General features: G+C 66.2%; 52 protein-coding genes, 3 tRNA genes and 1 pseudogene (1 of these 56 cut by a window edge). 34 read left to right on the top strand and 22 right to left on the bottom strand.

From position 1 onward, the window contains the following. Positions 1-1,617 carry the 3' portion of a patatin-like protein gene (locus tag MTR62_RS04150; protein WP_244017243.1) on the top strand. 735 nt of this gene lie to the left of the window's left edge, so the window shows 1,617 of its 2,352 coding nt (coding positions 736-2,352); the start codon falls outside the window, past its left edge; the stop codon is at positions 1,615-1,617. Positions 1,618-1,629: 12 nt separating this feature from the next. On the opposite strand, the gene dnaJ is transcribed toward MTR62_RS04150, so the two are convergent. Then, positions 1,630-2,781, bottom strand: a complete 1,152-nt coding sequence (gene dnaJ / locus MTR62_RS04145; RefSeq protein WP_244017240.1) for a molecular chaperone DnaJ — start codon at positions 2,779-2,781, stop codon at positions 1,630-1,632. Positions 2,782-2,862: 81 nt separating this feature from the next. Further along, positions 2,863-4,776, bottom strand: coding sequence for a molecular chaperone DnaK (gene dnaK, locus MTR62_RS04140; RefSeq protein ID WP_244017238.1), 1,914 nt, complete (start codon positions 4,774-4,776; stop codon positions 2,863-2,865). A 193-nt stretch (positions 4,777-4,969) separates the two neighbouring features. Between dnaK and MTR62_RS04135 the strand changes: the two genes are divergently transcribed. Then, entirely contained in the window at positions 4,970-5,581 is a 612-nt protein-coding gene (locus MTR62_RS04135; RefSeq protein ID WP_244017236.1) for a copper chaperone PCu(A)C, read from the top strand. Positions 5,582-5,652: 71 nt separating this feature from the next. Then, positions 5,653-6,099 carry a vgr related protein gene (locus MTR62_RS04130; RefSeq protein WP_244017234.1) on the top strand — a complete coding sequence of 149 codons (447 nt, stop codon included), beginning with the start codon at positions 5,653-5,655 and terminating at the stop codon, positions 6,097-6,099. Between the two features lie 97 nt (positions 6,100-6,196). On the opposite strand, the gene MTR62_RS04125 is transcribed toward MTR62_RS04130, so the two are convergent. From MTR62_RS04125 to hrcA, 3 genes are all read right to left on the bottom strand, one after another. Beyond that, positions 6,197-6,466: a glycine zipper domain-containing protein gene (locus tag MTR62_RS04125; RefSeq protein WP_244017232.1), complete on the bottom strand. Its 270-nt coding sequence runs from the start codon at positions 6,464-6,466 to the stop codon at positions 6,197-6,199. Positions 6,467-6,661: 195 nt separating this feature from the next. Further along, positions 6,662-7,240, bottom strand: a complete 579-nt coding sequence (gene grpE, locus MTR62_RS04120; protein WP_244017229.1) for a nucleotide exchange factor GrpE — start codon at positions 7,238-7,240, stop codon at positions 6,662-6,664. A 17-nt stretch (positions 7,241-7,257) separates the two neighbouring features. Then, positions 7,258-8,301 (bottom strand): heat-inducible transcriptional repressor HrcA, encoded by a 1,044-nt coding sequence (hrcA, locus tag MTR62_RS04115; protein ID WP_244017269.1) that lies wholly within the window; start codon positions 8,299-8,301, stop codon positions 7,258-7,260. 85 nt (positions 8,302-8,386) lie between these two features. On the opposite strand from hrcA, the gene rph reads away from it, so the two are divergent. Genes rph through MTR62_RS04095 form a run of 4 tightly spaced genes read left to right on the top strand, consistent with a single transcriptional unit; the run spans position 8,387 to position 11,861 of the window. Then, a complete protein-coding gene (gene rph, locus MTR62_RS04110; RefSeq protein ID WP_244017227.1) occupies positions 8,387-9,103 on the top strand; it encodes a ribonuclease PH in 717 nt (238 codons plus the stop codon). Between the two features lie 29 nt (positions 9,104-9,132). Further along, the gene (gene rdgB, locus MTR62_RS04105; protein ID WP_244017225.1) at positions 9,133-9,762 is read left to right on the top strand and encodes an RdgB/HAM1 family non-canonical purine NTP pyrophosphatase; all 630 of its coding nucleotides are present in this window, start codon (positions 9,133-9,135) and stop codon (positions 9,760-9,762) included. A gap of 9 nt (positions 9,763-9,771) precedes the next feature. Further along, the gene (gene hemW, locus MTR62_RS04100; RefSeq protein WP_244017223.1) at positions 9,772-10,950 is read left to right on the top strand and encodes a radical SAM family heme chaperone HemW; all 1,179 of its coding nucleotides are present in this window, start codon (positions 9,772-9,774) and stop codon (positions 10,948-10,950) included. Further along, on the top strand, positions 10,947-11,861 hold the full coding sequence (locus MTR62_RS04095) for a tyrosine recombinase XerC (RefSeq protein ID WP_244017221.1): 915 nt from the start codon (positions 10,947-10,949) through the stop codon (positions 11,859-11,861). The genes hemW and MTR62_RS04095 overlap by 4 nt, the downstream gene beginning before the upstream one ends. Before the next feature lie 160 nt (positions 11,862-12,021). Here the strand turns inward: MTR62_RS04095 and MTR62_RS21560 are convergent. The 3 genes and pseudogenes from MTR62_RS21560 to gshB form a co-directional block, all read right to left on the bottom strand. Next, a pseudogene (locus tag MTR62_RS21560) lies at positions 12,022-12,132 on the bottom strand (aquaporin); the annotation flags it as partial. A gap of 444 nt (positions 12,133-12,576) precedes the next feature. Continuing rightward, positions 12,577-13,179, bottom strand: a complete 603-nt coding sequence (locus MTR62_RS04085; RefSeq protein WP_244017219.1) for a DedA family protein — start codon at positions 13,177-13,179, stop codon at positions 12,577-12,579. Positions 13,180-13,234: 55 nt separating this feature from the next. Next, positions 13,235-14,221, bottom strand: coding sequence for a glutathione synthase (gshB, locus tag MTR62_RS04080; RefSeq protein WP_244017217.1), 987 nt, complete (start codon positions 14,219-14,221; stop codon positions 13,235-13,237). 126 nt (positions 14,222-14,347) lie between these two features. On the opposite strand from gshB, the gene MTR62_RS04075 reads away from it, so the two are divergent. Further along, positions 14,348-14,569 (top strand): hypothetical protein, encoded by a 222-nt coding sequence (locus MTR62_RS04075; protein ID WP_244017215.1) that lies wholly within the window; start codon positions 14,348-14,350, stop codon positions 14,567-14,569. A 39-nt stretch (positions 14,570-14,608) separates the two neighbouring features. On the opposite strand, the gene MTR62_RS04070 is transcribed toward MTR62_RS04075, so the two are convergent. Continuing rightward, positions 14,609-14,965, bottom strand: a complete 357-nt coding sequence (locus MTR62_RS04070; RefSeq protein WP_244017213.1) for a YraN family protein — start codon at positions 14,963-14,965, stop codon at positions 14,609-14,611. Continuing rightward, entirely contained in the window at positions 14,962-15,789 is an 828-nt protein-coding gene (gene rsmI, locus MTR62_RS04065) for a 16S rRNA (cytidine(1402)-2'-O)-methyltransferase (protein WP_244017210.1), read from the bottom strand. Before rsmI ends, MTR62_RS04070 begins: the two co-directional genes overlap by 4 nt. 40 nt (positions 15,790-15,829) lie before the next feature. Here rsmI and MTR62_RS04060 point away from each other — a divergent pair, with 40 nt between their 5' ends. Beyond that, complete coding sequence (locus MTR62_RS04060) at positions 15,830-16,999, top strand: penicillin-binding protein activator (RefSeq protein WP_244017208.1); 1,170 nt, start codon at positions 15,830-15,832, stop codon at positions 16,997-16,999. A 92-nt stretch (positions 17,000-17,091) separates the two neighbouring features. Further along, the gene (gene parE, locus MTR62_RS04055) at positions 17,092-19,101 is read left to right on the top strand and encodes a DNA topoisomerase IV subunit B (protein WP_244017206.1); all 2,010 of its coding nucleotides are present in this window, start codon (positions 17,092-17,094) and stop codon (positions 19,099-19,101) included. A 42-nt stretch (positions 19,102-19,143) separates the two neighbouring features. On the opposite strand, the gene MTR62_RS04050 is transcribed toward parE, so the two are convergent. Continuing rightward, positions 19,144-19,872, bottom strand: coding sequence for an NYN domain-containing protein (locus MTR62_RS04050; protein WP_244017205.1), 729 nt, complete (start codon positions 19,870-19,872; stop codon positions 19,144-19,146). Between the two features lie 5 nt (positions 19,873-19,877). Then, positions 19,878-21,053 carry a glycosyltransferase family 87 protein gene (locus MTR62_RS04045; protein WP_244017203.1) on the bottom strand — a complete coding sequence of 392 codons (1,176 nt, stop codon included), beginning with the start codon at positions 21,051-21,053 and terminating at the stop codon, positions 19,878-19,880. Positions 21,054-21,236: 183 nt separating this feature from the next. On the opposite strand from MTR62_RS04045, the gene MTR62_RS04040 reads away from it, so the two are divergent. The 4 genes from MTR62_RS04040 (at position 21,237) to ygiD (ending at position 24,668) form a co-directional block, all read left to right on the top strand. Further along, positions 21,237-22,412, top strand: a complete 1,176-nt coding sequence (locus MTR62_RS04040) for a hypothetical protein (protein WP_244017201.1) — start codon at positions 21,237-21,239, stop codon at positions 22,410-22,412. Further along, positions 22,409-22,837 carry a GFA family protein gene (locus tag MTR62_RS04035; RefSeq protein WP_244017199.1) on the top strand — a complete coding sequence of 143 codons (429 nt, stop codon included), beginning with the start codon at positions 22,409-22,411 and terminating at the stop codon, positions 22,835-22,837. The genes MTR62_RS04040 and MTR62_RS04035 overlap by 4 nt, the downstream gene beginning before the upstream one ends. A gap of 4 nt (positions 22,838-22,841) precedes the next feature. After that, positions 22,842-23,738: a DUF817 domain-containing protein gene (locus MTR62_RS04030; protein ID WP_244017198.1), complete on the top strand. Its 897-nt coding sequence runs from the start codon at positions 22,842-22,844 to the stop codon at positions 23,736-23,738. Between the two features lie 114 nt (positions 23,739-23,852). Beyond that, positions 23,853-24,668 carry a 4,5-DOPA-extradiol-dioxygenase gene (gene ygiD / locus MTR62_RS04025; protein WP_327194376.1) on the top strand — a complete coding sequence of 272 codons (816 nt, stop codon included), beginning with the start codon at positions 23,853-23,855 and terminating at the stop codon, positions 24,666-24,668. A gap of 12 nt (positions 24,669-24,680) precedes the next feature. On the opposite strand, the gene MTR62_RS04020 is transcribed toward ygiD, so the two are convergent. After that, positions 24,681-25,886, bottom strand: coding sequence for an exo-beta-N-acetylmuramidase NamZ family protein (locus MTR62_RS04020; RefSeq protein WP_244017195.1), 1,206 nt, complete (start codon positions 25,884-25,886; stop codon positions 24,681-24,683). Further along, positions 25,883-26,434: a DOMON-like domain-containing protein gene (locus tag MTR62_RS04015; protein WP_244017193.1), complete on the bottom strand. Its 552-nt coding sequence runs from the start codon at positions 26,432-26,434 to the stop codon at positions 25,883-25,885. The genes MTR62_RS04020 and MTR62_RS04015 overlap by 4 nt, the downstream gene beginning before the upstream one ends. Positions 26,435-26,542: 108 nt before the next feature. On the opposite strand from MTR62_RS04015, the gene tyrS reads away from it, so the two are divergent. The 5 genes from tyrS to MTR62_RS03990 all read left to right on the top strand — a co-directional run bounded on the left by tyrS (position 26,543) and on the right by MTR62_RS03990 (position 31,382). Beyond that, positions 26,543-27,775 (top strand): tyrosine--tRNA ligase, encoded by a 1,233-nt coding sequence (gene tyrS, locus MTR62_RS04010; RefSeq protein ID WP_244017191.1) that lies wholly within the window; start codon positions 26,543-26,545, stop codon positions 27,773-27,775. A gap of 119 nt (positions 27,776-27,894) precedes the next feature. Continuing rightward, complete coding sequence (locus MTR62_RS04005; protein WP_244017189.1) at positions 27,895-28,233, top strand: PilZ domain-containing protein; 339 nt, start codon at positions 27,895-27,897, stop codon at positions 28,231-28,233. A gap of 150 nt (positions 28,234-28,383) precedes the next feature. Beyond that, positions 28,384-29,688 carry an MFS transporter gene (locus MTR62_RS04000; protein WP_244017187.1) on the top strand — a complete coding sequence of 435 codons (1,305 nt, stop codon included), beginning with the start codon at positions 28,384-28,386 and terminating at the stop codon, positions 29,686-29,688. Beyond that, a complete protein-coding gene (gene cysK, locus MTR62_RS03995) occupies positions 29,685-30,602 on the top strand; it encodes a cysteine synthase A (RefSeq protein ID WP_244017185.1) in 918 nt (305 codons plus the stop codon). The genes MTR62_RS04000 and cysK overlap by 4 nt, the downstream gene beginning before the upstream one ends. A gap of 78 nt (positions 30,603-30,680) precedes the next feature. After that, positions 30,681-31,382 (top strand): dienelactone hydrolase family protein, encoded by a 702-nt coding sequence (locus MTR62_RS03990; RefSeq protein ID WP_244017183.1) that lies wholly within the window; start codon positions 30,681-30,683, stop codon positions 31,380-31,382. A 100-nt stretch (positions 31,383-31,482) separates the two neighbouring features. Here the strand turns inward: MTR62_RS03990 and hisI are convergent, their stop codons facing one another. Both hisI and MTR62_RS03980 read right to left on the bottom strand, forming a co-directional pair. After that, positions 31,483-31,860: a phosphoribosyl-AMP cyclohydrolase gene (gene hisI, locus MTR62_RS03985; protein ID WP_407672600.1), complete on the bottom strand. Its 378-nt coding sequence runs from the start codon at positions 31,858-31,860 to the stop codon at positions 31,483-31,485. Between the two features lie 446 nt (positions 31,861-32,306). Further along, on the bottom strand, positions 32,307-33,041 hold the full coding sequence (locus MTR62_RS03980; protein ID WP_244017268.1) for a ComF family protein: 735 nt from the start codon (positions 33,039-33,041) through the stop codon (positions 32,307-32,309). A gap of 75 nt (positions 33,042-33,116) precedes the next feature. Between MTR62_RS03980 and MTR62_RS03975 the strand changes: the two genes are divergently transcribed. Beyond that, positions 33,117-33,884, top strand: coding sequence for a class I SAM-dependent methyltransferase (locus tag MTR62_RS03975; RefSeq protein WP_244017178.1), 768 nt, complete (start codon positions 33,117-33,119; stop codon positions 33,882-33,884). A 28-nt stretch (positions 33,885-33,912) separates the two neighbouring features. Here the strand turns inward: MTR62_RS03975 and ppdK are convergent, their stop codons facing one another. Genes ppdK through MTR62_RS03960 form a run of 3 tightly spaced genes read right to left on the bottom strand, consistent with a single transcriptional unit; the run spans position 33,913 to position 39,623 of the window. After that, positions 33,913-36,576: a pyruvate, phosphate dikinase gene (gene ppdK / locus MTR62_RS03970; protein ID WP_244017176.1), complete on the bottom strand. Its 2,664-nt coding sequence runs from the start codon at positions 36,574-36,576 to the stop codon at positions 33,913-33,915. 55 nt (positions 36,577-36,631) lie between these two features. After that, positions 36,632-38,716, bottom strand: a complete 2,085-nt coding sequence (glyS, locus tag MTR62_RS03965; RefSeq protein ID WP_244017174.1) for a glycine--tRNA ligase subunit beta — start codon at positions 38,714-38,716, stop codon at positions 36,632-36,634. Position 38,717: 1 nt separating this feature from the next. Next, complete coding sequence (locus tag MTR62_RS03960; RefSeq protein WP_244017172.1) at positions 38,718-39,623, bottom strand: glycine--tRNA ligase subunit alpha; 906 nt, start codon at positions 39,621-39,623, stop codon at positions 38,718-38,720. A 213-nt stretch (positions 39,624-39,836) separates the two neighbouring features. On the opposite strand from MTR62_RS03960, the gene MTR62_RS03955 reads away from it, so the two are divergent. The 5 genes from MTR62_RS03955 (at position 39,837) to MTR62_RS03935 (ending at position 43,819) form a co-directional block, all read left to right on the top strand. After that, a complete protein-coding gene (locus tag MTR62_RS03955) occupies positions 39,837-40,763 on the top strand; it encodes a TraB/GumN family protein (RefSeq protein ID WP_244017170.1) in 927 nt (308 codons plus the stop codon). 24 nt (positions 40,764-40,787) lie between these two features. Further along, positions 40,788-41,678 carry a TraB/GumN family protein gene (locus MTR62_RS03950; protein ID WP_244017168.1) on the top strand — a complete coding sequence of 297 codons (891 nt, stop codon included), beginning with the start codon at positions 40,788-40,790 and terminating at the stop codon, positions 41,676-41,678. A 190-nt stretch (positions 41,679-41,868) separates the two neighbouring features. Beyond that, positions 41,869-42,486, top strand: coding sequence for a 50S ribosomal protein L25/general stress protein Ctc (locus tag MTR62_RS03945; protein ID WP_244017166.1), 618 nt, complete (start codon positions 41,869-41,871; stop codon positions 42,484-42,486). A gap of 132 nt (positions 42,487-42,618) precedes the next feature. Further along, positions 42,619-43,194 (top strand): aminoacyl-tRNA hydrolase, encoded by a 576-nt coding sequence (pth, locus tag MTR62_RS03940; RefSeq protein ID WP_244017163.1) that lies wholly within the window; start codon positions 42,619-42,621, stop codon positions 43,192-43,194. Positions 43,195-43,381: 187 nt separating this feature from the next. Next, positions 43,382-43,819 (top strand): PEP-CTERM sorting domain-containing protein, encoded by a 438-nt coding sequence (locus tag MTR62_RS03935; RefSeq protein WP_244017161.1) that lies wholly within the window; start codon positions 43,382-43,384, stop codon positions 43,817-43,819. A gap of 141 nt (positions 43,820-43,960) precedes the next feature. On the opposite strand, the gene MTR62_RS03930 is transcribed toward MTR62_RS03935, so the two are convergent. Continuing rightward, a complete protein-coding gene (locus tag MTR62_RS03930; protein ID WP_244017159.1) occupies positions 43,961-45,499 on the bottom strand; it encodes a tetratricopeptide repeat protein in 1,539 nt (512 codons plus the stop codon). Positions 45,500-45,651: 152 nt separating this feature from the next. Here MTR62_RS03930 and ychF point away from each other — a divergent pair, with 152 nt between their 5' ends. Then, on the top strand, positions 45,652-46,752 hold the full coding sequence (gene ychF, locus MTR62_RS03925; RefSeq protein ID WP_244017157.1) for a redox-regulated ATPase YchF: 1,101 nt from the start codon (positions 45,652-45,654) through the stop codon (positions 46,750-46,752). A gap of 37 nt (positions 46,753-46,789) precedes the next feature. Here ychF and MTR62_RS03920 read toward each other — a convergent pair whose 3' ends face one another. Then, on the bottom strand, positions 46,790-47,185 hold the full coding sequence (locus MTR62_RS03920; RefSeq protein WP_244017155.1) for a hypothetical protein: 396 nt from the start codon (positions 47,183-47,185) through the stop codon (positions 46,790-46,792). Positions 47,186-47,453: 268 nt separating this feature from the next. Continuing rightward, positions 47,454-49,295: a DNA mismatch repair endonuclease MutL gene (mutL, locus tag MTR62_RS03915; protein WP_244017153.1), complete on the bottom strand. Its 1,842-nt coding sequence runs from the start codon at positions 49,293-49,295 to the stop codon at positions 47,454-47,456. A gap of 266 nt (positions 49,296-49,561) precedes the next feature. Here mutL and MTR62_RS03910 point away from each other — a divergent pair, with 266 nt between their 5' ends. The 8 genes from MTR62_RS03910 to MTR62_RS03875 all read left to right on the top strand — a co-directional run bounded on the left by MTR62_RS03910 (position 49,562) and on the right by MTR62_RS03875 (position 55,811). Then, complete coding sequence (locus tag MTR62_RS03910; protein ID WP_244017151.1) at positions 49,562-50,608, top strand: rod shape-determining protein; 1,047 nt, start codon at positions 49,562-49,564, stop codon at positions 50,606-50,608. A gap of 106 nt (positions 50,609-50,714) precedes the next feature. Further along, on the top strand, positions 50,715-51,599 hold the full coding sequence (gene mreC / locus MTR62_RS03905; RefSeq protein WP_244017149.1) for a rod shape-determining protein MreC: 885 nt from the start codon (positions 50,715-50,717) through the stop codon (positions 51,597-51,599). Further along, complete coding sequence (locus MTR62_RS03900; RefSeq protein WP_244017147.1) at positions 51,596-52,150, top strand: rod shape-determining protein MreD; 555 nt, start codon at positions 51,596-51,598, stop codon at positions 52,148-52,150. The genes mreC and MTR62_RS03900 overlap by 4 nt, the downstream gene beginning before the upstream one ends. Continuing rightward, positions 52,147-54,273 carry a penicillin-binding protein 2 gene (gene mrdA, locus MTR62_RS03895; RefSeq protein WP_244017145.1) on the top strand — a complete coding sequence of 709 codons (2,127 nt, stop codon included), beginning with the start codon at positions 52,147-52,149 and terminating at the stop codon, positions 54,271-54,273. Before MTR62_RS03900 ends, mrdA begins: the two co-directional genes overlap by 4 nt. Then, positions 54,270-55,394 (top strand): rod shape-determining protein RodA, encoded by a 1,125-nt coding sequence (rodA, locus tag MTR62_RS03890; protein WP_244017142.1) that lies wholly within the window; start codon positions 54,270-54,272, stop codon positions 55,392-55,394. Before mrdA ends, rodA begins: the two co-directional genes overlap by 4 nt. A gap of 113 nt (positions 55,395-55,507) precedes the next feature. Then, positions 55,508-55,583 (top strand) — tRNA-Lys (locus MTR62_RS03885). Between the two features lie 38 nt (positions 55,584-55,621). Continuing rightward, a tRNA-Lys gene (locus MTR62_RS03880) sits at positions 55,622-55,697 on the top strand. A 38-nt stretch (positions 55,698-55,735) separates the two neighbouring features. Beyond that, a tRNA-Lys gene (locus MTR62_RS03875) sits at positions 55,736-55,811 on the top strand. The last annotated feature ends 1 nt before the right edge of the window (position 55,812 follow it).

Below are 55,812 nucleotides of genomic sequence, written 5' to 3'. Positions count from 1 at the left end.
CACCGCCTGACGATCGACTTTCACGCCCGCACTCCGGCCATTTCCGGGCAGCCGCTTTCGGCGATCCCCGAACTCGTTCTCGCGGCGCGCGCCACGTCGAGCTTTCCGGGCGCCTTTCCCCCGCTCCAGCTGGCCGAGATCGACGCGCTGGCCCGGCGCCGCAAGCTCGAATGGTCCGGACGCGAGGCGTTTCTGGCGCGGATCATGCCCGAGCACACCCGGCGTGGCGATCGCGATTCGGTGGCGCTGATCGATGGCTCGGTGCTGGTCAACGCGCCTTTCCGCGATGCGATGAGCGTGCTGCGCAACCGACCCGCCGCGCGCGAAGTCGACCGGCGCATCGTCTATATCGAACCCACCCCCGATGCGATCGGCGAGGATGTGCGGCGCGATGCGCATGTGCCGGGCTTCTTCTCGGTGATCTTCGGCTCGCTCTCCTCGATCCCGCGCGAGCAGCCGATCCGCGACAACCTCGAGGCGATCGAGCGCGATTCGCGCGAAACCGCGATGCTGCGCGAAATCATCATCGCGCTGCGCCCCGAGATCGAGGAAACGGTCGAGCGCCTGTTCGGCCACACCTTCTTCCTCGACCATCCCACCCCCGCGCGGCTGACCGCCTGGCGCGCCAAGGCCCAGAAGGCGGCGGCCGAGCAGGCCGGTTTCGCCTACCACAGCTACGCGCAAGTCAAGCTTGCGGGCATTCTCGACATGATCGCCCAGCGCGTGCTCGAAGCCGCGCCGCAGATCGAGCAATCCTCGAGCCGCGCGGTGGTGCGCCACCTGCTCTACCATCTCGCCCAGACCGGGCTTGATCACACCAAGGCGCTGCGCAGCATCGGCTCGCCCGAACTGGTCGATTTCCTGCGCCGCTTCGACATCGCGTTCCGCACCCGCAGGCTGCGTTTCCTCGCCCGGCGGGTGACGCAGGAGCGCGAGGAAGACGTCGATGTCAGCGAGCTTGATCGCGACAGGGCACGCGATGCAATTTACGAAGCGCTTGCCCTCTACAACCGGCCGGGCGGGATGATCGCGCCCGATGCCGGTTTTGCCGAGGTGGCGCAAAACGTCTTCGAGGACCCGGCGCGCGTGCTGGAATACCTGGGGAACGCCGCCGCGCTCGCGCAGACCGACGCCATCGTCGATGCCCATCTCGCCGAGGCACTCGAAAAGATGCCGCGCACGCTGCGCCGGCGCATGTTGCTGGCCTATCTCGGCTTTCCCTTCTACGACACCGCGACCCTGCCCATGCTGCGCGGCGAAGGGCTCAACGAGTTCGATCCAATCCGCGTCGATCGCATCTCGCCCGAAGACTGCACCGCGATCCACCGCGACCATCCCGGTTCGCCCTTGCGCGGCACCGAATTCTACACCTTCGGTGCCTTCTTCAGCCGGGCCTATCGCGAGAACGACTATCTGTGGGGGCGCCTGCACGGCGCGGAGCGGATGATCGACCTCATCGCCTCGACCCTGCCCGACGGTGCCGCGCTTGCGCCCGAGGACCTCACCCGCTTTCGCCGCGAGGCGTTCCTCGCCGTGCTCGACGAAGAAAGGGACCGGCTGCGGGCCGATCCCTTGCTTCTATCGCGTATCCGCGAGCAGATTTTGCGCGGGGCCTGAACCCTGCCCCGATTATTCGGTCAGATCGTTCCAGGCGTCCTTGATGCGGTCGAAGAAGCCTTTCGACTGCGGGCACTCCTCGCCGGTCTCGGTTTCCTGCAGTTCGCGCAGGATTTCCTTCTGGCGGGCGGTGAGCTTGGTCGGGGTCTCGACCAGGATCTCGATCACCAGATCGCCCCGGCCGCGCCCCTGCAGCACGGGCATCCCTGCTCCGCGCTTGCGCAACTGCTTGCCCGACTGGATGCCCGCCGGAATGTCGACCGGGATCATCGCCCCGTCGATACCGGGGATTTCGATCGAGCCGCCCAGCGCTGCGGTGGTGAACGTGATCGGCACGCGGGTGAGCAGCGTCGTGCCCTCGCGCTCGAACACCTTGTGGCGCTTGACGTGAAGGAAGATGTAAAGGTCGCCCGGGGGCGCGCCGAACGGCCCGGCCTCGCCCTTTCCGGCAAGGCGGATACGCGTGCCGTTGTCGACGCCCGGCGGAATGTCCACCGCGATCGTCTGCGGCTTGTCGACGCGACCTTCGCCGCCGCAGGCGCGGCACGGCTTTTCGATCACCTCGCCGCGACCATGGCAGGTCGGGCAGGTGCGCTCGACGATGAAGAAGCCTTGCTGCGCGCGCACCTTGCCGTGGCCGTTGCACATCGAACAGCCGCGCTTGCCGGTGCCCGGCTCGGCGCCCGAACCCTCGCACGGCTCGCAGACCTGGCTCACCTCGATGGTGATTTCGGTGGTCTTGCCGTTGAAGGCGTCCTCGAGCGAGATCTCCATGTCGAACGGAAGATCCGCGCCGCGACGGGCCTGCTGGCGCCCGCCGCCCGCGCCGCCGCCAAAGGCGCTGCCGAAGATCGATTCGAAGATATCGCCGATGTCGCCGAACTCGGCGCCCATTCCGGCGCCCCCGCCCGGACCGCCACCGCCCATGCCCTGCTGGAACGCCGCGTGGCCGAAGCGATCGTAGGCCGCGCGCTTCTGCGGGTCCTTGAGGCAGTCGTACGCCTCGCTGCACTGCTTGAAGCGCGCTTCGGCCTCAGCATCGCCCGGGTTCTTGTCCGGGTGGAAGCGCATGGCCATGCGGCGATAGGCCGACTTGATGGTCTTGTCGTCGGCATCGCGCGCGACTTCGAGCAGTTCGTAGTAGTCTATCTCGGTTGCTGACACTGTGGTCTCACCCCATCGATAACGGCAAGGCGCCATCGATGCGAAGCACCGACGACGCCTTCCCGGTTTTCATCAGGACTGTCAGCCCTTGTTGTTTTCGTCGACTTCCGAGAACTCGGCGTCGACAACATCGTCCTCGGCCGGAGCCGCGCTGGCGCCTTCGGCACCGCCCGCAGCCTGTTCCTTCTCGTAGATGGCCTGGCCCATCTTCATCGCCACCTCGGTCAGAGCCTGGGTCTTGGCGGTGATTTCAGCGGCATCGCCACCTTCAAGCGCGGTCTTGGCTGCGGCGATCGCGGCTTCGACTTCACCCTTGAGCCCGGCGTCGATCTTGTCGCCATTCTCCGAGAGCTGCTGCTCGGTCGCGTGGACGAGGCTTTCGGCGTTGTTCTTGGCCTCGGCGGCCTCGCGACGCTTCTTATCCTCTTCGGCGAACTTTTCGGCATCCTTGACCATCTGGTCGATGTCCGAATCCGACAGACCACCCGAAGCCTGGATGCGGATCTGCTGTTCCTTGCCCGTGCCCTTGTCCTTGGCGGACACGTTCACGATGCCGTTGGCGTCGATGTCGAAGGTCACCTCGATCTGCGGGACGCCGCGACGTGCGGGCGGAATGCCCACGAGGTCGAACTGGCCGAGCAGCTTGTTGTCCTGCGCCATCTCGCGCTCGCCCTGGAACACGCGGATCGTCACCGCCTGCTGGTTGTCCTCGGCGGTCGAGTAGACCTGGCTTTTCTTGGTCGGGATCGTCGTGTTGCGGTCGATCATCTTGGTCATGATGCCGCCCAGCGTCTCGATGCCCAGCGAAAGCGGGGTCACGTCGAGCAGCAGCACGTCCTTGACGTCACCCTGCAGCACGCCGGCCTGGATCGCCGCGCCCATGGCGACGACTTCATCCGGGTTGACGCCAGTGTGCGGTTCCTTGCCGAAGAATTCCTTCACGGTGTCGCGCACCTTGGGCATGCGGGTCATGCCGCCCACGAGCACCACGTCGTCGATCTCCGAGGCCGAGACGCCCGCATCGGCGAGCGCCTTCTTGCAGGGCTCGAGCGTGCGCTTGATGAGGTCCGCGACCATCTTTTCAAGGTCGGCGCGGGTCACCGTCTCGACGAGGTGCAGCGGGGTGGTCGCCCCACCTTCCATGCGTGCGGTGATGAACGGCAGGTTGACTTCGGTCGACGCGGTCGAGGAGAGTTCGATCTTCGCCTTTTCAGCCGCTTCCTTCAGACGCTGAAGGGCCAGCTTGTCGGTGCGCAGATCCATGTTCTCCTTGGCCTTGAACTTGTCGGCCAGCCACTCGACGAGCTTGGTGTCGAAGTCTTCACCGCCCAGGAACGTGTCGCCGTTGGTCGACTTGACCTCGAACACGCCGTCGCCGATCTCGAGGATCGAGACGTCGAAGGTGCCGCCACCAAGGTCGTAGACCGCGATCGTCTTGCCGTCGTTCTTGTCGAGGCCATAGGCCAGCGCCGCGGCGGTCGGCTCGTTGATGATGCGCAGCACTTCGAGACCCGCGATCTGCCCGGCGTCCTTGGTCGCCTGGCGCTGCGCGTCGTTGAAGTAGGCGGGCACGGTGATGACGGCCTGCGTGACGGTCTCGCCCAGATAGCTCTCGGCGGTTTCCTTCATCTTCTGAAGGGTGAAAGCCGAGATCTGCGAGGGGGAGTAGTCTTCACCACCCGCGTTGACCCAGGCATCGCCGTTCTTGCCCTTGACGATGGTGTACGGCACGAGCTCGGTGTCCTTCTTGGTCACCGGGTCGTCGAAGCGGCGGCCGATGAGGCGCTTCACCGCGAAAATCGTGTTGTCGCCGTTCGTGACCGCCTGGCGCTTCGCCGGCTGTCCGATCAGGCGTTCGCCGTCCTTGGTGAAGGCGACGATGGACGGCGTGGTACGCGCGCCCTCGGAGTTTTCGATGACCTTGGGCTTACCGCCGTCCATGACAGCAACGCAGCTGTTGGTGGTGCCAAGGTCGATACCAATTACTTTACCCATTATCCCCAATCCTCACGTCAAAGGTTGACACCGCACGGATCGCCTCCCTGATTGGAGGCAAGGCGGCTTGTGCGGCTCGTGACGTTCACGTCGTCGAAGCGGGATATAGGTGCGGTTTTTCTTGGAACAAGACCATTGCGATGGCATTAGCCAAACCGCGCCCGAACCGGATGCAAAGAAGGACCGATCGACCATGCATATCCGCCAAATTGCAGCCTTTTCCGCCCTGCCGCTGGTGCTTGCGGCGCTTGGCGGATGCCAGCAGAAGGACACGCCCACCCCCGAAGCGAGCGCCGGCGCGGCGGCCATGGCGCCGATGGGCGCGATGACCGGCGAGGCGATGGGACCCGACGCCAAGCCGGGCACCAGCGCCCAGGCCGGACGGCTCGTCCTGCCGGTCATTCCTGGCCGTCCCGCCGGGGTCTATTTCCGCTTCACCAACACCGGCACGGCCCCGGTCGAGCTGGTTGGCGTCCACATCGAAGGGGCAAGCGAAGCCCAGATGCACGAGACCAGGGGGGGCACGATGGCCTCGGTCAAGAGCCTGCCCGTCGCGCCCGGCGCCACGATCACTTTCGCACCCGGCGGCTACCACGTAATGGCGTTCGGGCTCGACAAGAGCCTCAAGAGCGGCGGCACGACCGAAATGACGCTGACGTTCGCCGGGGGCGACAAGCTCTCCCTCCCGCTCACGATCGAGACGATGGGCAAAGGAATGCCGTCGGGCAGCGAGCCCATCATGGATCACGGCTCGATGGACCACGGCTCGATGGATCATGGGTCCATGGAAGGTATGCACACCTGACGCAGCCCCCCGGACCGGCGGCGCCAGCGCGATCTGATGCGCCCTCCTGCCCGCCCGGCGGCGAGCGCGGGTTGAGCGCGGGCGAGGTTGCGCTCGCCACCTCGGTGTTCGGTGCGGCCATCGCCTATGACATCGTTCGAATACGCCGCAGCCGGTGGTTCTTCGCCCAGCCCGCCAACACCGTCATGGCTCCGTGCGGGCACCTCCACTTTCACCCGCACTCACCGCTCTACCGCGATGATTTCGCGACGGCGTCGATCGACCTGCAAGGGCTGTTCATCCACGAGATGACGCATGTCTGGCAGGCGCAAAGCAAGGGGCGCTTCTATCTGCCAACGCGGCGCCATCCGTTTTGCCGCTATGCCTATGCGTTGCATCCGGGCTGGCCATTGGCGCGCTACGGGCTCGAACAGCAGGCCGAGATCGTGCGCCACACGTTCCTCCTGGGCCGGGGCATCGCGGTGGCCGGGGCGCCGCCGCTTGCCGCTTATGAGGCGATCCTCCCCTTTCGGAAATGACGGGTGAGGCGCGCAAGCGCAAAAGGGCGCGGTATCCGCGAGATACCACGCCCTGCTGGTTCGCCGGCCGCCACCGGCTAAACGGCAACGCCGAAGATCAGCAATCGCGATCCCAGTAACGTTCGCCGTACCGGTCTACCTTGTAGCAGCCCTTCTCTTTCTTGTTGACCTGCGAGCCAGCGACCGCACCGGCCGCAGCCCCGATTGCGGCGCCCGTGCCGACATCACCGCCGGTCGCCGCGCCAATACCGGCGCCGACCGCGCCGCCCGCCAGTGCGCCTTCGCCGGCATAGTTGCTCGCGCAGCCCGCCATCGCGAAAGAAAACACCGTCAAGGCGGGCAGCACCCATTTCGAAACCTGTCGCATCCCAATGTCTCCGTTGTCTTCGTGTTACCAAAGCTAACGGCCCCTCGGCCGGGTGGTTCCGGGAAAAGGCGCGAGGCAAGCTGGTCCGGGCCCGCGACGAAGGCTCTTGAAACGCGAAACGGCGCCCCCAGCGGGAGCGCCGTCTTGCCGGGCGCCGCGGCCATCGCAGCTGCGCCCTGTAAGGGTGATCCGACCTCAGTCGGGCTTCTTGGCGACCGCGACCATTGCCGGGCGCAGCAGGCGGTCCTTGATCATGTAACCGGCCTGAAGCTCCTGCACGACGGTGCCGGGCTCGGCGTCGGCCGAGGGAACCTCGATCATCGCCTGGTGCTGGTTGGGGTCGAGCGGCAGGCCGAGCGAGGCGATGCGCGTGATCCCGTTGTTGGTGAAGGCCTTCTCGATCTCGCGGTTGGTCGCCTCGATACCGGTCACGATGACCTTGACCTTCTCATCCTCGCGCTGGTCGGCGGGGATCGCCGAAAGCGCGCGGGCAAGATTGTCGGCGACCGAGAGGATGTCGCGGGCAAACCCGGTCGCGGCGTAGTTGCGCGCGTCGACGATGTCCTTTTCGAGCCGGCGGCGCACGTTCTGCATCTCGGCGCGGGCGTAAAGCGTTTCCTGGCGCGAGGCCTCGAGCTGTTCACGCAACCGGGCCAGTTCGTCTTCCATGCCGTTGCCATCCGTCTCGCCGTTGTCGAGCAATTCCTCGGGCACGCCGTCCAGCTCCTTCGCGATTTCAGCGTCCAGGGGCGGCTGTGTCTTGTTGTCCGTCATTTCGTCTTTGGTTCCAGCTATCCGATAAGCTTGCCCAGGCTACGGGCAGTGAAATCCACCATGGGGACGACTCGCGCATAATTCAACCGCGTCGGGCCGATAACCCCCACCACTCCGACCACCCGGCCCTCACGGTCGCGGTAGGGTGAGGCGATCACCGAGGACCCGGACAACGCAAAAAGCCGGTTTTCCGAGCCGATGAAGATGCGCGTCGACTTCGCCTCGCGCGCGGTCTCCAGAAGCTGGGCGACCGACTGCTTGTTCTCCAGATCGTCGAGCAGCGAGCGCACGCGTTCAAGGTCGACCAAGGTGCTTTCGTCGAGCAGGTTGGCCTGCCCGCGCACGATCAGCACCGGACGTGCCATGGCGTCCGCGCTCCACACCGCGATGCCGCGTTCGACCAGTTCGCGGCTCGCATCGTCGAGCGCGCTCTTGCCCGAGGCGATCTCGGCCTGCATCAGCCCCGCTGCCTCACCGAAGGTGCGACCACACAAGTGCGCGCTGATGAAATTCGAGGCAGCCTCGAGGCTCCCCGTGCCCAGCGCTTCGGGCAGGTCGAGCACGCGGTTCTCCACCGCGCCGTCATCGCCCACCACCACCGCCAGCGCCCGGCCCGGCCCCAGCGGCACGAACTGGAGATGGCTGAGGCGCGGTTCGCGGCGCGGCACCATGACCAGCCCTGCGCTCGAGGTCAGGCTGGAAAGCAGCATGCTGGTCGCCTCAAGCGCGGCCTCGATCGGGCCGGGCGCGGACAACTGCGCCTCGATCGCCTGACGTTCCTGTGCGCTGGGTTCGGCCATCTGCATGATCCCGTCGACGAAGAGCCTCAGGCCCGCCTCGGTCGGCAGGCGGCCCGCGCTGGTGTGCGGCGCGGCCAGCAGCCCAAGCGATTCGAGATCGGCCAGCACCGAGCGGATCGAGGCGGGCGACAGGTTCACCCCGCCCGATCCCGCCAGCGCCTTGGAGCCCACGGGCGTGCCGGTTTCGAGATACCCTTCAACGACGAGGCGAAAGATATCGCGGGCGCGGGTGGTCAATTCGTGGATCGGCGGGACGGGCATGATGGGCGACATTTTAGGCTCTGCTCTTGCAGCCTCAAGCCTAATGCGCGTAGGGGGCGGCACAAAATCACGAAAGGTATTTTTCATGCGACCTTCCGGCCGTGCGCCCGACGAGATGCGCGCCATCGAAATCCAGACCGGTTTCACCAAGCACGCCGAGGGATCGGTGCTGATCGCCTTTGGCGACACGCGCGTCCTCGTCACCGCCTCGGTCGAGGAAAAGGTGCCCCCGTTCCTGCGCGGCAAGGGTGAAGGCTGGGTCACGGGCGAATACTCGATGCTGCCCCGCGCCACGCACACCCGTGGCAGCCGTGAGGCCGCCAAGGGCAAGCAGTCGGGGCGCACGCAGGAAATCCAGCGCCTGATCGGCCGTAGCTTGCGCGCCGTGGTCGACATGAAGAAGCTGGGCGAGCGCCAGATCGTGCTCGATTGCGACGTGCTCCAGGCCGATGGTGGCACCCGCACCGCCTCGATCTCGGGTGCTTGGATCGCGCTTCGTCTCGCGGTCGACAAGCTGATGGCCGAAGGCAAGATCAAGGAAGACCCGATCACCGGGCGCGTTGCCGCGATCTCCTGCGGCATCTGTGACGGCACTCCGGTGCTCGACCTCGACTACATCGAGGACAGCTCGGCCGATGCCGACGCCAACTTCGTGCTGATCGAAGGCGGCAAGATCGCCGAAGTCCAGGCCACCGCCGAGGGCGCGACGTACGACGAGGAAGGGCTGCTGCGCCTCCTGCGTCTCGCCCGCATCGGCTGCGAGCGGATCTTCGCCGAGCAGGCCAAGGCCACCGGCAAGTAAGCCGCGCAAGAGGACCAGAGGAGGGCTCCATGACCCGCAAGCTCGATCACGGCAAACTCGTCATCGCCACGCACAATGCGGGCAAGCTGAAAGAAATCAGCGCCCTCCTTGCCCCTTACGGACTGGAATGCGTTTCCGCCGGGCAGCTCGGCCTGCCCGAGCCCGAGGAGACCGGCACCACCTTTGCGCAAAACGCGCTGCTCAAGGCGCACGCGGCGGCCAAGGCCGCCAACCTGCCCGCGCTGTCGGATGACAGCGGGCTTTCGGTCACCGCACTCGGCGGTCGCCCCGGTGTCTACACTGCCGACTGGGCCGAGCGGCAGTGGTTCGAAGGCCCCGAGGGGCGCGACTGGTACATGGCGATGGGCAAGGTTGAAGGCCTGCTCGCCGAACAGGGCCCTGACGTCGACCGTTCGTGCTGGTTTTCCTGTACGCTGGCGATCGCCTGGCCCGATGGCGAGGAAGTCGTCTACGAAGGCCGCGTCGAGGGCACCTTCTCGTGGCCGCCGCGCGGCACGCTGGGGTTCGGCTATGACCCCGTGTTCGTGCCCAACGGCAAGGATGTCACGTTCGCCCAGCTTGACCCGGCGCAAAAGCAGGTGATGAGCCACCGCGCCGACGCGTTTGCCAAGCTGGTCGCGGAGCAGTTCGAGGGCTAGACTGCGGCCATGGCCCGCGCGCTTTACATCCATTGGCCCTTCTGCCTCGCAAAGTGCCCCTATTGCGACTTCAACAGCCATGTCCGCGAGCGCGTGGACATGGCCGGGATGGAAGCCGCGATGCGCGCCGACATGCGCCACGAACACGCCGCCGTTTCCCGCGGCGCGCCGGACGAGGCGCTCGGCTCGATCTTCTTTGGTGGCGGCACGCCCTCGCTGATGCCGCCCGCGCTCGTTGCGCGGCTGCTCGAGGAAGCCGAGCGGCTGTGGGGCTTCGAACCGGGCATCGAAATCACGCTGGAAGGCAATCCCTCCTCAGTCGAGGCGGCGAACTACGCGGCGCTCGCAAGCGCGGGGATCAACCGGGTTTCGCTCGGACTGCAGGCGCTCGACGATGCCACGCTGCGGTTTCTGGGGCGCCTGCACGACGCGTCGGAAGGCCTTGCCGCGCTCGAGGTCGCGCAGACCCATTTCGACCGCGTGAGCTTCGACCTGATCTACGCCCGCCCAGGGCAGACACTGGAGCAGTGGGACGCCGAACTGGCGCGCGCGCTCGCTTATGGGACCGGCCACCTCTCGCTCTACCAGCTGACCATCGAGCCCGGCACGCGTTTTGAAACGATGGTGCGCAAAGGCGATTTTCTCCCGCTCGACGAGGACAGCTGCGCCGACATGTTCGCGCTGACGCGCGAGCGCACTGCGGCCGCTGGCCTTCCCGCCTACGAAATCAGCAACCACGCCCGCCCCGGCGAGGAAAGCCGCCACAACCTTACCTACTGGCGCTACCAGGACTATTGCGGGATCGGCCCCGGCGCGCATGGCCGGCGCGCCAACGCAGCCACCGTGCGCCATCGCAAGCCCGAGAACTGGCTTGCCGCGTTCGAGAAGACGGACCACGGCATCGTCGAAACCCGTGCCCTCGACCGGTGCGAGCAGGCGTCCGAGGCGATGCTGATGGGACTGCGGCTACGCGAAGGCGTCGATCTCGCGGCGCTGGCGGCGCGTTTCGGTCTTGCGCCTACGGACCTGTGCCATGATGCCAAGGCCGCGTTCTACGAAGATCAGGGGCTCGTCTGGCGTGAGGGCGCCCGGATCGGCATCGCCGAGGCGGGTATGGCGCTGCTCGACGGGCTGCTCGGCGAACTGGTGCCCGAAAACCTCGTTTCGGGTGGGAACGCGCAGGCGTGAAACGCAGCGACGTTCTGGAGGCCTGGGGCCATCATCTGGAACACAACCGCCGCCGCAGCCCGCACACCGTTCGCGCCTATCGCGCCGCGGCGGCGCGCCTGCTTGACCGTCAGGGCGTGACGATCGGGGTGGAAACCGACTGGCCCACCCTCGCCCGGCTCGACACCGCCGACCTGCGCCGCCAGCTGGCCGCGCGGCGTGAGGACGGGCTCTCCAATGTCTCGGCCGCGCGCGAGCTTTCCGCGCTCAAGGCGTTCCTCATCTTTGCCCGCGATCAGGCGGGGGATGCCGCCCCCGCCGCACCGCGCCTGCGGGGCCCGCGCGTCAAGAAGGGCCTGCCCCGTCCGGTCACGCCCGATGAGGCGGCGGGCCTGGCCGACATGGTCGATGGGCTTGCGCGCGAGGACTGGATCGGCGCGCGCGACCGCGCAGTGCTGGTGCTGCTCTACGGGGCGGGCCTGCGCATTGCCGAAGCCCTGTCGCTGACCGGCGCGGACCATCCACTGGGCGAGACGCTGCGCGTCACCGGCAAGGGCGGCAAGCCACGCGTGGTGCCCATCCTGCCGATCGTGCGCGCCGCGATCGAGGATTACCTCGCGAAATGCCCCTGGCCGATCGAGCGCGAGGGGGCGCTGTTTCGCGGCGCCAAGGGCGGGCCGCTGGCTCCCGGCCTCGTCCAGAAGGCGATGGCGCGCGCGCGCACCGCGCTTGGCCTGCCGCAAAGCGCGACCCCGCACGCGCTGCGCCACAGTTTTGCCACGCACCTGCTGGGTGCGGGCGCGGACCTGCGTTCGCTTCAGGAACTGCTCGGCCACGCCTCGCTCGGCTCGACCCAGATCTACACCAAGGTCGATGCGGCCACCTTGCTCGACGTTTACCGGCACGCCCATCCGCGCGAGCAGGAGACGTAGAAACCGGACACTCCGCGCCATGACTCACACGGCAAAGTGGACAAGGTTGATGGCGCACGGCGGTCTGCGCGAACAAGACGACGCCGGTCAAACGGGCCGGATTGACCGAAGCGATCGTATAGAGCGCGGCGACGGCCAGCACCGCTCCTGCCACTTGCGCGATCCAGTAGGGCACCACGTCCTTCCAGGCAAAGCGCCCCGCGATCGCTATTCCGAGCGACACCGCCGGGTTGAAATGCCCGCCCGAAATACCGCCCACCGCATAGGCCATCGCCAGCACTGTCAGACCAAAGGCCAGCGGATCCCCGGCAAAGCCGTTCCCAGCTGCGGAAAAGTCGCGGCCAGCACCGCCGCGCCGCATCCCCCGAACACCAGCCAGAACGCTCCGAGCAATTCTGCCCCCAGTTTCCTCAACACGATCCACTCTCCTTTGCCAAACACCCGAGCAGGGCGTTCAGACGCGGATCGCCGTGAGGCGGTGTAAACAGATGTAAGCCGGGAATTGGTCCACTCCCTTTTGGCCGGATTCAAACGTTCGCTTGCGGACAGCGTGCTCCGCCGCCCCCACTGCGACTAGCATCGCCTGCGGGCGCTGCTAGTCTCGCTTACGCGGGGAGGGCCGGAAGGCTTGGGAACGCAGTGACCTAGCCGAACGGGGTGGGCTGCAACGACCCCATTCTCTCCCTGCGATCAACGCCCGATTTGTCCGCGCCGCCTAGTCCTGTGGCTTCTTCCAACGCAGCACGCGCCAGACATACCACACCGCGGCCCCGGCGATCAGCGCGATCCCCGCATAGCCCAGCCACATCCCGGCGTCCTTGAGACTACGCCCCAGCCATTGCCCGGCACCGATCAGCAGCGCGTTCCAGATCCCGGTGCCGATCGCGGTGAAGACCAGGAAGCGCCCATGCTTCATGTGCGCGAGCCCGGCGGGGATCGAAATCACCGTGCGGAACATCGGGGCAAAGCGCAGCAGCAGGACCATCCAGTGGCCATGGCGGCGCAGGAAGCCGCTCAGCGCCTCGACCTCGTCCCAGTTGAGGGTAAGCCAGCGCCCCCAGCGCTCGACCAGCGGCTCCATGCGCTCATACCCCAGTCTATCGGAGGCCAGGAACAGGATGTAGTTGCCCAGCGTCGCCCCGAACGTCCCCCAGCCCAGCAGCGGCCAGAACGCCATGTCGCCGCGCGCGACGGCCAGGCCGCCGAGTCCCATGATGAGTTCGGAAGGTATGGGCGGAATGATGTTCTCGAGCGTCATCAGGAAGACGATGCCCCAGTATCCTCCATCCCGGACCACCTCGTAGATCCAGGCACTCATACTCGTAATCTCTCGCCCTTCCCCGTGGCGTGTGCGCGGCCTTTGCCGCGCGGCTCTACATGGCGGCGTGGCGCGCCTCGATGGCATCCCAGATCATCGCGCCGGTGTCGGTTCCGTTGAACTTGTCGATGGCCACGATCCCGGTCGGCGAGGTGACGTTGATCTCGGTCAGCCACTTGCCGCCGATCACGTCGATCCCCACGAAGACCAGCCCGCGTGCCTTGAGTTCAGGGCCCATCGCGGCGCAGATCTCTTCTTCCTCGATCGTCAGGCTGGTCGCCTCGGCCGAGCCGCCGACGGCGAGGTTGGAGCGAAACTCGCCCGCCCCCGGCTTGCGGTTGATGGCGCCCGCCACCACCCCGTCGACCAGCACGATGCGCTTGTCGCCCGCGCTCACGTCGGGAAGGAAGGGCTGGACCATGAACGGCTCGACCCAGGCGTTCTGGAACATCTCGACCAGCGCGCCCAGGTTGCTGCCGTCTTCGGGTACGCGGAAGATCGCCTTGCCGCCGTTGCCGTGGAGCGGCTTGACGACGAGATCACCGGGCAGCCCCTGATCGACCATGCGCGCCTGGAAGCGGCGCACATCCTCGATCCGTCGGGCGATGAAGGTGGGCGGCATGAACCGCGCGTAGTCGAGCACGAAGACCTTCTCGGGGGCGTTGCGCACCGAGGCGGGATCGTTGACGACCAGCGTCTGGCCTTCGAGCCGCTCGAGCAGGTGCGTCGCGGTGATGTAGCCCAGGTCGAACGGCGGGTCCTGGCGCATGAGCACCACGTCGATGTCCTTGACCAGATCGATCAGGCGGTATTCGCCGCGCGTGAAATGCGCGCCCGGCACGCGCTGCACGCTGATCGGCGCGCCCCAGCAAGTCAGTTTGCCCCCCGCGCCCTCACTGGTGTCGAACGCCAGCGTGCGCACGTCGTAATGGAACAGTTCATGCCCGCGCGCCTGGGCCGAAAGCATCAGCGCGAACGAGGAATCGCCCGCGATGTTGACGGTTTCGATCGGGTCCATCTGGACGGCAATGCGCAGGGTCATGGTGTAGTGTCCTGGGAGTTCTTGAACGCTTGGGGTTCTTACAGGGAGGCCGCTTAAAGCGAATCGGGCGTCATGGCGAGTAGTTATCCGCCCGCAGTCACGCACCATCTGGGAGTATCGGATCTCATGAACAAGACCAGCATCACGCTTCTGGCGGGCCTTTTCGCGCTGTCCGGCGTTGCCGCCCCGACGCTTGCCGCCGAGCCCGAGCACCCCGCAGAGCATCCGGCCGACAAGGATCATCATGACGAGGGCCACCACGAGGACAAGGGCGAACACCACGAAAAGGGTGAACATCACGACGAAAAGAGCGACGATCACCACGCCCAGCCCAAGCACGAAAGTTAACGCAATTCCGCGACATGGCGAGTGCGCGGGGGGCTGAATTCACCCCATCCCGGCGTTCTCGATCACCCGCGGCCAACGGCCCGGCGACAGCAGCAGGACATCGATCCGCAGGCTGTCGCCGGGCTTTTCGTAGCGGGGGGCCAGAAGGGTTGCCGCATCGATCACCCGGCGCAGACGCCAGGCATCGATCGCATGGTCAAGATCCTCGGCCCGCGCCCGCCACTTGACCTCCACGAAACACAGCGTGCGTCCTTTGCGCGCGACCAGATCGATCTCGCCCCGGCGCGTCTTCACCCGCCGGTCGACAATGCGCCAGCCCTTGAGGCGCAGATACCACGCCGCCCAGGTCTCGCCGCGCCGGCCCCGCCGTTCGGCCCGGACGCGGCGCTCGTTCATTTGAGCGCGAGCGCCCGCGCATAGAGCTCCTTGCGGTCGAGCCCGGTCGCCCTGGCCACCCTGGCCGCCGCCTGCGAGGCCTTTGATGTCGCCAGTTCGGCGCGCAGCAGCGCCTCGACGTCGATCGCGTCCACCGGGGTCTCGCCCGGCGGGGCGATCATCAGCACGATCTCGCCCTTGGGCGGATGCAGGGTGAAATGCGCGATCAGGTCCTCGGGCGTGCCGGTGCGGCATTCCTCGAACTTCTTGGTCAGCTCGCGCCCGACCGCGACCTCGCGTCCGGGAAGGACCGCCGCGATCGCGCCCAGTGCGGCCTCGAGCCGGGGCGCGGTTTCATAGAAAATCAGCGTAGCTGGTACACGGCTCAGCTCATCGAGAACATCCTCGCGCGCCTTGGCCTTGTTGGGAAGAAACCCCGCGAACAGGAAGCGGTCGTTGGGCAGGCCCGAGAGCGTCAGGCCGACCACGGCGGCGTTGGGTCCGGGCAGACTGGTCACCGCGATCCCACGCGCCCGCGCCTCGCGCACCAGACGGTAGCCGGGGTCGGAAATCAGCGGGGTTCCGGCATCGCTGACGAGCGCGACCGGGTGCTCGGCCATGAGCGCGAGCAGGCGTTCGCGGTCCCCTTCCCCGGCGTGATCGTCATAGCGCATGAGCCGGGTCTTGAAGCCCAGATGGTGCAGCAGCTTGCCGGTCACGCGGGTATCCTCGCAGGCGACCGCCTCGACCTGTTGCAGCACCTCGACCGCGCGCCGGGTGATATCGCCCAGGTTGCCAATCGGGGTTGCGACTATATAGAGGCCGGGAGAAAGAGTGTGTTCCATTGCGCGCACTCATGCCCAAGCACTACGGGAGCGGCAAGCCATGTTCGACAAGCGCCTGAAAAGGCAGATCAACCGACGCAACCTGCTCGCCGCTGCGGCCATGACGCTGATCGCCGGTTGCGCGGTGGTGCCCAAGGCTCCGGTGACCGAACGCCCGCCCGAGCCCAAGCCCACCCAAAGCGTCATTCCCACCGATACCGAACACCACCGCGTCGCGCTGCTGGTGCCGACCACCGGCAGCAATGGAGAGGTCGGCCAGTCGATCGCCAACGCCGCGACGATGGCCCTGCTCGACACCAACGCGACCAACCTTCGCATCACCACCTACGACACCGCGACCGATCCGGCCGGCGCCGCGCGCAAGGCGCTCGCCGATGGCAACCGCCTGATCCTGGGGCCGCTGCTGTCGGACAACATCAACGCCGTCAACGCGGTTGCGGCCAAGGCCCACGTGCCGATCATCTCGTTCTCGAACGACGAAAAGGCGGCGAGCGACAACGTCTTCGTGATGGGCAACCTGCCCGGACAGTCGATCACCCGGACGGTGGCTTACGCGGCCTCCAAGGGCGTTTCCGCCTTTGCCGCGCTGGTCCCGCGCGGCGACTATGGCGAGCGCACCAGTACCGCGCTGATGGACGCGGTGCGCGCCGATGGCGGCGTGGTGATCGCCATGGAGAGCTACGACCGCAGCCCCGCCTCGATCCGCGCCGCCGCCGACCGGATCAAGACCCGGACCGGTTATGGCGCGCTGCTGATCGCGGACAGCGGTTCGCTATCGGCGGTGGGCGCCAGCCAGTTCCGCGCCGGGGGCGACGGCGCGCAAGTGCATATTCTCGGCACCGAGCTGTGGGGCGGAGAAAAGGCCCTGACGAGCACGCCGGCGCTGCGCGGGGCCTGGTTCTCGACCGTTTCGGACCAGCGCTTCGGCCAGTTCTCGACCAGTTACCGCAACCGCTTCGGCAAGCAGCCCTATCGTATCGCGACGCTTGGCTACGACGCGGTGCTGCTGACCCTGCGCGTCACGCGCGACTGGAAGCAGGGCACGCGCTTTCCCACCGCTTCGCTGACCTCGCCGGAGGGTTTCCTCGGCCTCGACGGTCCGTTCCGCTTCACCCGAGGCGGGGTCGTCGAACGCGCGCTCGAAGTGCGCGAGGTCCAGGCGGGTGCGGTGCGCGTAATCAGCCCCGCCCCCACGCGTTTCGGAAAGTAACCGCGCCGATAAAGCGTCAGGCGCGCGATCTTGCGCAAAAGCGGTGCGATCCCGCTTGATCGCGCGCGCGCCTGCGCCTTATAGAACAGAACATGACCGATAACCTGTTCGAGAACCTCCCCAGCTCCGGCCCTGAAACCTATGACGGTTCCGCTATCGAGGTGCTGGAGGGGCTCGAACCGGTCCGCCGCCGCCCCGGTATGTACATCGGCGGCACGGATGAGCGCGCGCTCCACCACCTCGCTGCCGAAGTGCTCGACAACGCGATGGACGAAGCGGTCGCCGGCCACGCCAACCGCATCGAGGTCACGCTCGAGGAAGAACCGGGCACGGCCGGGCGCATCACGATCACCGACAACGGGCGCGGCATCCCGGTCGACGAGCATCCCAAGTACCCCGGCAAGTCCGCGCTCGAGGTGATCCTCTCGACGCTGCACTCGGGCGGCAAGTTTTCGGGCAAGGCCTACGCCACCTCGGGCGGTCTGCACGGCGTTGGCATCTCGGTGGTCAACGCGCTGTCCTCGAAGACCCGCGTCGAAGTGGCGCGCAACAAGGAACTCTACGCGCAGGAATTCTCGCGTGGGGTGACCCTGGGCCCGATCCAGAAGGTCGGTGCGGCTCCCAACCGGCGCGGCACCGCGGTCACCTTCACGCCCGACACCGAGATTTTCGGGGAACTGAAGTTCAAGCCGGCGCGCCTGTTCAAGCTGGTGCGCTCGAAGGCCTACCTCTTCGCCGGCGTCGAGATCCGCTGGAAGTGCGCCGAGGCGCTCGCCGGTGAGGACGTTCCGACCGAGGCCACCTTCCAGTTCCCCGGCGGACTTGCCGATCACCTTGCCGAACAGGTCAAGGGCCGCGAATGCGTCACGGCCGAGTTCTTTTCGGGCAGCCAGGACTTTCCCGAAAATGACCAGGGCCTCCAGCAGGGCCGCGTCGAATGGGCGATCGCCTGGCCGCTCTATTCGGACGGGTCCTATTCCTGGTACTGCAACACTATTCCCACACCCGATGGCGGCACCCATGAACAGGGCCTGCGCGCCGCGCTGACCAAGGGCATCCGCGCCTTTGCCGAGCTGATCGGCGAAAAGAAGAAAGCCAAGGACATCACACCCGACGACGTGGTGACCGGCAGCGAGATCATGCTCTCGGTGTTCATCCGCGATCCCCAGTTCCAGAGCCAGACCAAGGACCGCCTGACCAGCACCGAGGCGACCCGCCTCGTCGAAAACGCGGTGCGTGACCATTTCGACCTGTTCCTCTCGCACAACCTCGATCGCGGCAAGGCGCTGCTGGGCTCGGTGCTCGAGCGGGTCGAGGACCGCCTGCGCCGCAAGGCCGAACGCGAGGTCAAACGCAAGACCGCGACCAACGCCAAGAAGGTGCGCCTGCCCGGCAAGCTGACCGACTGTTCGGGCGATGGCGAGGGCGAGACCGAACTGTTCATCGTCGAAGGCGATTCGGCGGGCGGTTCGGCCAAGCAGGCGCGCGAGCGCAAGACCCAGGCCATCCTGCCGATCCGCGGCAAGATCCTCAACGTCGCGTCGGCCAGCGCGGACAAGATCCGCGCCAACCAGGAAATCGCTGACCTCATGCTGGCGCTGGGCTGCGGCGTGCGCAAGGACTGCAACGCCGACAACCTGCGCTACGACCGCGTGATCATCATGACCGACGCCGACGTCGACGGCGCGCACATCGCCACCTTGCTGATGACCTTCTTCTTCCAGGAGATGCCCGACATCGTGCGCAAGGGGCATCTCTACCTTGCCCAGCCGCCGCTTTACCGCCTCGTCTCGGGCTCGACCTCGGCTTACGCGCGCGACGACGCGCACCGCGCCGAACTCGAGAAGACAGTGTTCAAGGGCAAGAAGGTCGAAGTCGGCCGCTTCAAGGGCCTTGGCGAGATGAACCCGCAGCAACTGCGCGAAACAACGATGGCCCCCGCCAGCCGCTCGCTGGTGCGCATTACCCTGCCCCAGGAGTATGAAGACCGTGCGGTGGTCAAGGACCTCGTCGACCGCCTCATGGGCCGCAACCCCGAACACCGCTTCCAGTTCATCCAGAACCGCGCTGGCGACGTCGATCGCGATCTGATCGACGCCTGATCCGGCGCCCTGGCGGAAGCGCCTAGCGCAGGCGTTTGACGCCTAGCGCAGGCGCTTCACGTAAAGCCCACCCTCGCGTTTCTCGCTGGCGAACTGGGGCAGGCTCTGGACCAGTTCGGACAGCCGCGAAAAGCCGTAGCTGCGGGCATCGAAGCTCGACCGGTTGGCCACGCGTTGGCCGATTTCGGACAGGCTGGCAAACCCCTCGTCATCGCGCCTGCTGGCGCGCCAGGCATCGCCGAGCAGCTTGACCAGCGCTTCGTCGACCACCGGCGGCGGCGTTTGCGACGGCGCGTCAGGCTGGACGCTGGCCTGCGCGCTCGAGGAAACCGCGTTGAGATCGATGAAGCGGGTGCAGGCTTCCCGAAAGGCCTCGGGCGTGCGCTCGGTGCCGAAACCGTAGACCGGAGTGCCATTCTGACGGATACGGATGGCAAGCGGCATGAAGTCGCTGTCGCTGGTCATCAGCCCGAACCCGTCGACATGGCCGCCGTAGAGCAGGTCCATCGCATCGATCGTCATCTTCATGTCGGTCGCGTTCTTGCCCTTGGTCAGGTCGAACTGCTGCTGGGGCTCGAGCGCATAGCGGTGGACGAGGTTCGACCAGCCCTTGAGCCCCTGCTTGCTCCAGTTGCCATAGACCCGGCGGATGTTGACAGTGCCCAGATCGCCCAGGATCGTCAGCGCGCTTTCCAGATTGGCGGGCGACGCATTGTCCGCGTCGATCAGCAGGGCGATGTTACGGGCAGGTCTGGAAAATTTGGTCGCCACGGGGATCAGGTTCCTTGCATCTGCGAACGGGGGATCTGCGAAAGGGCTCTGCGCCAGACGAGCGCGAAAAGGCCCATGAGCACCGGCGCCAGAAGCGGCACCGGCAGGTGCATGGCCAAGCCCCGCGCAAATGCGGGCACCGCGAAGGCCATGGCCACGCCCGGCTTCTCCCAGTCCGCCCACCCCCTGGCAAGCCCCTGTCCGACGAGCCACACCAGCGGAAAGCCGAGCAGAACGAGATCGTAGTCGAACACGAAGGGCGTGGCGAGCGGCGCCCCAGCCAGCACCAGAGCGGCAAGTCCCTGGGTGTAGCCCCCGCGCCACGCCGTCCAACCAACGGCCCCCGCCACCGCCAGGCTGACGATCGCCTGAATGCCATAGGCGAGGCCCAACGACGCCCCAAGCAGGCGCATCGCGGCAAAAGGGCTGGCCATCTTGGCATAGCCGACCGCGCCCGCATCAAGCACCGTGCGCGCCTCGTCCGACAGTGTCAGCCAGTGCGGCCAGACCATGGCCCCGAAAGCGAGCGTGGTCAGCGCGCAAAGCGCCAGTGCGCCAAGCACGGCAAACCCGATCACCTGCCCTTCACGGCTTGCCAGAAGCGCTATCGGAACAAGCAGCCCGAACTGCGGCTTGATCGTGGCCAGGCCCAGCAGAATACCCGCGATGGCCTTTCGTTCGGGCACCAGGATCAGGCCCAGTGCGAGGAGCCCCGCAACCAGGAACGCGCTCTGGCCATGGGTGCACACGATCACCACCGGGGGAAAGGCCAGGGCGGCCAGGGCGGCGTGGCGGCCAAGCCCCGCCCGCCGCCACCACGCCTGCAGCGCAGCGAAACAAATCGAACCCGTGATCGCCAGCCACCCTCCCAGCGCGGCAAAGTACCCCGGCCAGCCCAGCAGCCAGCATAGCGGCAGGAACACCGGCGGGTAGAAGAACGCGGTAAAGCCGTCGGGAGGCGCGAAAAAGGCGCGCTGCGCCGCGATGTGCGCGGCCAGGTCATAGGGATCGTGATGGCCGTGCAGCATCCGTCCCGTTGTCCAGAAGCTGAGGAAATCGGTGCCCACGAGGAAGCCGTTGCGATCGATCCCGCCATGCGATCCGATCAGCAGCCAGAGCAGTGATGCAAGGTTAACGACGGCAAAGACACGCAGGTAAGCCAGCGCGCGGGCAGGCCCCAAGACAATCGGACGTCTCGGCAAAGGCTCCATCGGCACGGTGTGCCGCGAACGGGCGGGTTTGTCCACCGTGACCAAGCCGCGCACAAGCCTCGCACGAGCCTTGCCACACTGATGGGCAAACCATAGGCTCGGGTCAGGCGAGCGATCGGCGCGCGCGGTAAGCGATGAGGGGGGAACGCAGACATGGGCGCCATTTCGCGGCGGCTACTGGGGGCGCTTGGCGGCGTGGTTCTCCTGGGCGCGACTTGCGGCGTGCCGATGGCCACGGCGAAACCGGCTTCGACGCCGGACAAGGCGGCTTCCAAAGGGGCCATCGCCTTCAAGCCGGGCAAGAGCTGGAAACACCCCGAGACCGGGCAGGTCTTCCCACCGATGCTTGCCGGGTTCACCCTGCGCGAGGTGCGCGATCTGAGCGAAAGCCGCTCGGACATCGCGGTGGTATACCGTGACGAGAGTGGCAGTGCCCTGCTCTCGGTCTTCTACTTCCGCGCAGGCTTGCCCGATGTGTCGATCTGGCAGGACCGCATTCTCACCACGATCGCCCGCAACATGGGCGGTTGGGGCAAGGTGGGGGAGGAGCCGGCCCAGCGCGCGAGCTTCTCGCCAGTCAATGGCGTGCCGGACAGCGGTGCGCTGCTTACCGTCGCGCTCGACGGCAGCCAGGCCTACGCCACGGGCTCGGCCATTCTATCCGACGGCACCTGGCTGCTGGCCCTGCGCATGACCTCGCGTCGCTTCACGCAAAGCCAACTGACCAACCACCTGCTTGATGCCATCGCCGCGCTCCCCCTGCCCGCCGCCGCCGCGACTGCGCCTATTGGCCCCTCCTACGTGATCGAGCCGTGCCCGCAGACGCCGCCGCAGGCCGATGCGCCCCGTTCGATCGGCGCGCAGGGCGAAGCGATCGCCGTGGCCTTGATGGCGAGCCTCGCGCAGGACCACAAGGCCGACACGCTCGAGGTCGCGGATGACCCCGCCGCCGGTGCGAGTTCCGGCGCCCGCCGCTATTGCCGCGAAGACGCCGACGGCCCCAATTACAGCGTCTATTCCAACCTTGCCGCCCGCAACGAACACGTCATCGCGCTCGACGATGCGGGAAGCGCGGTGATGCTCCAGAGCGGCCCGGCCGACCTGAGCGCGCCGGATGGCGGGCTGATCTTCACCCCGACCTTGCGCACGGCGGAAACGACGCGCCTGTTTCGGGGGTTTACGGCCAGCCCCTCGTTCGCGCAGATGATTGCGGTCGTATCGAACGAAAGCCCAATCGCCTCGGTCGGGCGCACGCCCAAGACCCAGCGCGATATCGCAATAAACCCCGATGTCCTCGATCCTGACAGCGTAGCAGAGGCCAAGCCATGACCACCCCCTACCACGGACGCTGCACTTGCGGCGCCGTATCGCTGACCATCGCGGCCGAGCCGCTCTGGGTGCGCCAGTGCTGGTGCCGCCAGTGCCAGAAGGCCGCCTCGGGTAACGCGACGGTGAACGCGCTGTTCACCACCGCCGCGATGACGATCACCGGCACGCCGGGCTGGAAGGGCTACCGTGCGGCCAGCGGAAATACCATCGAGCACGGGTTCTGCGCCGATTGTGGCACGCCGCTGTTCGGACGCAATTCCTCGCGTCCCGATAGCTGGGTCGTGCGGCTCGGGGTGCTGGACGCAGGACACGCCCTGGCCCCCACCGGCGCGATCTGGACCGAGGAAGCGCCCGCATGGGCCATGATCGATCCCGCGCTCGAGAACTGGCCGCGCCAGCCCCCGCCGCCAGCCAAGGTCGATTGATCGCATGGAGCCCGCAACGCCGAGGCTGGACCATACCCGCTTTGCCAGGATCCGGGCCCGGATGGAGGCCTTCTCGCCCCGCCCTGGCTGGCGCAGCGCGCTCTACGAATTCATCCTGTTCGGCTTCAAGCAGGGCTGGGCCTGCCTGTTCGGCGCGCTGCTGCTTGCCCTGCTGCTGGCGACACACCTGTTCTATCCCCCCGCAGCGGCGCTCGCCCGCTACGATTTCCTGACCCTGGCCGCGCTGGCGATCCAGCTGCTGATGCTGGCCTTTCGGCTCGAAACACGCGACGAGGCCAAAGTCATCCTCGCCTTCCATGCGGTCGGTACGGTGATGGAGCTGTTCAAGACGCAGGTCGGCTCCTGGGAATATTCCGAGGGCAGCGTGCTGCACATCGGCGCCGTACCGCTGTTTTCGGGGTTTCTCTATGCCTCGGTAGGCAGCTACATCGCGCGTATCTGGCGTATTTTCGATTTTTCTTTCACCGGCTATCCGCCGCGCGCCCTGACCGGGTTCCTCGCCGCTGCGATCTACGTCAATTTCTTTGCCCACCATTGGCTGCCCGACATGCGCCTCGCGCTCTTCGCCGGGCTGGGTCTGGCCTTTTGCCGAACCCGGATCTGGTTTCGGGTCTGGCGTAAGGATCGCTGGATGCCGCTCTTGCTGGGCTGGTTTCTCGTCGCCGCGTTCATCTGGATGGCGGAAAACCTCGCGACGTTTTCGCACGCCTGGGTCTACCCCAGCCAGCGCCATGGCTGGACGCCGGTCCACGCCGCCAAGCTCGGCGCGTGGTACCTCTTGATGTATATCTCCTTCGTCCTCGTCGCTGCCCTGCACCGCCCGAAGCTCCGCGCTGCATCGCCCACAGGGCGGCTCAGCGGCTCCGTCCCGACGGCATGACAGCGTCCGGGGGCCGCAACACTGCCCCCGGACGCTCCCTTGCGCAAAAAGGGATGATCGGTATGCGCCGACGCGGGATTGATCGCGCAGACGCGCTGGCCCATTTCAAGGGGCATGACACAGACCATGCCCGCCCTCTTCGTTGGTCACGGCTCGCCCATGACCATGATCTCCGACAATCCGGAACGCCGGTTCATGGCCGCGCTTGGCGCGCGCCTGCCCCGGCCCAAGGCCATCCTGGCGGTAACCGCGCATTGGGAAACGCAAGGTTCAACACGCATAACTGACGGTGAATTTCCCCGCACTATCCATGACTTCCGAGGGTTTCCTCAAGCGCTTTACGACATGCGCTACCCCGCTCCCAATGCCCCCGAACTGCAGGACCGGATCGAAGCGCTCGCCGGTGATCTCCCGCTGCGGCGCGACGCGACCTGGGGCTTCGACCATGGCGTCTGGGGCGTGCTGCTGCCGATGTTTCCCGCGGCCGACATTCCGGTCGTGGCGATGAGCGTCAACCATTCGCTCACCCCCGACCAGCACCTCGAACTCGCCGGACGGCTCGCCCCGCTGCGCCGTGAAGGGGTGATGATCGTGGGCAGCGGCAACGTGGTGCACAACCTGAGGCTCTACCACGCAAGCCGGGGCACCCGGCCGGACTGGGCCAGCGCCTTCCAGCAGCGCATCAACGCTGCCGTGCTGGCGGACGATCGGGCCGCGCTGACGCGCTTCAGCCCCGGCGACACGGCGGCGGCAAACGCGATCAATTCGGGCGAGCACTATCTTCCGCTGTTCTATGCGGTGGGCGCAAGGCTGCCCGAAGACCAGGCCGGGGTGTTCAACGACAGCATCGACGGCGCGCTGTCGATGACCTCCTATCTGCTCGGCGATACCCGCGTGCTCGCGGAGGCAACCGCCAGCCTCGCGGCCTGAGGTCTGTCGGCGTCAGCCGCCGTAGAGCAGGAGATCGGCGACTTCCGCGCTCCAGCTCGCTTCGTCGGCCCCGGCCAGCGCGTCGAGATCCTCAGGCGTCGCGGCGGGGTCGTCGACCCAGTTGCGCAGCGCTGGCCCGCCGTTGATGACGTCAATGGCGAGCCGCTCGAACTCGTATTCATAGGGAAAATCGCGCCAGATCGGGTAATCGGGGTAGAGCGTGCGGATCGCCTTGAACGCCAGCGCCTGAAGCCGCCAGGGCCGGAACGCGGTGTGGTCGTAGAACGCGCCTTCCGCGTGAACCATGATCGCGCTGCACAACTGGCCCTGGTGCTTGTGGAAGGTCGGCTCGAACCAGCACTCGCGCAAGGCGCAGCCCGCCAGCCACTGTGGCGCAAAGCGCTCCATTTCGGCAAGGACCGCCTTGGCGTCGATATCCGGCGCGCCGAACAGCACTTCGAGCGGGCGCGTCGTGCCGCGCCCTTCGGACAGCGTCGCGCCTTCGATCATCACCGTACCGGCATAGGCGCGCGCCATGTTGAGATTGGCCGCGTTGGGGCTTGGGTTGATCCAGATGCGTTCCTCGGGCCAGCCAAAGCCCGGCGCGCGCGAGGGCTGCCAGTCGTCCATCGCGATGACCTGATAATCGACCTCGAGCCCGAAGTGGCGCACGAACCAGTGCCCCATCTCGCCCAGCGTCAGGCCGTGGCGCATCGGCATGGGGCCTGCGCCCACGAAGCTTTCCTGCCCTTCGATCAGCCGCGTCCCTTCGACCGGCCGCCCGGCGGGGTTGGGACGGTCGAGCACCCACACGCTCTTGCCCTGTTCGGCGGCGGCTTCGAGGAGGTAAAGCAACGTGGTGGTGAAGGTGTAGATGCGGCAGCCCAGGTCCTGCAGGTCGAACAGGAACACGTCGGCGGTGTCCATCATCGCGGGGCTGGGGCGGCGCACTTCGCCGTAGAGACTGAACACGGGAATGCCGTAAACCGGATCGCGCTCGTCCGCGGTCTCGATCATGTTGTCCTGCTTGTCACCCTTGAGCCCGTGCTGCGGCCCGAAAGCCGACGTCACGTTGACCCCGGCCGCGATCAGCGCGTCGAGCGAATGGGTCAGGTCCGCCGTGACCGAGGCGGGATGCGCGATGAGAGCGACGCGCTTGCCCTCGAGCGGGCGGCGCAGGTCGGGGTCTGCCAGCAGGCGATCGATACCGAAGTTCATGGGCGCTGCGGTGCCGCAAGCGCCAGCGTGAAGCAAGCCGGATCGTGAAAGTCGGGCGCCGCACCGAAGTGTTCGAGCGCCCAGTAGCTGCGCTGTCCGTCCCTTTCCTCGATCACCGCGCTGACCCCGCAGAGCCAGGGCCATTCGGGCAGCCCCGCAAGCGGCACGCAGGCATCGAAGATCGCCATCGATTCGCCCACCCGCATCGTGCAGGTCGGCTCGTGCGGCATGGGCCGTTCGCACATGCCGACACGCCTCGCGGTAAAATCGTAGGCCGCCCAGCGTTCGGACGGGGAGAGATTGAACTCGCTGTAACCCTCACGCCCGTCGTGGCCGATGAACAGCTCGAAACAGGTGGTCTGCCACAGGTTGTCCGCCCGCCCCTTGCCCGCGAACGCGGGCACGACGAGTTCCTGCGCCCCGTCGATCCGCCAGCGCAGCCGCAACCCGTCGCCATCGGGCGTGATCCGCCCGCTCACCGCCTCGACCCGCCGCGCGGGCGAGGAGGAATGGCACGACAGCGTGAACGCGGTGGGCGCAAAGGCCATGGAAGCTCCTTCTCGTTACGCCCGTGGGTCTAGCCGTGGGACATCCGCGGGTCGAGAGGGCGCGAGACGCTTGTCTCCCTCCCAAGCTGTGCTAAGCGCACGCGCACTATGACTCAGTACACCTCTGACCTGCTTCGCCTGCTCGAAGAGCGCGGTTACATCCATCAGGTAACCGACGCTCACGCGCTTGATGCCCTTGCGTCCAGGCAGATCGTACCGGGTTATGTGGGCTTCGATGCCACCGCGCCCTCGCTCCACGTCGGCAATCTGGTCTCGATCATGCTGCTGCGCCGTCTTCAGCAGGCCGGGCACAAGCCGGTCGTCCTGATGGGCGGGGGCACCACCCGCATCGGCGATCCCACCGGCAAGGACGAAGTGCGCAAGATGCTCTCGGACGAGGCGATCGAAGGCAACATCGCCTCGATCCGCACCGCCTTCGAGCGTTTCCTGACTTTCGGCGACGGCCCGACCGACGCGGTCATGGTCAACAACCACGATTGGCTGGGCAAGATCGGCTACATCGAGATGCTCCAGAAGGTGGGCACGCACTTCACCGTCAACCGCATGTTGAGCTTCGATTCGGTCAAGCTGCGCCTCGAGCGCGAACAGCCGATGACCTTCCTCGAATTCAACTACATGATCCTGCAGGGCTACGACTTCCGTCACCTTTCGCTGGACCAGGGCGTGCGCCTGCAGATGGGCGGTTCGGACCAGTGGGGCAACATCGTCAACGGCGTCGAACTCGCGCGCCGGATGGACGGCACCGAGGTCTTCGGGCTTACCACGCCGCTCATCACCAAGGCCGACGGCACCAAGATGGGCAAGTCGGTCTCGGGCGCGGTGTGGCTCAACGAAGCCTCGCTCCCCTCGTACGATTACTGGCAGTTCTGGCGCAATTGCGACGACCGCGATGTCGGCAAGTTCCTGCGCCTGTTCACCGACCTGCCGCTCGACGAGATCGCGCGACTCGAAGCGCTCGAAGGCAGCGCCATCAACGACGCCAAGGTCGTGCTCGCCAACGAAGCAACCCGTCTTTGCCGCGGCGAGGAAGCGGCCCTTGCCGCACAGGCCACCGCCGCACAGACTTTCGCGGGCGGTGGGCTTGGGGAAGACCTGCCCTCCATCGAAGTCGGCGCGGACGGTATCCGCCTTGGCGCAGCCTGCACGGCGCTCGGCTTCACGGCCTCGAATGGCGAGGCAAAACGCAAGGTTACAGAAGGCGCGGTGCGTCTGGACGACGTGGTCATGACCGACCCCGCAGAGCTGCTCCAGGTCGCCCCCGGCACCACCGTAAAGCTCAGCGTGGGTAAGAAAAAGCATGGCGTTATCAAGGGTATATAACAGGAACTAACGCAAAATACCGACGAAAACCGGGCGTGGGGCCCGGCGGCCTTAACGCATTATTTGCCAATTTGCGGCAAAGCTCGCCTCTGACATCCACAAGCGGAAGGCTAGGCCCCATGAGCGCAGGAGCACAGCTCACTGTCACCGACAAGCGACGTGCGGCGCGTCACCCGGTCGACTACAACGTGATTGCCGAGCACCGGCAACTGGGTGACGTGCAACTGCACATCGTGAACATCTCGGCGCAGGGTTTCATGGCGCAAGGGGATGTCGCGCTCGAACGCGGTGAGCGCCTCGTGATGCGCCTGCCGGTGATCGGACGCATCGAATCGCACATGATCTGGGCGCACGAAGGCCGCGCAGGCTTCCAGTTCGAGCGGATCATCCGCATCGACGATTTCCTCAAGCTGGTCGACAACCTCCAGCCCAACCCGCGCCTTCGCCCGCGCCGTTAAGGCTCCGAACCTTAAATATCGCCCCGAAAGGGAACCGTTGAACCGCGCATGGCACCGGATATCCGGCTGACGCTCGATGCGCGCGCGGCACAAGTTTGCCTTCGCCGCGATAAAACACTGCATGGCTTGGCATTTCGCTGGCACGCTGCCATGCAGCATGGCGTGAACACGCCCGCTCCATCCCCCGCCCCGACATCGCCGCTGGCCATCGCCGACTATCGCAAGTTCTGGCTTGCCCGCTTCTGCACCACGCTCGCCTCGACCGGCATGGTGGTGATCATCGGCTACCAGCTCTACGACATCGCGCGCGACGAATACGGCATGACGATCGCGCAGGCTTCCTTCCAGCTCGGCCTCCTGGGCTTTGCGCAGTTCATTCCGGTGTTTTTCCTCACCCCGGTCGCGGGTGTCCTGGCGGACCGCATGGACCGGCGAAAGCTTGCCGGAAGCGCCGCCGTGCTGGACTGCCTCGTCGCGATCGGCCTTGCGGTGATCACCGCGCTCCATTTTCGCAACCTGCCAGTGCTTTACGGCTTTGCCGTCCTGCACGGCGTGGTGCGCGTATTCATCCGCCCGGCGATGGGCGCGATCGCCCCCAACATCGTGCCCCCCCAGCTCATTCCCAAGGCCATCGCACTCAATTCGATGGCCATGCAGATCGGGGTGATCGTCGGCCCGGCAGCGGCGGGCTACCTCTTTGCCTGGGACCGTCCGCTACCCTATTCGGTCTCGGCGCTGGCGCAGATCATCTCGGCCGTGGGTATTCTGGCGATCCGCACCCTGCCCCCGATGGCCGAGGATGCCCGCAAGGTGCATCCGGTGCGCCAGCTGATCGAGGGGTTTCATTTCATCTGGCACGAGCGTTTCCTGCTCGGCTCGATCACGCTGGACCTCTTCGCCGTGCTGCTTGGCGGCGCGACCGCGCTGATGCCCGTCTTCGCGCGCGATATTCTCCATGTCGGCCCGGAGGGGCTTGGCGCGATGCGTGCGGCCACCGCCGTGGGCGCCACCGTCGTCGCGCTGATGCTCTCGTGGCGGCCGCTGAGCAAGGAAGTCGGCGTGAAGATGCTGCTGTCGGTGGCGCTTTACGGCGCCGCGACGCTGGCCTTTGGCCTTTCGCGCAATTTCGCCTTCTCGCTTGGCGCGCTCGCGGTGCTGGGAGCCGCCGACATGATCTCGATGTTCGTGCGCGGCTCGCTCGTCCAGCTGCGCACGCCCGACGACAAGCGCGGGCGCGTCTCGGCGATCTCGGGGCTGGCGATCTCGGCCTCGAACGAACTGGGCGAAATGCAGTCGGGCGTTGCCGCTGCGTTCCTGGGCGCGACGGGCGCCGTTGTTTTCGGCGGCGCGGGCGCCATATTGATCACCGCGGTGTGGGCCGTGCTGTTTCCCGAGATCCGGCGCGCCCGCACCTTTGAGACACAAGAAACGACAAGAGAGGTTTCGACGTCATGAAGGCAGACAGCGTTCTTGCGACTATCGGCAACACCGCGCACATCCGTCTTTCGCGCCTGTTCCCCGATCACGAGGTCTGGGTAAAGTCCGAGCGGACCAATCCCGGCGGATCGATCAAGGACCGTATCGCGCTGGCCATGATCGAGGCCGCCGAGGCCGACGGCAGCCTGAAGCCCGGCGGCACGATCATCGAGCCAACCTCGGGCAACACCGGGATCGGGCTGGCCATGGTTGCCGCTGTAAAGGGCTACAAGCTGATCCTCGTCATGCCCGAATCGATGTCGATCGAGCGGCGGCGCCTGATGCTGGCCTATGGCGCGGCGTTCGATCTCACCCCGCGTGACAAGGGCATGAAGGGCGCGATTACCCGCGCTGCCGAACTGGTCGCGGCAACGCCCGGCGCCTGGATGCCACAGCAGTTCGACAACGCCGCCAATCCCGCCATCCACGCGCGCACCACGGCGCAGGAAATCCTCGCCGACTTCGCCGAAACTCCGATCGACGTGCTGATTTCGGGCGTTGGCACCGGCGGCCACCTCACCGGCTGCGCCGAGACGCTCAAGGCGCGCTGGAGCGGGATGAAGGCCTACGCGGTCGAACCGGAGCTTTCGCCGGTCATTTCGGGCGGCCAGCCCGGTCCGCACCCGATCCAGGGCATCGGTGCGGGCTTCATCCCCAGCAACCTGCACACCCAGGCGATCGATGGCGCGATCAAGGTCGATGGTGCGGCCGCCAAGGAAATGGCGCGCGCCTGCGCGCTCAAGGAAGGGTTGCTCGTTGGCATCAGTTCGGGCGCAACGCTCGCGGCGATCGCGCAGAAACTGCCCGACCTGGCTCCCGGCGCGCGCATCCTGGGCTTCAACTACGACACCGGCGAGCGCTATCTCTCGGTGCCCGATTTCCTGCCTGAATAACCTACACCCACTTTGGCGGAGGCTGCCTGACACGCCTCCGCCGCCGTACCCCCTCCCCAACAGCAACGGATGCTCCCCATGACGCTTGAAACCGTGGCCTATTCGCATGGCGACAAGGCCCTGACCGGCTGGCTTGCCCGCCCCGAAGGCACCCCGCGCGCCGCTGTCGTCGTGTTCCCGACGATCGCCAACATGATCCCGCTCATGGAAGAGCGCGCGCGCCGCCTCGCCGCCGAAGGCTATCTCGCGATGGTCGCGGACTTCTATGGCGAACCGGTCGAAAGTTTCGAAGCCTCGTTCCCTCTGGGCACCGCGCTGCGCAAGGACTGGGCGTTCTACCGCGCGCGTATCGCCGCTGCCCTTGCCGCGCTGCGCGCGCTCGCACCGGAATTGCCGATGCTGGCGATGGGCCACTGCATGGGCGGCCAGGCCGCGCTCGAAGCCGCGCGCATGGGTGAGGACGTCAAGGCCGTGGTCAGCTTCCACGGCACGCTCGACACGCAGGCCAAGGCCGAGGCGGGCGTTGTCACGGCGCGCATCCTGGTGTGCCACGGCGATGGCGACCCGCTCGTCCCGCACGAACAGGTACTGGCGTTCTGGGACGAGATGAACGCGGCGGGCACCGATTGGCACTTCCATGCCTACGGCCAGGTTCGCCACGGCTTCACCGATCCCGACAGCGACCACAAGACGCAGGAATTCCTTGCCTACAGCAAGAGCGCGGATCGGCAGAGCTGGGCCTCGATGCTCTCGTTCTTCGACGAAACGCTGGGCGCCTGATCGCCCGCGTGGCTTAGCTAACCCGCTCCTACTCCAAACGACGAAGCCCCCGCCACGCGAGCGACGCGTAGCGGGGGCTTCATGCGTTCAAAAGACGGGCTCAGCCCTCAATGCGAACCAACGCATCGCCTTCGAGCTTGCGGTAGAAGCAGCTGCGCGCGCCGGTGTGGCAGGCAGGGCCTTCCGGCTTGACGAAAAGCGTGAGCGCGTCCTGATCGCAGTCAACCCGGATCTCTTCCACGCGCAGGAAATGACCCGAGGTTTCGCCCTTGAGCCACAGTTTTCCGCGCGAACGCGAATGGAAATGGGCAAGGCCGGTCTCGCGCGTCCGGGCCAGCGCTTCCTCGTCCATGTAAGCGACCATCAGCACGTCCTTGCTCTGCGAATCGAGTGCGATCGCGATGAGCAGTCCCTGCTTGTCAAAGCGCGGCATAAATGCGCCACCGAGTTCCCTGTCGGCGTTGCAAGCGTCTCCCATTATCCGAAAATTCCTCCGAGTCGCGTGTCAGGACGCTGTTTGTTGCACGATAACAACAGCGGCTACCCAAAATCATCCCTCTCGCGCGAAATCTCTTTCCAATTTCGCCACGGTGACAGACAAAGGCAAGGCAGCTGGGGGGCTGCTTCTGACCCATAGGTCGCTGAATGACAAGCGCCACGGTTCAGGGAGACTTATCCGACACTTTCTGTGGCAGCAGGACGTGTCGCCTCGAGGGACGGACCAGTCAGCTTTGGGGAAAGCTGTTCTGCTTCGCAGGGTCCACTAGTTTCGTCACGAGGACGCCCGAAATGCGCTAGCGTTTCGGGCGTTTTCGATTCCGCCACAGGCTCTTGCGCTCACGCGTCTTCGTGCTCCGGCCTGCACGGGCTCCCGCGTTGGTTCGCCTCCGCCGCCTGATGCCCGACAATCATGACAGGGCTATTTCAGTTGGGCGCGTCTTCAAGCACACGGGCGAAGCACGCGATAACAACCACTTGCGCGCCCGCCCGTTTCAGCGCCGCAACACAGGCGGCGGCGGTCGCCCCGCTGGTGTAGACATCGTCCACCAGCACCACCCGCGCGCCCGCCAGGCGCGGCGCGCGGCGCGGATCGACACGGATCGCCCCGCTTAGCGCGCGCTTGCGCGCTGCCTTGCCCAGCCCACCGAGCGATCGGGTGGCCTTGTGGCGCACGAGGGCGTCCACCATCAGCTGCGCGCCCTTGTGCCGCGCAAGCGCGCGGGCGAGTTCGGCCGACTGGTTGTAGCCCCGCTTCCACAGGCGCCAGCGGTGCAAGGGCACGGGCACCAGGATCCACCCTTCGTCGACGAAACCAAGTTTGGCCAGCATCAGCCGCGCAAGCATCGGGGCCAGCATGATGCGGTTGCCGTGCTTGAAGGTCAGCACCAGCTTGCGCGAAATCGGGTTGTAGAGCGTGGCGGCCGCAATCCCGTCGTGTTGTGGGGGCTCGGCGAGGCACGGCGCGCAAATGGCACCAGGGGTCACCGTCTGCGCAAACGGTCGCCCGCAGGCGCCGCAGGCCGGCTCGCCCGGAAAGGCCAGCTCGCTCCAGCAATCGCTGCAAAGCCCCGCCTGTGACTGGATACCAGCCCCACACAGCGGACAGCGCGGTGGAAACATCAGATCGACGATCGGTGCGAGAGTGGCGGCGATGGACATCGCGGCCAAGGTTAGCTCCACGGCTTTTGCCGACAAGCGGTTGCAAGGAATTAATCGAGGGCGCAAGGGATCGCCATGGCCACATCCGCCCCACCCGCCCCGCCCCGTATCTTTTCCTCTGAACGTCGCCGCGCCGCGCGCCGTCGCCTTTACGCGCTGCAACGCCGCCCCGACGCCGCGCGCTATCTGATCGAGGACATGCACGAAGACGTCCTCGAACGCCTGGCGTTCCTGCGCTTCGAAGCGGCCAGGGTCCTGATCGTGGGCGACTATACCGGCGAACTAGGGCGAACCATGCGCGCGGCGGGCCGCGACGTCACCGAAATCGACCCGGCCGAGGGTTTCGACGAGGAGCAGCCCTACCCGTTCGAGGGGTTCGACCTCATCGTCAGCCTCGGCACGCTCGACACGGTCAACGACCTTCCCGGCGCGCTGATCCACATCCGCAGGGCACTGGCTGAAGGGGGCATGATGATCGCCAGCTTCGTCGCCTCAGGCAGCCTTCCCGTGCTGCGCGACGTGATGCTGGCGGCCGATGGCGAGCGCCCTGCCCCCCGCCTGCACCCGATGGTCGACGTGCGGGCCGGTGGACAGCTGCTTCAGCGCACCTTCTTCGCCGATCCGGTGATCGACCAGCGCTCGGTCAAAGTGGGCTTTCGCAGCCTGACCCGGCTGATCGGGGACTTGCGCGCGCAAGGGCTCTCGAACGTGCTGGCCGATCCCGGACCGCGCTTTGACAAAGCAGCCTTCCAACGCGCGTCGGCCGCCTTTGCCCATATGGGCGAAGACGGCCGAACGGTCGAAACCTTCGAAATCCTGACCCTGTCGGGTTGGAAAAAGTAACCTTCCAACCCGACAAGGCTTTGCGGGATCAGCCCAGCGCGGCCTGCGCTGCGGCCAGACGCGCGATCGGCACGCGGTAGGGCGAGGCGCTGACGTAGTCGAGCCCGACCTTCTCGCAAAACGCGATCGAAGCCGGATCACCGCCGTGCTCGCCGCAGATGCCCAGCTTCAGGTCGGGGCGCGTCGCACGGCCCCGCTCGGCGCCCAGCTCGACGAGCTGGCCCACGCCCTCGACATCGATGCTCACGAACGGATCGCGCGGATAGATGCCCTTCTCGACGTAGGGGCTGAGGAAGCGGCCGGCATCGTCACGGCTGACGCCCAGCGTGGTCTGCGTGAGGTCATTGGTACCGAACGAGAAGAAGCGCGCCTCATGCGCGATGTCGCCCGCCATGAGCGCGGCACGCGGCAGTTCGATCATCGTGCCGACCATGTAGTCGAGCGTACGACCCTTTTCCCCGAACACCTTGGCGGCCGTGACGTCGACGACCTTCTTGAGGATTTCCAGCTCCTTGCGCGTGGCGACGAGCGGGATCATCACTTCGGGGACCGGAGCATCGCCCGAGGCCGAAGCCACGTCGCAGGCCGCCTCGAAGATGGCGCGCGCCTGCATCTCGTAGATCTCGGGGAAGGTAATGCCAAGACGGCAGCCACGGTGGCCGAGCATCGGGTTGAGTTCGTGCAGCTCGCCCGCGCGGCGCTTGAGCGTATCAACGCCGATGCCGATGGCTTCGGAGAGTTCCGCGAACTCGGCATCGCCCTGCGGCAGGAATTCGTGCAGCGGCGGGTCGAGCAGGCGGATGGTAACCGGAAGACCGGCCATTTCCTCGAAGATGGCCTGGAAGTCGGCACGCTGTTCGGGCAGCAGCTTTTCCAGCGCCGCGCGGCGACCGGCCTCATCCTCGGCGAGGATCATCTGGCGCACGGCCGAAATGCGGGTGGCATCGAAGAACATGTGCTCGGTACGGCACAGGCCCACGCCCTCGGCACCGAACTGGCGCGCCATCTTGCAGTCGGCCGGGGTTTCGGCGTTGGCGCGCACCTTCATGCGGCGGTGCTTGTCGGCCCATTCCATCAGCGTGCCGAAGTCACCGGCCAGCTCGGGCTCGATCGTCGGGACTTCGCCCGCCATGATCTCGCCGGTCGCGCCGTCGAGCGTGATGACGTCGCCTTCCTTGAGCTCGCGGCTGCCGATGCGCAGGGTGCGGGTCTTCATGTCGATCGACACGCTCGACGCGCCCGACACACACGGACGGCCCATGCCGCGCGCGACGACCGCCGCGTGGCTGGTCATGCCACCGCGCGCGGTCAGGATGCCCTTGGCCGCGTGCATGCCGTGGATGTCCTCGGGCGAGGTTTCGACGCGTGCAAGGATGACCGCTTCGCCCAGTTCGCTGCGCTTTTCAGCGGTGTCCGCGTCAAGCACGATCTGGCCCGAGGCGGCGCCCGGCGAGGCCGGCAGGCCCTTGCCCAGAATGTCGCGCGGCGCGGTGGGATCGAGCGTGGGGTGGAGCAGCTGGTCGAGCGCCATAGGATCGACGCGCTTGATCGCGGTCGCCTCGTCGATCAGGCCTTCGCCCACCATGTCGACCGCCATCTTGAGCGCGGCCTTGGCGGTGCGCTTGCCCGAACGGGTCTGGAGCATCCACAGCTTGCCCTGCTGGACGGTGAATTCGATGTCCTGCATGTCGGCGTAGTGCTTTTCAAGCAGCTCGAACACCGCAGCCAGTTCGCCGTAGGCGGCGGGCATGGCTTCTTCCATCGAGGGTGCGGTGGCTCCCGAATTCTCGCGCGCGGCCTTGGTCAGGTACTGCGGGGTGCGGATGCCGGCGACGACGTCCTCGCCCTGCGCGTTGACGAGGTATTCGCCAAAGTAGGCCTTCTCGCCGGTCGCCGGGTCGCGGGTGAAGGCAACGCCGGTGGCCGAGGTTTCGCCCATGTTGCCAAAGACCATGGCCTGCACGTTGACCGCGGTGCCCCAGTCACCCGGAATGTCGTTGAGACGGCGATAGACCTTGGCGCGGTCCGAATCCCAGCTGTCGAACACGGCGCGGATCGCGCCCCAGAGCTGTTCGTGGACGTCCTGCGGGAACGGGCGGCCCAGTTCCTCGGCGACGATCGCCTTGTACTGGGTCACGATCGCGCGCCAGTTGTCCGCGCTCAGTTCGACGTCATTGAGGAAGCCGTTGTCTTCCTTGACGATTTCCAGTGCTTCCTCGAAGCGGCCATGGTCGAGACCAAGCACCACGTCCGAATACATCTGGATGAAGCGGCGGTAGGAGTCCCACGCAAAACGATCGTCGCCCGAAATCGTGGCGAGTCCCTCGACCGTTTCGTCGTTGAGCCCCAGGTTGAGCACGGTGTCCATCATGCCCGGCATCGAGACGCGCGCGCCCGAACGCACCGAGACGAGCAGCGGGTCGGCGTTGGCGCCGAAGCTCTTGCCCACCGTCTTCTCGATATGGGTCAGCGCCTGCGCCACGTCGGCGCGCAGCGCCTCCGAGAAATCACCGCCTTCGGCGAGGTACTTGACGCATTCTTCGGTCGTGATCGTAAAGCCCGGAGGGACGGGAAGACCAATTCCCGCCATCTCGGCCAGATTGGCGCCCTTACCACCGGTAATGATCTTGTCTTTGGCGCGTGGATCATCGTGCTTAACGCCACCACCGAACGTATAGACTTGCGTCGTCATTATCCTCTGACTTTCTTTTTACCTCTGGTCCTCCTCCAGACCAGAGTTGAAGTACCTAGCCCTCGATCCGCGAGAAGTCAGCCACTTTGTGCACCGCAGCACGGAATCGATCGAGCAGACCGAGACGATGCGTGCGCTTTGCGGGATCGGCGTCGTTCACCGTAACATCTTCAAAGAAGGCGTCGATCGGGGCGCGCAGCGAAGCCAGTGCGGCCATCGCTCCACCAAAGTCCTCGGCCGCGATGGCCTGGCTTGCCTGCGGCGCAGCAGCGTCGAGCGCGTCGATCAGGGCCTGTTCGGCCGGCTCGGGCGCGTAGGGCAGCGCGCCGCGCTGCGCGTAGATCGCGCGCATGTCGGGATCGTCGACATTTTCCATCGGGTCCTCGTCCCCGGTGCGGGCGATATCGCGGGCCACGAAACCTTCCTTCTTGAGGATGTTGTTGGCGCGCTTGTAGCCCGCCAGCAGGTTTGCGCCATCGTCCGTTTGGACAAAGGCCTGCAACGCGTGGACCCGCGCCAGCAGACGCACCAGATCGTCCTCACCGCCGAGCGCGAAGACCGCATCGATCAGGTCGTGGCGAACGCCCGCTTCCTTCTGCTGGACCTTGAGGCGATCGGCGAAGAAGTCGAGCAGGTCACCTTCAGCAACCCCGAAGCGCAGTCCGTTGTCGGTAATCAGGCGAATGACACCCAGCGCGGCACGGCGCAGCGCAAAGGGGTCCTTCGAGCCGGTCGGCTTTTCCTCGATGGCAAAGAAGCTGCGCAAGGTATCGAGCTTGTCCGCCAGCGCCACGGCCACCGAAACCGGCGCGGTCGGCACGTCGTCGCCCTGGCCCACCGGCTTGTAGTGATCGCGGATGGCATCGGCGACGGCATCGCCCAGCCCCTCGGCGCGGGCGTAGTAGCCGCCCATCAGGCCCTGAAGCTCGGGAAACTCGCCGACCATTTCGGTCACGAGATCGGCCTTGCACAGCTCGGCGGCCTGACGCGCAAGCGCGGGGTCGCAGCCAGGCACGATGCCCTCGGCGGCCAGCCATTCGGCCAGCTGCGCCACACGCTCGACCTTGTCGGCGAGGGTGCCCAGCTTTTCGTGAAAGGTGATCCGGCCCAGCTTTTCGGCCTGGACCGAAAGCTTCGTCTTGCGGTCCTGCTGCCAGAAGAAACGCGCGTCGGACAGGCGCGCGGCGAGCACCTTGCGGTTGCCCGCGACAATGCCCTCGCCCCCGTCGGTCGCGGCGATGTTCGCGGTGCACACGAAGGCGTCAGCCAGCTTGCCCTGCTTCTCGCACACGAAGTACTTCTGGTTGACGCGCGCGGTGAGCTGGATGGTCTCGGGCGGAACTTCGAGGAAATCCTCGTCAAAGCGGCCGAGCAGCGGCACGGGCCATTCGGTCAGCCCCGCGTTCTCGATCACCAGCCCCTCGTCCTCGACCAGCGTCAGGCCCGCGGCCTCGGCGGCCTCGGCGGCCTTGGCGCGGATGAGGTCCTGGCGCTCTTCGTGGTTGACCAGCACGAACGCGGCGCGCAGCGCCTCGACGTAGCTGTCGGCGCCCGTCAGCGTGATTTCATCCGGCGCGTGGAAGCGGTGACCTTTGGTAACCGCGCCCGAAACGATGCCGCCCACTTCGCATTCGACCACTTCGCCGCCCAGCAGCGCCACGATGGCCGAGAGCGGACGCACCCAGCGCAGGCTTTCCGGGCTCAGCGACGCGGCGCCCCAGCGCTGCGACTTGGGCCAGGGGAAGGCGCGCACGATGGCGGGGATCGCCTCGGCAAGCACGTCCTTGACCGCACGGCCCGGCTTTTCGACGACCGCGAAGTAGGTCGGCTTGCCCTTGAGGTCGCGCACTGCGAGCTGATCCTTGCTCAGCCCGGTCTTGCGCAGGAAACCTTCGAGCGCCTGTTCGGGCGCGCTGATGGCCGGGCCCTTGGTTTCCTCGTGGACGGCCTGCGTCTCGAGCGGCAGATCGCGGGCGATCAGCGCAAGGCGGCGCGGGGTCGAATAGACGGTGATCGCGCCGGGCGTAACGCCAGCGGCGGCCAGTTCCTTGCGAAACAGCTTTTCCAGATCGGCGCGCGCGCCGGCCTGCATGCGGGCGGGGATTTCCTCGGAGCGCAGTTCGAGCAGAAAATCGGTCATCTTACGCACTCCACCCCGGAAAATCGCGTTCCCAGCGCTCCGCATTGACATCGATGTACGACTGGCACGCCCCCTTCGCGAGATCGCGCACGCGCGCCATGTAGCTGGCGCGTTCCTGCACCGAGATCACGCCGCGCGCCTGGAGCAGGTTGAACAGATGGCTGGCCTCGATCGCCTGATCGTAGGCGGCGAGCGGAATCTTCGCCTCGATGCAGCGCCGGTTCTCTTCCTCGGCGGCCTTGAACCCGGCGAAAAGCGCATCGGTGTCGGCAATCTCGAAGTTGTACTTCGACTGCTGCTGTTCGTTGGCAAGGAAGACGTCGCCGTAGGTCACGCCCTCGTTGTTGAACTTGAGATCGTAAACCCAGTCGACACCCTGGATATACATCGCGAGGCGTTCCAGGCCATACGTCAGCTCGCCGGTAACCGGCTTGCAGTCAAACCCGCCGACCTGCTGGAAGTAGGTGAACTGGGTGACTTCCATGCCATCGCACCACACTTCCCAGCCCAGCCCCCAGGCGCCCAGCGTCGGGCTTTCCCAGTCATCCTCGACGAAGCGGATATCGTGCGCGAGCGGGTCGATCCCGATCTCGGCGAGGCTGGCGAGATAGAGTTCCTGAAGGTTTTCCGGGTTGGGCTTAAGCACCACCTGATACTGGTAATAGTGCTGGAGACGGTTCGGATTTTCGCCATAACGCCCGTCGGTCGGACGGCGCGAAGGCTGCACATAGGCCGCTTTCCAGGGCTCCGGACCGAGCGAGCGCAAGGTCGTCGCGGGGTGGAAGGTCCCCGCGCCCACGCGCATGTCGTAGGGCTGGAGGATCAGGCAACCCTGCTTGCTCCAGTAATTATGGAGCGTGAGGATCATGTCCTGAAAGCTGAGCGGCTCTTTGGCGGCGTTCGGCATGGGGTTTCCGTGTTGTTCGTCCGGTGTCGAATGTGACGGCTCGCCTTTGGCGGATGCGCGGGGGCAAATCAACCGCGCAAAGGGCTCACAAAGCGCATTCTTGACTTGTCACACCCCCGCCTCAGCCCCCATTCAGCCCCGGCCCGCAAAGAGCGAGTCCTCCGCGCTCACCCTTGCCGGCTACGCAGCGACACGTACCAAGGCCTTCCATCCATGCACCCCTTCCTGTTTCGAGTGACCCGCGCCACCACTCTCGCGCTCGCCCTGCTGGCGAGCCCGACGCTTGCGCAGGCGCCCGCCGGACCCGCCCGGCCAGATACCGCCGCCAGCAACCCCGAGCGGGTCCATCCCGCGCTCTGGAAGGTCTCGGACAAGGACACCACCATCTGGCTGTTCGGGACCATCCACGTTCTGCCCAAGCCGGTCGACTGGTTCAACGGACCCGTCGCAAAGGCTCTGAAGAGTTCGCGCACCCTCGTCACCGAGGTGCCCATGGACGACAATAAGGCTGCGCAGAGCGCCATGCTGGAAAAGGCCTCGCGCACCGATGGGCGGGCCTTGCGCGACACACTATCCCCCGAGAACCGCGCTGCTTACGAGGCCGCAATGACCAAGCTTGGCCTTGCGCCCGCTGCGTTCGACGGCAACGACGCCTGGTTTGCCGCGCTGATGCTCTCGCTCATCCCGCTCCAGATGCAAGGTTACGACCTGTCGAACGGGATCGACAAGCAGATCACCGACAAGGCCCGCGCACTCGGACTGACCAACGCAGCGCTTGAAACCGCCGACTACCAGATCGGCCTGTTCGAGGACCTGCCGGTCGCGACCCAGGACGCCTACCTTGCCGATGTGGTAGAGGCCCTGCCCACGCTCGATGGCGACATCGCCGCGATGGTCGATGCCTGGAAGCAGGGCAAGGCCAAGGATCTCGCCGAAATCCTCAATCAGCAGGAGAACGACCCGCTGATCCGCGAGACGCTGTTGACCGCGCGCAACCAGCACTGGGCCCGCTGGATCGAGGCCCGCCTGAAGCAGCCAGGCACCGTGTTCATGGCCGTGGGCGCCGGGCACCTCGCCGGACAGGACAGCGTGCAGGCGCTTCTGGCCAAGGACGGCGTGCGCGCCGTTCGGGTGCAGTAGGGCGCGCGCCGCCTTTTTCCGGCCATGACCATTCGCAACCTCCTTCTTGCCGTGCTGGGCACCGCGCTGGCGCTGGCGGCAGGACTGCTGGGCTACCGGCTCGTCACCGGACTCGAGCCGCTGCCCGCGACCCCCGCCCTGTGGCGGATCTCCGACGCACAAGGGCACGAGGGTTGGCTGCTGGGCACCATCCATTCGGCCCCTGCCCCGCTCGCCTGGCATTCGCCCAAACTCGACGCCGCCTTTGCCAAGGCCGGCACAGTGCTCGTCGAAGTCGCCAATCTGCGCGACGATGCGGCTCTCAGCGCCACTTTCGCCCGGCTCGCCCGCACCTCCGGGCAGCCGCCACTCAGCCAGCGCGTGCCCGCCCGCGATCGCCCCGCGCTCGCCGCACTGCTCGCCCGCGAGGGTTTTTCCGACAACCAGTTTGGCGAAACGCAGACCTGGGCCGCCGCGCTTACGCTCGCCAACGCGGCCAGCGCCGACGACAACGCCGCGAACGGCGTGGACCGCGCGGTGCTCGCCGCCGCGCCGCCGCGCCCGGTGGTCGAGCTCGAAGGCGCCGAAAAGCAACTCAGCCTGTTCGCCGCGCTGCCCGAGCGCGAGCAGCGCGATTTGCTCAGCGCCATCGTCCACGAAGCGCAGGCGCTCTCCGACACCGACCTGACGCAGGCCTGGCGCAAGGGCGATGTCGCCGCGATCGCGGCCCAGACGCACACCGGCTTGCTCGCCGACCCCGAACTGCGCGCGGCGCTCTACACCGGGCGCAACCGCGCCTGGGCACCCCGGATCGCCTCAGCCGTCCACGCTGGCCAGCGCCCCTTCGTGGCGGTCGGCGCGGCGCACATGGTCGGGTCCGACGGTCTCGTCGCGCTGCTGCGCGCGCAAGGGTTCGCGGTGCGGCGGGTCCAGTAGCGCGAAGCGCCACGTCCAATGGCATTCCAGGTGGCATGTCGGGCGGCATTCACGCTTGCATTCGGGGGCGTTTGCGCATATGGGGCCGCTCTTCCGTCATGGTCATCCCTGGAGGCGTGACGGACCGGACGGGTCGGTGGTCGACCCGGTTTTTTCCGGATTTCAATCCAGTTTTCGAAAGGCAAGTACCATGAGCGATACGCTTAACCTGCCGGCCGAGGCGCGTGATCGGGCAGGCAAGGGAGCCTCCCGTGCCCTGCGTCGCGAAGGTCGTGTCCCCGCCGTCATCTATGGCAACAACGAAGAGCCCGTCTCGATCCACGTCGAGGCCAAGGAACTTTCGCGCCAGCTCGGCACCGGTCACTTCTTCAACTCGATCGTCGAGATCGAGATCGACGGCAAGACGGTTCGCACGCTCCCCAAGGACGTTGCCTTCCACCCCGTCAACGATCGTCCGCTGCACGCCGACTTCCTGCGTCTGTCGAAGAACGCGACCGTGCACGTCAACGTGCCCGTCGTCTTCGCCAACGAAGAAGCTTCGCCGGGCCTCAAGCGCGGCGGTGTGCTCAACATCGTGCGCCACGAGCTCGAGCTGGTCTGCGCCGCTGACCTGATCCCCGACGAAGTCGTGATCGACGTCACCGGCTTCGACGTGGGCGAATCGATCCACGCCAGCCACGTCACGCTGCCCGCCGGTTCGGCCCAGGCGATCACCGACCGCGACTTCACCATCGCGACGATCGCGGCTCCCTCGGCGCTGAAGAGCGAAGAAGGCGACAACAGCAAGGCCGAAGCCAAAGCCGAATAAGCTTCGCCGGCTGGAATTGAGGCCCTTCCCGCCCCGATTTTCGGCGCGCGGGAAGGGCCTTTTTCGTTTGCCTCGCGGCCGCCGCCTTTCGAGACGCCGCGACACGAACGATCAGGGCAAGAAGGACAGGCGATGGCAACGCAACTGTGGGTGGGCCTGGGCAACCCCGGACCGCAATACGCGCTTCAGCGGCACAACGTGGGCTTCATGGCGCTCGACACACTGGCCGACGTGCACGGCTTTGGCGCGGTGCAAAAGAAGTTTCAGGGCTGGCTGCAGGAAGGCCGGATCGGCCGCGACAAGGTGCTCCTGCTCAAGCCCGCGACCTTCATGAACGAAAGCGGCCGCTCGGTGAGCGAGGCGATGCGCTTCTACAAGCTCGAACCCGACGCGCTGACCGTGTTCCACGACGAGCTCGACCTGGCCCCGTTCAAGGTCAAGGTGAAACGCGGCGGCGGCCACGCCGGCCACAACGGCCTGCGCTCGATCGGCCAGCACCTGGGGCCAGACTACCGCCGAATTCGGCTGGGCATCGGCCATCCGGGGCACAAGGACCGGGTGACCGGCTACGTGCTGGGCAATTTCGCCAAGGCCGAAATGGACCCGCTGGCCGACATGCTTGGCGCGCTGGCGGCCGAGGCTGGATGGCTGGCCGAAGGCAACGACGCGCGCTTCATGAGTGAAATCGCACTGCGCCAGCAGGGCTGACCGACCCATCGGCCACCCTCCCCTTGCGCCCCCTCGTTAGTTCAGGTTAACTGAAATCAGGTGTCAGGTTAGCTTACATATCGGAGCGCTATCGCATTTCATTAACCACCAAAGCCGCGTAATTTCGTATTTGGCACGTCGTTTGCTTTGTTAGCTGGCAACCACAAGGGAACTAGGGGTAGTCATCATGATCCGTAAGTCTGCCAGCTCGATCGCTTTCGCCGCGACCATGGCCCTGTCCATGGCCACGCCGGCCCATGCGACCTTCTTCAACTGGGGCAGCAGCAGCTCGTCCTCGGGCGGCACAAGCACGCACACCCACTACTGCGATTGCGGCCACGCCTCGGGGGCATCGATGTGCAGCGGCACCACCACCTCGACGAGCTCGACTTCGGGCGGGACCACCACGTCGTCAACCTCGGGCGGCACGACGACCACCTCGACTTCAGGCGGCACCACCACCACTTCGACCTCGGGTGGCACGACCACCTCGACTTCGGGTGGCACCTCGGGCGGTTCGTCCTCGGGCGGCACCGATGTTCCCGAACCCGGCATGCTTGGCATGATGGGCCTGGGCCTGCTCGGCCTCGCCTACGCCCGCCGCCGCAAGCCGCGCGCGGCCTGAGCAAAGCCGGTCGCCGACGCTTTCAGGACCCGTTAGCTCCACCAAGGCGCCAAGCCCATCCAGGCGCCTTGGTCCGGGACCATCAGCCGGCCCGCTCCCTTGACCGGAAGCGGCGGCGACACGCTCCAACGCCGTCCAGGGTCAGCCCTGGGCGGCGTTTGCCTTTACAAGCTCACGCGCGATCGTCGCGTTGTTGGGATCGGCATCGGCCGCCGCCTTGAGCAGCGTGCGCGCCTTGGCCACATCGGCCCCACTCTCGAGCCGGACGTACCCGGCGACATAGAGACAATCGGGATTGTGCGCGTCGATCGCGACCGCGCGGTCGGCAAAACCGATCGCCTGATCGCCCTGCCCCAGATGCGAATGCGCCAGCGCCAGGCGCTTGAGCAGTTCGACATCGTTGGGGCTGCCCGCCAGCATCGGTGCGTAGATCGCGATGGCCCTGTCCCATTGCCCGGTGCTCATGGCCGCAGCGCCCGCATCGATACGCGCCTGCGCCGCCTTGAGCTGATCGGGCTGGAGGCGCGCCTTTAGCGCGGCCGCCTCGGGCGCTCCGACCGCTTCGGCGGCCTGACGGGCCGCATCGATTTCCTCGCGGCGAGCGAGCGGGCTCATCGCCAGCGGCTTGAGCGTGGCCCAGGCTCCGGCGTTGTCGTTCGTTTCGATCAGGGAAATGCCCAGCATCAGGCGCGCGTAAGGGTTGCCGGGCAGCGCCAGCGAGGCGCGCTTGAAAATCAGCCGGGCCTGATCCCCCTGCCCCAGGTGCAACAGCGCCTCGCCATAGGACATGCTCATCGCCGAGCCGGGATCGAGCTGCGATTCGCGGTTGCGCAAGAGATCGCGGATCGCAGTCCACTCCCCCTTCTCGGACATCAACTGGACCTTGAGCGCCTCGACCGCCGCAGGGTCCTGCCCCAGCTTGCCCGCCGCCTCGACGACCTGCATCGCCTTGTCGACCTGACCCTTGGCGTCGTACTGGTTGGCCAGTGCCAGACGCGGCGCGATCCGGTCCGGATAGGCCTTCACCACCTTCTCGAACGCCGCGATCGCGGCATCGGTCTGCCCGCGCGCGGCGGCCAGATCACCCGCCAGCGTCATCGTCTCGTAGGCCTTGGCATCCATGGCAACCATCCGGCGGTAGATCGTGTCCACCTGATCCAGATCGCCCGCATTGAGGCGAAAACGGGCATAGGCTTCGGCCAGACGAATGCCCCCGCCAGCCCCAAGCCCTTTTTCAAAGGCGTCGATCGCCGCGTTGCGGTTGTCGAGCGCAAGGTTGGCCTCGGCGCGCACCCGCCAGGCATCGGCGCTGGTGTCCGAGCCCAGCGTCTGCAATGCTTGGGCCGGGCGCCCGCGGATCAGCGCGATCTCGGCCCGGACCGCAGCCAGCCCCTTGTCCGATCCCCCGGCCTGCTCCATCCGGTTGAGCGCGCCCTCGGCGCCATCGGGATCGCCCAGGCGCAAGTACGAGCGCGCCAGCAGGGCAAGCATCGCGGGGTTGTTCGGATCGTCCTTGAGCGCGGAGGCTACTTCGATGCGCGCGGTGTCGTATTCCTCCTGCGCGAAACTCTTCTGCGCCTTCGTGAACAACGTCTCGGGACTGTCCCCGCAGCCAGCGACAAGCGTAAGGACAAGCAGGGGAAACAGGATGCCAGCGGGGCGAACGGGGGAAAATCTCATGCACCCGGCTCCTAGCGGTAAGGGCTGAAGTTTTGGTTATGCGGATAAATCGGCTCTTGTCGACACACCCGGTGCCCGCTTGCCCCTTGCGCGTCTGGTCAAGCGCGCGATGCGGCGCTATGGGCAGCCAAATTTCTTTACCGGAGTAGATGATGGGTTTCCGTTGCGGAATCGTGGGCCTGCCCAATGTCGGCAAGTCAACCTTGTTCAATGCGCTCACCGAGACGCAGGCCGCGCAAGCCGCCAACTATCCCTTCTGCACGATCGAGCCGAACGTCGGCCAGGTCGGCGTGCCCGATCCGCGCCTCGACAAGCTGGCCGAAATCGCCGGCTCGGCCAAGATCATCCCGACCCAGCTTTCCTTCGTCGACATTGCCGGGCTCGTGCGCGGCGCCTCGAAGGGGGAAGGCCTGGGCAACCAGTTCCTGGGCAACATCCGTGAGGTCGACGCGGTCGTCCACGTCCTGCGCTGCTTCGAGAACGACGACATCCAGCACGTCGACAACAGGGTCGATCCGATCGCCGATGCCGAGACGGTCGAGACCGAGCTGCTGCTGTCCGACCTCGAAAGCCTCGAAAAGCGCGTTCCGGCAGCCCAGAAGAAGGCCGCACAGGGCGACAAGGAATCCAAGGTCATCGCCTCGGTGCTTGGTCAGGCGCTCGACCTGCTGCGCGACGGCAAGCCCGCCCGCCTGACCCAGCCCAGGGACGAAGACGAAGCCCGCGTCTTCGCGCAGGCCCAGCTGCTCACCGCCAAGCCCGTGCTTTACGTCTGCAACGTCGAGGAAGAAGCCGCGGCCGAAGGCAACGCCTTCTCGGCCCGCGTGTTCGAGAAAGCGGCCGCCGAAGGCGCCACCGCCGTCATCGTCTCGGCCGCGATCGAAGCCGAACTGGTCGGCATGGAGATGGAAGACCGCCTCGTCTTTCTCGAGGAAATGGGCCTTCACGAAGCGGGCCTCGCGCGGATCATCCGCGCAGGCTACGATCTGCTCGAACTGATCACCTTCTTCACCGTCGGTCCCAAGGAAGCGCGCGCCTGGACCATTCACAAGGGCGCCAAGGCGCCTGAGGCGGCGGGCACGATCCACTCGGACATGCAGCGCGGCTTCATCCGCGCCGAAACCATCGCCTACGACGATTTCGTCGGCCTTGGCGGCGAAACCGCGGCCAAGGATGCGGGCAAGCTGCGCCAGGAAGGCAAGGAATACGTGGTCCACGACGGCGACGTCATGCACTTCAAGTTCAACGTCTGAGCGCCCGCTCCGACCATGACTACCGGCAGCGCGGGCGTCACTCGTCCGCGCTGCAATCCATGATCCCATCGTTCATGAAGGCGACGCGCTCCTGCGAATCGTGCAGGATCAACCGCGCGGGCCAGTGCACCGCGGTGCCGTCGGCTCCCTCGTCCGGCAGGCGCACGATGTCGAGCCAGTTCTCCAGACCGATGTAGGTCGAATGCGCCTTGCCCGGCAGCTCAGCGCTGTCGGTCTTGGCCGCATAGCGATCCAGGTCGCGCCCGACATGCATGAAGCCCTCGTCCGGTCCCGCCACGAAGATCGGGTCCTTGCTCCCCTTGGGCGTGAACAGGCACCCGCGGTGCGCCAGGCCATAGCGGACCAGATCGACCTTGGTGATCGGCTTGGGCAGGATCGGCTTGAACGGCGCCTTGCTCATCCGTTCGACCATGGCCACGTCCCTGGCGGCATCCGATTTCTTCTCGGTGGGGGTTTTCGTCCCACACGCCGTGAGAAGCGCAACCAGCGTCAAGCCCAGCCATAATCGTCGCATCATTTTTACCCGAACTGTTTCGCGATGCCTGCGCGTGCAGGCTCAACGCGGGTAAAACAAACACGTGGAAGCGAGGTTCCGAAAGGCCCCCTCATAACGACCCTCCAGCCCTCCGGCTCGCAGAAGGGGCAGAAGGGTAGTCCGGTGGCGGCTTATAACGGGCCGCTCACTTGCGCCCGAACAGCTTCTCGATGTCGCCATGCGCAAGCTTCACCCAGGTCGGACGTCCGTGGTTGCACTGGCCCGAACGCGGGGTGCGCTCCATCTCGCGCAGCAGCGCGTTCATTTCGGCCACAGACAGCGATCGCCCGGCCCGCACCGAGCCGTGGCAGGCCATCGTCGCGAGCACGAGGTCGAGCTTTTCGCCGAGCAGCAGCGCGTCGCCGTTCTTGGCCAGATCGTCCGCCACGTCGCGCACCAGCGCCCCGGCGTTCGACTTGCCCAGCACCGAAGGCACCGCGCGCACCAGCATGGCGCCCGGGCCGAAGCGTTCGAGCACCAGCCCGAAGCGCGCCATATCCTCGATCTTGTCCTCGAGCGCATCGCACGCCGCTTCTTCGAGCTCGACGACTTCGGGCAGCAGCAGCGCCTGGCTGCGGGTCATCGCGTCGCCCGCCCCGGCCGCCTTCAGGCGTTCCAGCACGAGCCGCTCGTGCGCCGCGTGCTGGTCGACGATGACCAGCCCATCTTCGGCTTCGGCGATGATGTAGGTGTCCGAAACCTGCCCGCGCGCAACGCCCAGCGGATAGCGTAGCGCTTCCTGTTCGGCCGCATCGGCCTCCTCGGACAGCGGTTCGGCGCGCCCCTGCGGCTGCGCCATGACCTCGGCTTCATACGAACGCCAGGCCGCGGCGCTTTCCGAGACGGCGGGGCGGACCGGGGCGAACGAACTGCGCTGGGGTGCGTATTCGCGCGCGAAAAGCGAGCCGAGCGAAGGTGCGGGATCGGCCCGTGCGGGCGCCATCGGTTCGACCTGCCAGTTGCCCATGGCCTGCGCGGAGGGCGCCTGCGCGCTCTTCTGCCCGGCCCCTTCGAGCGCATGGCGCAGCGCCCCGACAAGAAAGCCGCGAATGAAGGTGGGATCGCGAAAGCGCACTTCGGTCTTGGCCGGGTGAACGTTGACGTCGACATCCTCGGGCGGGATCTCGAGGAACAGCGCAAGCACCGCGTGGCGATCGCGCGCCAACATGTCGGCGTAGGCCCCGCGCACCGCCCCTGTCAGCAGGCGGTCCTTCACGGGGCGTCCGTTGACGAACAGGTACTGGTGGTCAGCGACGCCACGGTTGTAGGTCGGCAGCCCCGCGACGCCGGTCAGATGCGCGCTGCCCCGTTCTGCGTCGATCAGCACCCCGTCCTCGGCCAGTTCGCGCGCGACGAGACGCGCGACGCGCGCCGCCAGTTCCTCGCGCGGCTGCACCGCGATGACCCGCCGTCCATCGTGTTCGAGCACGAAGCCGATGTCGGGCCGCGCCATCGCAAGGCGGCGCACGACGTCCTGGCAGGCCGCCCACTCGCTGCGCGCCGAGCGCAGGAACTTGCGCCGCGCCGGGACCTTGGCGAACAGATCCTCGACCCGGATGCGCGTGCCGGGCGGCAGCGCGGCCGGTCCGTTCGCGGTGACCACGCCATGGTCGGTGACGCGCTTCCAGCCTTCCTGGGCGCCGTGCGGACGGCTCTCGATGGTGAGCTGCGCGACCGAGCCGATCGAGGGCAGTGCCTCCCCCCGAAACCCGAGCGTTGCCACCAGTTCGATATGTTCGTCGGGCAGCTTGGAAGTCGCGTGACGTTCGAGCGCGAGCGCCATTTCGTCGGGCCTCATACCGCAGCCGTCGTCGGTCACTTCGATGAGGTCGAGCCCGCCTGCGGCAAGCCGCACGGTGATCTGGGTCGACCCTGCGTCGATCGCGTTCTCGACCAGCTCCTTGAGCGCCGAGGCTGGCCGCTCGACCACTTCGCCAGCGGCGATGCGGTTGACCAGATGTTCGGGCAGACGGCGAATCGTAGGCATTGAAAATCCTGAACAAACATGGTGTTGCGCGGGCCACCTGCGGCCCGTTCCAGGCCATCATGGGGGTCTGGACACCTTCGCCAGCGAGGCTAACGACGAAACGGCCCGATTTCGAGACGGATACCCGTTAAAACCCACCGAAATTCGACACAAATTTTTGGCGTTTCGCAATGCCATGGTTTAAGGGCATGTCTCCCACGCAAACCAGACTATCGCCCCCCCGCATGATTCTGCGGTAAAGCGATTGAAAAGCATACGGACAATTGATGGCTGGCCCCTTCTCGCGATTCTTCAAACTCGGCTCTCAGGACATGGCGATCGACCTTGGGACCGCCAATACCCTCGTCTATGTGCAGGATCGGGGCATCGTTCTGAACGAGCCTTCGGTCGTCGCCATCGAGACGATGAACGGCGTCAAGAAGGTCAAGGCCGTCGGGGACGACGCCAAGCTGATGATGGGCAAGACGCCCGACAACATCGAGGCAATCCGCCCGCTTCGCGACGGTGTCATCGCCGACATCGAAATCGCCGAAGAGATGATCAAGCACTTCATCCGCAAGGTTCACGGCAAGTCGAACCTGTTCCGCTATCCCAAGATCGTGATCTGCGTTCCCTCGGGCTCGACCTCGGTTGAACGCCGCGCGATCCGCGACGCGGCGAGCAACGCGGGCGCCCGCGAAGTGTTCCTGATCCTCGAGCCCATGGCCGCTGCGATCGGCGCCGACATGCCCGTGACCGAACCGGTCGGCTCGATGGTCGTCGACATCGGCGGGGGCACCACCGAAGTCGCGGTGCTTTCGCTGCGCGGCCTGGCCTACACCACGTCGGTGCGCGTGGGCGGCGACAAGATGGACGAGGCGATCGTTTCCTACGTGCGCCGCCACCATAACCTGCTGATCGGCGATGCCACCGCCGAACGCATCAAGAAGGACTACGGCATCGCCGTGATGCCGGCCGATGGTGCGGGTGAAACGATCTACATTAAGGGCCGCGACCTCGTCAACGGCGTGCCCAAGGAAATCTCGATCAGCCAGGCCAACGTCGCCGAGGCACTGGCCGAACCGATCGGCGCGATCATTGAAGGCGTGCGAATCGCGCTTGAAAACACCGCCCCCGAACTCGCCGCCGACATCGTCGACCAGGGCATCGTGCTTACCGGTGGCGGCGCGCTCATCCGCGGCCTTGACGATTACCTGCGCGAGGAAACCGGCCTGCCGGTGAGCGTGGCCGAAGATCCGCTTTCGTGCGTCGCGCTGGGAACCGGCCGCGCCATGGAAGATTCGGTATACCAGGGCGTACTGATGTCCGCCTGAACCATCGCCCCGCGGGGCGGGCCGTGATCGCTCGCCCCCGGAAGAAGGATGTAACGTTCGGCCGAGCCCTTCGCGGGCTGGCCGACGCCAGTTGGAGTGCAGGCGCATGGCGCCGCCGACAAACAAGCGCTCCGGATATTCCCGCAGGGCGCAACTTTCCTCGTTCCTGAGCCACACGGCCGGTGTCGTCAGCATGCTGATCGGCCTCGTGCTGATCGCGATTTCCGCGATCAACCCGAGCAGCTTCTCCAGCCTGCGCTCGCTTGCCGCCGACGCCACCGATCCTGCGGCCGAAGCCACCGCGAAGAGCCGCAACGTGGGCCAGCAGGTGCTCGCCAGCGTCACCGGTTTCTTCAAGATCGGGGGCGAAAACGCGCGCATGCAAAAGGAACTTGCGATCGCCAAGACCAAGCTGGTCGAAGCGCGCGCGATCAACGCCGAGAACCAGCGCCTCAAGAAGATCCTGGGCATCACTCAGCAGCGCGACGACGTTGTAGCGGTGACCACGCTGACCGCCTCGACCCCGTCGAGCACGCGGCGCTTCGCGACGATCGGTGCGGGCAGCAACAAGGGCATCCACAAGGGCATGCCGGTCCGTTCGGCCACCGGGCTGATCGGGCGGGTACTCGAGGTGGGCGCCACGAGTTCGCGCGTGCTGCTGATCACCGACACCGAAAGCCTCGTCCCGGTGCGCCGGGCGAGCGACGGCGTCGCCGGTTTCGCGCAAGGCCAGGGCGACGGAACCTTGCGCGTGCGGCTGGTCAATCTGGGGATCAACCCGCTCAGGAAGGGCGACGTAATCGTCAGTTCGGGTTCGGGCGGGCTCTACCGTCCGGGCACGCCGATGGCGGTGCTCACCGAAATCCTGCGCGATGGCGCGATCGCGCGCGTCATCGGCCATCCCAGCGACACCGACTTCGTGATGATCGAAAACGTCTGGGCCCCGCCGCCACCGCCGCCCTTGCCCGCGGCGACCGGAGCCAAGCCGTGATCGAAGGCTATTCCGGCCGACGCGACAAGGCGGCGGGCACGCGGATCAACCGTGCGCCCTCGCCTGTCATCGCGCGTGTCGTGCCCTGGCTGACGATCCTGTTCGCCTCGCTGGTGCCCGGCTGGCTGGTGATCGCCTCCGCACCGATGCTGCCGCCCTTCGGTTTCCTTACCTACATGGCCTGGAAGCAGATGCGGCCGGGGCTCCTGCCGCTCTGGGCGGGCTTGCCGCTCGGTCTGTTCGACGACCTGTTCTCGGGACAGCCGTTCGGTTCGGCGGTCCTGCTCTGGTCGTTCTCGGCGATCGCCATCGACTATTTCGAGGAGCGCTTTCCCTGGCGCAACTTCGCGATCGAATGGCTCGTCGCAACCAGCCTCATCATCCTTTATGTTCTCGCGTGTTACCTGCTGGCCAACCTGGTCGCAGCCCATGCCCCTGTCAGCGTTGTCGTGCCCCAGCTCGTGCTTTCCGTGTTCGCCTATCCGCTCATCGGCCGCCTCGTGGGCCATTTCGACCGCTGGCGCCTCATCGCATTCCGGGTCCTGCGATGAAATTCCGTTTCCGGCGCGCGCAAAAGCCGCAGCGGCACATTTCCTCAGGCATCCTGCGCAACAGCTTCGAGCGACGCGCCGTGGTGCTGGGCTCGGTCCAGGGCGGCGTGGCCTGTCTGCTCGCCGCGCGCATGGGCTATCTCGCGATCTTCGAGAACGAGAAGTACAAGCTCGAGGCCGAGAGCAACCGCGTCAACCTCTCGCTCATTCCGCCGCGCCGCGGCTGGATCCTCGATCGCAACGGCACCCCGCTCGCGTCCAATCGCGCGGATTTCCGCGTCGACATCATCCCTGAACGGTTGCAGGACAAGGACGCGACCATCACGCGGCTGAGCGAACTGCTCGACCTCGATCCGGTCAAGCGTCAGGACTTGCAGGACAGCCTCGATTCCTCGCGCGGGTTCGCCCCCGTCGAAGTGGCGAGCGGGCTTGACCTCGAACGCTTTTCGGCGGTCAGCGTACGCCTGCCCGATCTGCCCGGCGTGGTCACCCAGCGTGGCTATTCGCGCTATTATCCCGACAGCGTCAACGTTGGCCACCTGGTCGGCTACGTCGGCGCGGCTTCGGCCGAGGATTACGCGCGCGATCACGATCCGCTGCTGCTCACGCCCGGCTACAAGGTCGGCAAGGACGCGCTCGAGAAGGTGTTCGAGAAGCAACTGCGCGGCACGCCCGGCGCCCGGCGCACCGAAGTGACCGCCTCGGGCCGCGTCGTGCGCGACCTCGAGACGCGCGACGACATTCCGGGCGAGACGGTCAAGCTGACCATCGATGCAGGCCTGCAGAACTACTGCGCGCGGCGTCTGGGAACGCAATCAGGCTCGGTCGTGGTGATCGATGCGCAGAACGGCGATCTGCTGACGATGGCCTCGATGCCCAGCTTCGATCCCAACAGCTTTTCGGACGGCATCGGCCGGCTCGAATGGAAGATGCTGTCGGACGACGACCATGTGCCCTTGCGCAACAAGGTCCTGCGCGGGCTCTATCCGCCCGGATCGACGGTCAAGCCGATGGTCAGCCTGGCCTTCCGCGAAGCCGGGCTCGATCCTGAGGAAACCGTGTTCTGCGGCGGCGGCCTGCGCGTGGGCAACCGCGTCTTCCACTGCTGGAAGCGCAGCGGCCACGGCACGGTCAACATGGCCAAGGGCATCTACCAGAGCTGCGACGTCTATTTCTACGCCATGGTTCAGCGCATGGGCATGGACGTCATTTCGAAAATGGCCAAGAAGCTTGGCCTGGGGCAGGAATTCGACCTGCCGGTCACGGGCCAGTCCTACGGAACGGTGCCCAGCCCGGAATGGAAGCTGCGCAAGTACGGCAAGGAATGGCAGACCTTCGATTCGGTCAACGCCACGATCGGCCAGGGCTATTTCCTCGTCAATCCGCTCCAGCTCGCAGTCATGGCCTCGCGCATCGCCAGCGGGCGCCAGCTGATGCCGCGCCTGCTCTACACCGGAAAGCCGCAGGACGCCGAACCGCTCGGCATCCCACAGGACCATCTCGACTATGTCCACCAGGCCATGCGCGACATGGTCAACGGGCCGGGCACAGGGCACGCGGCCAGGCCCCCGATCGAGGGGCTCGAGATCGCGGGCAAGTCCGGTACGGCGCAAGTCGTCAGCCTCAACATCTCGAACGGCAAGTCAGGGCCGTTCAAGTACCGGGATCACGGCCACTTCATCTGCTACGCGCCGTGGGACAAGCCGCGCTACGCCTGCGCGATCTCGATCGAGCATGGCGGCGGGTCGGGCGCGGCAATCCCGCTTGCCCGCGACATCATGACCTACCTGTGGGACAAGGATAAGGGTCTGGAGCAGCTCGAGGCGCTGGAAAAGGGATGGGGCGGCACGCCGCAGGAACGCGCCGAGGCGCGCTACGCGACCTACGTGCGCGAATTCGGCGTCACCGCGCCCAAGGTCACCCCCGAGCAGGAAGCGCAGGCGGTCAGCGCGGCCGATGACACGCAAAACTCGCCCCAACCCATCATCAGCGACGCGCAGACCCCGCGACCCGATACGTCGTCCGCCGACGATGGCTCGGGCGGATCGGCGCAAACACCCGCTGCGCCCGCGACCACTCCCGCGCAGCGCTCCACGACCAGCACAGGACCCGAAAACCCATGAGCCGCCCAAGCGTGCCAGCGGCCCTCGCCCGCCAGCCCTGGATCGTCTTCATCCCGCTCTTCGCGCTGATGACGCTGGGCACGCTGGTGCTCTATTCGGTCTCGGGCGGCAGCTGGAAGCCCTATGCGCTGGCCCACCTGATCCAGTTCGCGGTGTTCCTGACGATGGCCTTCGTCATCTCCTCGTTCAGCCGCAACTTCTTCCGGGTCATGGCCTATCCGACTTACGCCGCCGTGCTGATCCTGCTGATCCTGGTCGAACTGGTCGGCGCCGTTGGCATTGGCGTGGGCGCGGGCAGCCAGCGCTGGCTGGACCTTGGTTTCATGACGCTGCAACCCTCCGAGTTGATGAAGCCTGCCATCGTGCTCGTCCTTGCGCGGTTCTACGAGACCCTGCCCGCCCCGCTCACGCGCAGCTGGCGCGGGCTGATCCCGGCGGCCATGCTGATCGGCGCACCCGCCCTGCTGGTGCTGATCCAGCCCGACCTTGGCACCGCGCTGGCGATCTGCTTTGGCGGCGTGGTCATCATGTATCTGGCCGGACTGCCGCTCAGCTGGTTCATCGGCGCGGTCGTCCCGCTGATCCCGATCGTGCCCGCCGCCTTCTTCTTTGTCCTCCACGACTACCAGAGGAAGCGCATCCTCACGCTGTTCGATCCCGAAGCGGACCCGCGCGGCGATGGCTACCACATCATCCAGTCAAAGATCGCGATCGGCTCGGGCGGCTTCTTCGGTAAGGGCTTCGGCAACGGCACGCAAAGCCACCTCCAGTACCTTCCCGAAGCGCATACCGACTTTGTCTTTGCCACCATGGCCGAAGAATGGGGCATGCTTGGCGGTCTCTTCGTGATCGGTGTCTTCGCGATCATCCTAGGCTGGGGCATCGGGGTCTCGCTCAAGGCGCAGGACCGCTTCTCGAGCCTGCTGGCGATCGGCATGAGCACGACGATCTTCTTCTATGTGGCGATCAACCTGATGATGGTCATGGGGCTCGCGCCGGTGGTCGGCATTCCCCTTCCCTTCATGAGTCACGGCGGCACCTCGATGATGACCAACATGATCTGCGTGGGCATTCTGCTGGGTGTAAACCGCTGGAACCGTGGCCCTTCCTCACTTTCGTAAAATAATTGAAAGTTTCCTCTTCCCATCCAGAATTGAGGCGTTATAGGAGCCTCTCCGCCGCCGAATCGGCGAAGTCAAACGGCTTCGAAGAGATGGCAGCACGGTGGAAAAGTGGACGCATAGCTCAGTTGGTAGAGCAGCTGACTCTTAATCAGCGGGTCCTTGGTTCGAGCCCAAGTGCGTCCACCAGTCACCACTTCATCCCTCGCGGATGATCCCAATCGTGGGGACGCATAGCTCAGTTGGGAGAGCAGCTGACTCTTAATCAGCGGGTCCTTGGTTCGAGCCCAAGTGCGTCCACCATTCACCACTTCATCCCTCGCGGATGATCCCATTCGTGGGGACGCATAGCTCAGTTGGTAGAGCAGCTGACTCTTAATCAGCGGGTCCTTGGTTCGAGCCCAAGTGCGTCCACCAC

It is taken from the genome of Novosphingobium organovorum, assembly GCF_022832435.1.
GTDB classification, from domain to species: Bacteria; Pseudomonadota; Alphaproteobacteria; order Sphingomonadales; family Sphingomonadaceae; genus Novosphingobium; species Novosphingobium organovorum.
The sequence above is the reverse complement of the archived record's forward strand: the minus strand, read 5'-3'. Positions and strand labels throughout refer to the sequence as shown.

Bases quoted from the DNA above. Each gene is read 5' to 3' on its own strand.
- dnaK (WP_244017238.1), bottom strand. From the start codon at position 4,776: ATGGGTAAAGTAATTGGTATCGACCTTGGCACCACCAACAGCTGCGTT.
- MTR62_RS04135 (WP_244017236.1), top strand. From the start codon at position 4,970: ATGCATATCCGCCAAATTGCAGCCTTTTCCGCCCTGCCGCTGGTGCTT.
- MTR62_RS04125 (WP_244017232.1), bottom strand. From the start codon at position 6,466: ATGCGACAGGTTTCGAAATGGGTGCTGCCCGCCTTGACGGTGTTTTCT.
- grpE (WP_244017229.1), bottom strand. From the start codon at position 7,240: ATGACGGACAACAAGACACAGCCGCCCCTGGACGCTGAAATCGCGAAG.
- hrcA (WP_244017269.1), bottom strand. From the start codon at position 8,301: ATGCCCGTCCCGCCGATCCACGAATTGACCACCCGCGCCCGCGATATC.
- rph (WP_244017227.1), top strand. From the start codon at position 8,387: ATGCGACCTTCCGGCCGTGCGCCCGACGAGATGCGCGCCATCGAAATC.
- rdgB (WP_244017225.1), top strand. From the start codon at position 9,133: ATGACCCGCAAGCTCGATCACGGCAAACTCGTCATCGCCACGCACAAT.
- hemW (WP_244017223.1), top strand. From the start codon at position 9,772: ATGGCCCGCGCGCTTTACATCCATTGGCCCTTCTGCCTCGCAAAGTGC.
- MTR62_RS04085 (WP_244017219.1), bottom strand. From the start codon at position 13,179: ATGAGTGCCTGGATCTACGAGGTGGTCCGGGATGGAGGATACTGGGGC.
- gshB (WP_244017217.1), bottom strand. From the start codon at position 14,221: ATGACCCTGCGCATTGCCGTCCAGATGGACCCGATCGAAACCGTCAAC.
- MTR62_RS04075 (WP_244017215.1), top strand. From the start codon at position 14,348: ATGAACAAGACCAGCATCACGCTTCTGGCGGGCCTTTTCGCGCTGTCC.
- MTR62_RS04070 (WP_244017213.1), bottom strand. From the start codon at position 14,965: ATGAACGAGCGCCGCGTCCGGGCCGAACGGCGGGGCCGGCGCGGCGAG.
- rsmI (WP_244017210.1), bottom strand. From the start codon at position 15,789: ATGGAACACACTCTTTCTCCCGGCCTCTATATAGTCGCAACCCCGATT.
- MTR62_RS04060 (WP_244017208.1), top strand. From the start codon at position 15,830: ATGTTCGACAAGCGCCTGAAAAGGCAGATCAACCGACGCAACCTGCTC.
- parE (WP_244017206.1), top strand. From the start codon at position 17,092: ATGACCGATAACCTGTTCGAGAACCTCCCCAGCTCCGGCCCTGAAACC.
- MTR62_RS04040 (WP_244017201.1), top strand. From the start codon at position 21,237: ATGGGCGCCATTTCGCGGCGGCTACTGGGGGCGCTTGGCGGCGTGGTT.
- MTR62_RS04035 (WP_244017199.1), top strand. From the start codon at position 22,409: ATGACCACCCCCTACCACGGACGCTGCACTTGCGGCGCCGTATCGCTG.
- MTR62_RS04030 (WP_244017198.1), top strand. From the start codon at position 22,842: ATGGAGCCCGCAACGCCGAGGCTGGACCATACCCGCTTTGCCAGGATC.
- ygiD (WP_327194376.1), top strand. From the start codon at position 23,853: ATGACACAGACCATGCCCGCCCTCTTCGTTGGTCACGGCTCGCCCATG.
- MTR62_RS04020 (WP_244017195.1), bottom strand. From the start codon at position 25,886: ATGAACTTCGGTATCGATCGCCTGCTGGCAGACCCCGACCTGCGCCGC.
- MTR62_RS04015 (WP_244017193.1), bottom strand. From the start codon at position 26,434: ATGGCCTTTGCGCCCACCGCGTTCACGCTGTCGTGCCATTCCTCCTCG.
- tyrS (WP_244017191.1), top strand. From the start codon at position 26,543: ATGACTCAGTACACCTCTGACCTGCTTCGCCTGCTCGAAGAGCGCGGT.
- MTR62_RS04005 (WP_244017189.1), top strand. From the start codon at position 27,895: ATGAGCGCAGGAGCACAGCTCACTGTCACCGACAAGCGACGTGCGGCG.
- MTR62_RS04000 (WP_244017187.1), top strand. From the start codon at position 28,384: ATGCAGCATGGCGTGAACACGCCCGCTCCATCCCCCGCCCCGACATCG.
- cysK (WP_244017185.1), top strand. From the start codon at position 29,685: ATGAAGGCAGACAGCGTTCTTGCGACTATCGGCAACACCGCGCACATC.
- MTR62_RS03990 (WP_244017183.1), top strand. From the start codon at position 30,681: ATGACGCTTGAAACCGTGGCCTATTCGCATGGCGACAAGGCCCTGACC.
- hisI (WP_407672600.1), bottom strand. From the start codon at position 31,860: ATGGGAGACGCTTGCAACGCCGACAGGGAACTCGGTGGCGCATTTATG.
- MTR62_RS03980 (WP_244017268.1), bottom strand. From the start codon at position 33,041: ATGTCCATCGCCGCCACTCTCGCACCGATCGTCGATCTGATGTTTCCA.
- MTR62_RS03975 (WP_244017178.1), top strand. From the start codon at position 33,117: ATGGCCACATCCGCCCCACCCGCCCCGCCCCGTATCTTTTCCTCTGAA.
- ppdK (WP_244017176.1), bottom strand. From the start codon at position 36,576: ATGACGACGCAAGTCTATACGTTCGGTGGTGGCGTTAAGCACGATGAT.
- glyS (WP_244017174.1), bottom strand. From the start codon at position 38,716: ATGACCGATTTTCTGCTCGAACTGCGCTCCGAGGAAATCCCCGCCCGC.
- MTR62_RS03960 (WP_244017172.1), bottom strand. From the start codon at position 39,623: ATGCCGAACGCCGCCAAAGAGCCGCTCAGCTTTCAGGACATGATCCTC.
- MTR62_RS03955 (WP_244017170.1), top strand. From the start codon at position 39,837: ATGCACCCCTTCCTGTTTCGAGTGACCCGCGCCACCACTCTCGCGCTC.
- MTR62_RS03950 (WP_244017168.1), top strand. From the start codon at position 40,788: ATGACCATTCGCAACCTCCTTCTTGCCGTGCTGGGCACCGCGCTGGCG.
- MTR62_RS03945 (WP_244017166.1), top strand. From the start codon at position 41,869: ATGAGCGATACGCTTAACCTGCCGGCCGAGGCGCGTGATCGGGCAGGC.
- pth (WP_244017163.1), top strand. From the start codon at position 42,619: ATGGCAACGCAACTGTGGGTGGGCCTGGGCAACCCCGGACCGCAATAC.
- MTR62_RS03935 (WP_244017161.1), top strand. From the start codon at position 43,382: ATGATCCGTAAGTCTGCCAGCTCGATCGCTTTCGCCGCGACCATGGCC.
- MTR62_RS03930 (WP_244017159.1), bottom strand. From the start codon at position 45,499: ATGAGATTTTCCCCCGTTCGCCCCGCTGGCATCCTGTTTCCCCTGCTT.
- ychF (WP_244017157.1), top strand. From the start codon at position 45,652: ATGGGTTTCCGTTGCGGAATCGTGGGCCTGCCCAATGTCGGCAAGTCA.
- MTR62_RS03920 (WP_244017155.1), bottom strand. From the start codon at position 47,185: ATGGTCGAACGGATGAGCAAGGCGCCGTTCAAGCCGATCCTGCCCAAG.
- mutL (WP_244017153.1), bottom strand. From the start codon at position 49,295: ATGCCTACGATTCGCCGTCTGCCCGAACATCTGGTCAACCGCATCGCC.
- MTR62_RS03910 (WP_244017151.1), top strand. From the start codon at position 49,562: ATGGCTGGCCCCTTCTCGCGATTCTTCAAACTCGGCTCTCAGGACATG.
- mreC (WP_244017149.1), top strand. From the start codon at position 50,715: ATGGCGCCGCCGACAAACAAGCGCTCCGGATATTCCCGCAGGGCGCAA.
- mrdA (WP_244017145.1), top strand. From the start codon at position 52,147: ATGAAATTCCGTTTCCGGCGCGCGCAAAAGCCGCAGCGGCACATTTCC.
- rodA (WP_244017142.1), top strand. From the start codon at position 54,270: ATGAGCCGCCCAAGCGTGCCAGCGGCCCTCGCCCGCCAGCCCTGGATC.